This window comes from Streptomyces sp. NPDC007863 (assembly GCF_040633895.1).
GTDB lineage: Bacteria > Actinomycetota > Actinomycetes > Streptomycetales > Streptomycetaceae > Streptomyces.
In genome coordinates this window covers 57,672-113,561 of record NZ_JBEYEI010000004.1, presented here as the reverse complement: position 1 = coordinate 113,561, position 55,890 = coordinate 57,672, and the positions used below count along the sequence as shown (strand labels likewise).

General features: G+C 72.8%; 55 protein-coding genes and 1 riboswitch (2 of these 56 running past the window's edge). Of the genes, 46 read left to right on the top strand and 9 right to left on the bottom strand.

Annotated features, from left to right (window positions below; translation table 11 throughout):
* The 9 genes from ABZ621_RS07795 to mutM all read left to right on the top strand — a co-directional run.
* Positions 1-243: the end of a DAK2 domain-containing protein gene (locus ABZ621_RS07795; RefSeq protein ID WP_360601783.1), read on the top strand. Its footprint begins 1,452 nt before the window's first position; only the last 243 of its 1,695 coding nucleotides appear in the window; its start codon lies beyond the left edge, outside the window; the stop codon is at positions 241-243.
* A gap of 109 nt (positions 244-352) precedes the next feature.
* Complete coding sequence (gene recG, locus ABZ621_RS07790; RefSeq protein ID WP_360601781.1) at positions 353-2,551, top strand: ATP-dependent DNA helicase RecG; 2,199 nt, start codon at positions 353-355, stop codon at positions 2,549-2,551.
* Positions 2,552-2,619: 68 nt separating this feature from the next.
* Entirely contained in the window at positions 2,620-3,201 is a 582-nt protein-coding gene (rsmD, locus tag ABZ621_RS07785) for a 16S rRNA (guanine(966)-N(2))-methyltransferase RsmD (RefSeq protein ID WP_360601779.1), read from the top strand.
* Positions 3,202-3,227: 26 nt separating this feature from the next.
* On the top strand, positions 3,228-3,707 hold the full coding sequence (gene coaD / locus ABZ621_RS07780; protein WP_360602271.1) for a pantetheine-phosphate adenylyltransferase: 480 nt from the start codon (positions 3,228-3,230) through the stop codon (positions 3,705-3,707).
* Positions 3,708-3,817: 110 nt separating this feature from the next.
* On the top strand, positions 3,818-4,852 hold the full coding sequence (locus ABZ621_RS07775; RefSeq protein WP_360601777.1) for a cell division initiation protein: 1,035 nt from the start codon (positions 3,818-3,820) through the stop codon (positions 4,850-4,852).
* Positions 4,853-5,031: 179 nt separating this feature from the next.
* The gene (locus tag ABZ621_RS07770) at positions 5,032-5,637 is read left to right on the top strand and encodes a DUF177 domain-containing protein (protein ID WP_360601776.1); all 606 of its coding nucleotides are present in this window, start codon (positions 5,032-5,034) and stop codon (positions 5,635-5,637) included.
* Between the two features lie 2 nt (positions 5,638-5,639).
* Positions 5,640-5,813 carry a 50S ribosomal protein L32 gene (rpmF, locus tag ABZ621_RS07765; RefSeq protein WP_015036448.1) on the top strand — a complete coding sequence of 58 codons (174 nt, stop codon included), beginning with the start codon at positions 5,640-5,642 and terminating at the stop codon, positions 5,811-5,813.
* Between the two features lie 20 nt (positions 5,814-5,833).
* Positions 5,834-6,628, top strand: a complete 795-nt coding sequence (gene rnc, locus ABZ621_RS07760) for a ribonuclease III (RefSeq protein ID WP_360601774.1) — start codon at positions 5,834-5,836, stop codon at positions 6,626-6,628.
* 251 nt (positions 6,629-6,879) lie between these two features.
* Positions 6,880-7,773 (top strand): bifunctional DNA-formamidopyrimidine glycosylase/DNA-(apurinic or apyrimidinic site) lyase, encoded by an 894-nt coding sequence (gene mutM, locus ABZ621_RS07755; protein WP_360601772.1) that lies wholly within the window; start codon positions 6,880-6,882, stop codon positions 7,771-7,773.
* Here mutM and ABZ621_RS07750 read toward each other — a convergent pair.
* Both ABZ621_RS07750 and ABZ621_RS07745 read right to left on the bottom strand, forming a co-directional pair.
* Positions 7,763-8,146: a helix-turn-helix domain-containing protein gene (locus tag ABZ621_RS07750; protein WP_360601770.1), complete on the bottom strand. Its 384-nt coding sequence runs from the start codon at positions 8,144-8,146 to the stop codon at positions 7,763-7,765. The genes mutM and ABZ621_RS07750 overlap by 11 nt on opposite strands.
* Positions 8,147-8,177: 31 nt before the next feature.
* On the bottom strand, positions 8,178-9,152 hold the full coding sequence (locus tag ABZ621_RS07745) for a CAP domain-containing protein (RefSeq protein WP_360601768.1): 975 nt from the start codon (positions 9,150-9,152) through the stop codon (positions 8,178-8,180).
* Between the two features lie 222 nt (positions 9,153-9,374).
* On the opposite strand from ABZ621_RS07745, the gene ABZ621_RS07740 reads away from it, so the two are divergent.
* The 4 genes from ABZ621_RS07740 to ABZ621_RS07725 all read left to right on the top strand — a co-directional run bounded on the left by ABZ621_RS07740 (position 9,375) and on the right by ABZ621_RS07725 (position 15,592).
* Entirely contained in the window at positions 9,375-9,656 is a 282-nt protein-coding gene (locus tag ABZ621_RS07740; RefSeq protein WP_360601766.1) for an acylphosphatase, read from the top strand.
* 430 nt (positions 9,657-10,086) lie between these two features.
* Positions 10,087-10,302, top strand: coding sequence for a hypothetical protein (locus ABZ621_RS07735; RefSeq protein WP_169086434.1), 216 nt, complete (start codon positions 10,087-10,089; stop codon positions 10,300-10,302).
* A 204-nt stretch (positions 10,303-10,506) separates the two neighbouring features.
* Complete coding sequence (gene smc, locus ABZ621_RS07730; protein WP_360601764.1) at positions 10,507-14,052, top strand: chromosome segregation protein SMC; 3,546 nt, start codon at positions 10,507-10,509, stop codon at positions 14,050-14,052.
* A gap of 106 nt (positions 14,053-14,158) precedes the next feature.
* Positions 14,159-15,592, top strand: coding sequence for a sugar porter family MFS transporter (locus ABZ621_RS07725; protein ID WP_360601762.1), 1,434 nt, complete (start codon positions 14,159-14,161; stop codon positions 15,590-15,592).
* Positions 15,593-15,596: 4 nt separating this feature from the next.
* Here the strand turns inward: ABZ621_RS07725 and ABZ621_RS07720 are convergent, their stop codons facing one another.
* Complete coding sequence (locus tag ABZ621_RS07720; protein WP_360601760.1) at positions 15,597-16,568, bottom strand: LLM class flavin-dependent oxidoreductase; 972 nt, start codon at positions 16,566-16,568, stop codon at positions 15,597-15,599.
* A 153-nt stretch (positions 16,569-16,721) separates the two neighbouring features.
* Between ABZ621_RS07720 and ftsY the strand changes: the two genes are divergently transcribed.
* Complete coding sequence (gene ftsY / locus ABZ621_RS07715; protein ID WP_360601758.1) at positions 16,722-17,948, top strand: signal recognition particle-docking protein FtsY; 1,227 nt, start codon at positions 16,722-16,724, stop codon at positions 17,946-17,948.
* A gap of 72 nt (positions 17,949-18,020) precedes the next feature.
* On the opposite strand, the gene ABZ621_RS07710 is transcribed toward ftsY, so the two are convergent.
* Positions 18,021-18,674 (bottom strand): bifunctional DNA primase/polymerase, encoded by a 654-nt coding sequence (locus ABZ621_RS07710; RefSeq protein ID WP_360601756.1) that lies wholly within the window; start codon positions 18,672-18,674, stop codon positions 18,021-18,023.
* A 438-nt stretch (positions 18,675-19,112) separates the two neighbouring features.
* Here ABZ621_RS07710 and ABZ621_RS07705 point away from each other — a divergent pair, with 438 nt between their 5' ends.
* The 6 genes from ABZ621_RS07705 to ftsH all read left to right on the top strand — a co-directional run bounded on the left by ABZ621_RS07705 (position 19,113) and on the right by ftsH (position 28,921).
* On the top strand, positions 19,113-20,585 hold the full coding sequence (locus ABZ621_RS07705) for a hypothetical protein (protein WP_360601754.1): 1,473 nt from the start codon (positions 19,113-19,115) through the stop codon (positions 20,583-20,585).
* Between the two features lie 367 nt (positions 20,586-20,952).
* Positions 20,953-22,299: an ammonium transporter gene (locus tag ABZ621_RS07700; RefSeq protein WP_360601752.1), complete on the top strand. Its 1,347-nt coding sequence runs from the start codon at positions 20,953-20,955 to the stop codon at positions 22,297-22,299.
* The gene (locus ABZ621_RS07695) at positions 22,296-22,634 is read left to right on the top strand and encodes a P-II family nitrogen regulator (RefSeq protein ID WP_015036464.1); all 339 of its coding nucleotides are present in this window, start codon (positions 22,296-22,298) and stop codon (positions 22,632-22,634) included. Before ABZ621_RS07700 ends, ABZ621_RS07695 begins: the two co-directional genes overlap by 4 nt.
* Before the next feature lie 72 nt (positions 22,635-22,706).
* Positions 22,707-25,160, top strand: coding sequence for a [protein-PII] uridylyltransferase (locus ABZ621_RS07690; protein ID WP_360601750.1), 2,454 nt, complete (start codon positions 22,707-22,709; stop codon positions 25,158-25,160).
* Positions 25,161-25,263: 103 nt separating this feature from the next.
* Positions 25,264-26,817 carry a signal recognition particle protein gene (gene ffh, locus ABZ621_RS07685; protein ID WP_360601748.1) on the top strand — a complete coding sequence of 518 codons (1,554 nt, stop codon included), beginning with the start codon at positions 25,264-25,266 and terminating at the stop codon, positions 26,815-26,817.
* 142 nt (positions 26,818-26,959) lie between these two features.
* Positions 26,960-28,921, top strand: coding sequence for an ATP-dependent zinc metalloprotease FtsH (gene ftsH, locus ABZ621_RS07680; protein WP_360601746.1), 1,962 nt, complete (start codon positions 26,960-26,962; stop codon positions 28,919-28,921).
* A gap of 22 nt (positions 28,922-28,943) precedes the next feature.
* Here the strand turns inward: ftsH and ABZ621_RS07675 are convergent, their stop codons facing one another.
* The gene (locus tag ABZ621_RS07675) at positions 28,944-29,669 is read right to left on the bottom strand and encodes a methyltransferase type 11 (RefSeq protein WP_360601744.1); all 726 of its coding nucleotides are present in this window, start codon (positions 29,667-29,669) and stop codon (positions 28,944-28,946) included.
* A 340-nt stretch (positions 29,670-30,009) separates the two neighbouring features.
* On the opposite strand from ABZ621_RS07675, the gene ABZ621_RS07670 reads away from it, so the two are divergent.
* The 17 genes from ABZ621_RS07670 (at position 30,010) to ABZ621_RS07590 (ending at position 42,931) form a co-directional block, all read left to right on the top strand.
* A complete protein-coding gene (locus ABZ621_RS07670) occupies positions 30,010-30,603 on the top strand; it encodes a hypothetical protein (RefSeq protein ID WP_360601742.1) in 594 nt (197 codons plus the stop codon).
* Between the two features lie 169 nt (positions 30,604-30,772).
* Entirely contained in the window at positions 30,773-31,204 is a 432-nt protein-coding gene (gene rpsP / locus ABZ621_RS07665; protein ID WP_030496986.1) for a 30S ribosomal protein S16, read from the top strand.
* Positions 31,205-31,206: 2 nt separating this feature from the next.
* Positions 31,207-31,446, top strand: a complete 240-nt coding sequence (locus ABZ621_RS07660) for an RNA-binding protein (RefSeq protein WP_005311361.1) — start codon at positions 31,207-31,209, stop codon at positions 31,444-31,446.
* A gap of 78 nt (positions 31,447-31,524) precedes the next feature.
* The gene (rimM, locus tag ABZ621_RS07655) at positions 31,525-32,118 is read left to right on the top strand and encodes a ribosome maturation factor RimM (protein WP_360601740.1); all 594 of its coding nucleotides are present in this window, start codon (positions 31,525-31,527) and stop codon (positions 32,116-32,118) included.
* Positions 32,115-32,936: a tRNA (guanosine(37)-N1)-methyltransferase TrmD gene (gene trmD / locus ABZ621_RS07650; protein WP_360601738.1), complete on the top strand. Its 822-nt coding sequence runs from the start codon at positions 32,115-32,117 to the stop codon at positions 32,934-32,936. Before rimM ends, trmD begins: the two co-directional genes overlap by 4 nt.
* Positions 32,937-33,064: 128 nt before the next feature.
* The gene (gene rplS, locus ABZ621_RS07645; RefSeq protein WP_030496989.1) at positions 33,065-33,415 is read left to right on the top strand and encodes a 50S ribosomal protein L19; all 351 of its coding nucleotides are present in this window, start codon (positions 33,065-33,067) and stop codon (positions 33,413-33,415) included.
* 69 nt (positions 33,416-33,484) lie between these two features.
* Positions 33,485-34,327: a signal peptidase I gene (gene lepB, locus ABZ621_RS07640; RefSeq protein ID WP_360601736.1), complete on the top strand. Its 843-nt coding sequence runs from the start codon at positions 33,485-33,487 to the stop codon at positions 34,325-34,327.
* Positions 34,320-35,333 (top strand): signal peptidase I, encoded by a 1,014-nt coding sequence (gene lepB, locus ABZ621_RS07635; protein ID WP_360601734.1) that lies wholly within the window; start codon positions 34,320-34,322, stop codon positions 35,331-35,333. Before lepB (ABZ621_RS07640) ends, lepB (ABZ621_RS07635) begins: the two co-directional genes overlap by 8 nt.
* Positions 35,269-36,219 carry a signal peptidase I gene (gene lepB, locus ABZ621_RS07630; protein WP_360602269.1) on the top strand — a complete coding sequence of 317 codons (951 nt, stop codon included), beginning with the start codon at positions 35,269-35,271 and terminating at the stop codon, positions 36,217-36,219. The genes lepB (ABZ621_RS07635) and lepB (ABZ621_RS07630) overlap by 65 nt, the downstream gene beginning before the upstream one ends.
* A 53-nt stretch (positions 36,220-36,272) precedes the next feature.
* On the top strand, positions 36,273-37,028 hold the full coding sequence (lepB, locus tag ABZ621_RS07625; RefSeq protein WP_360601732.1) for a signal peptidase I: 756 nt from the start codon (positions 36,273-36,275) through the stop codon (positions 37,026-37,028).
* Positions 37,025-37,618: an NUDIX hydrolase gene (locus tag ABZ621_RS07620; protein ID WP_360601730.1), complete on the top strand. Its 594-nt coding sequence runs from the start codon at positions 37,025-37,027 to the stop codon at positions 37,616-37,618. Before lepB (ABZ621_RS07625) ends, ABZ621_RS07620 begins: the two co-directional genes overlap by 4 nt.
* 56 nt (positions 37,619-37,674) lie before the next feature.
* The gene (locus ABZ621_RS07615; RefSeq protein WP_005311352.1) at positions 37,675-37,983 is read left to right on the top strand and encodes a DUF2469 domain-containing protein; all 309 of its coding nucleotides are present in this window, start codon (positions 37,675-37,677) and stop codon (positions 37,981-37,983) included.
* Between the two features lie 114 nt (positions 37,984-38,097).
* Entirely contained in the window at positions 38,098-38,463 is a 366-nt protein-coding gene (locus ABZ621_RS07610) for a YraN family protein (protein ID WP_360601728.1), read from the top strand.
* Between the two features lies 1 nt (position 38,464).
* Positions 38,465-40,078, top strand: coding sequence for a YifB family Mg chelatase-like AAA ATPase (locus ABZ621_RS07605; RefSeq protein WP_360601726.1), 1,614 nt, complete (start codon positions 38,465-38,467; stop codon positions 40,076-40,078).
* Positions 40,075-41,235, top strand: coding sequence for a DNA-processing protein DprA (gene dprA, locus ABZ621_RS07600; protein WP_360601724.1), 1,161 nt, complete (start codon positions 40,075-40,077; stop codon positions 41,233-41,235). The genes ABZ621_RS07605 and dprA overlap by 4 nt, the downstream gene beginning before the upstream one ends.
* Before the next feature lie 239 nt (positions 41,236-41,474).
* On the top strand, positions 41,475-42,311 hold the full coding sequence (gene whiG, locus ABZ621_RS07595; RefSeq protein ID WP_360601722.1) for an RNA polymerase sigma factor WhiG: 837 nt from the start codon (positions 41,475-41,477) through the stop codon (positions 42,309-42,311).
* A 53-nt stretch (positions 42,312-42,364) separates the two neighbouring features.
* Positions 42,365-42,931 carry a helix-turn-helix domain-containing protein gene (locus ABZ621_RS07590; RefSeq protein WP_360602267.1) on the top strand — a complete coding sequence of 189 codons (567 nt, stop codon included), beginning with the start codon at positions 42,365-42,367 and terminating at the stop codon, positions 42,929-42,931.
* A 14-nt stretch (positions 42,932-42,945) separates the two neighbouring features.
* Here ABZ621_RS07590 and ABZ621_RS07585 read toward each other — a convergent pair whose 3' ends face one another.
* Positions 42,946-43,389 carry a M23 family metallopeptidase gene (locus tag ABZ621_RS07585; RefSeq protein WP_360601720.1) on the bottom strand — a complete coding sequence of 148 codons (444 nt, stop codon included), beginning with the start codon at positions 43,387-43,389 and terminating at the stop codon, positions 42,946-42,948.
* A 257-nt stretch (positions 43,390-43,646) separates the two neighbouring features.
* On the opposite strand from ABZ621_RS07585, the gene rpsB reads away from it, so the two are divergent.
* The 9 genes from rpsB (at position 43,647) to ABZ621_RS07540 (ending at position 53,456) form a co-directional block, all read left to right on the top strand.
* A complete protein-coding gene (gene rpsB / locus ABZ621_RS07580) occupies positions 43,647-44,549 on the top strand; it encodes a 30S ribosomal protein S2 (protein ID WP_360601718.1) in 903 nt (300 codons plus the stop codon).
* Positions 44,550-44,660: 111 nt separating this feature from the next.
* Positions 44,661-45,497: a translation elongation factor Ts gene (gene tsf / locus ABZ621_RS07575; RefSeq protein WP_169094465.1), complete on the top strand. Its 837-nt coding sequence runs from the start codon at positions 44,661-44,663 to the stop codon at positions 45,495-45,497.
* A gap of 170 nt (positions 45,498-45,667) precedes the next feature.
* Positions 45,668-46,435: a UMP kinase gene (gene pyrH, locus ABZ621_RS07570; RefSeq protein WP_189949804.1), complete on the top strand. Its 768-nt coding sequence runs from the start codon at positions 45,668-45,670 to the stop codon at positions 46,433-46,435.
* 50 nt (positions 46,436-46,485) lie between these two features.
* Complete coding sequence (gene frr, locus ABZ621_RS07565; RefSeq protein ID WP_043226950.1) at positions 46,486-47,043, top strand: ribosome recycling factor; 558 nt, start codon at positions 46,486-46,488, stop codon at positions 47,041-47,043.
* Positions 47,043-48,152, top strand: coding sequence for a phosphatidate cytidylyltransferase (locus tag ABZ621_RS07560; RefSeq protein WP_360601715.1), 1,110 nt, complete (start codon positions 47,043-47,045; stop codon positions 48,150-48,152). The genes frr and ABZ621_RS07560 overlap by 1 nt, the downstream gene beginning before the upstream one ends.
* A gap of 145 nt (positions 48,153-48,297) precedes the next feature.
* Positions 48,298-49,428 carry a 23S rRNA (adenine(2503)-C(2))-methyltransferase RlmN gene (gene rlmN / locus ABZ621_RS07555; RefSeq protein ID WP_360601713.1) on the top strand — a complete coding sequence of 377 codons (1,131 nt, stop codon included), beginning with the start codon at positions 48,298-48,300 and terminating at the stop codon, positions 49,426-49,428.
* A 29-nt stretch (positions 49,429-49,457) separates the two neighbouring features.
* Positions 49,458-49,567, top strand: a riboswitch (TPP riboswitch).
* Between the two features lie 81 nt (positions 49,568-49,648).
* Positions 49,649-50,743 carry a thiamine ABC transporter substrate-binding protein gene (locus ABZ621_RS07550; RefSeq protein WP_360601711.1) on the top strand — a complete coding sequence of 365 codons (1,095 nt, stop codon included), beginning with the start codon at positions 49,649-49,651 and terminating at the stop codon, positions 50,741-50,743.
* Positions 50,744-50,781: 38 nt separating this feature from the next.
* A complete protein-coding gene (locus ABZ621_RS07545) occupies positions 50,782-52,395 on the top strand; it encodes an iron ABC transporter permease (protein ID WP_360602265.1) in 1,614 nt (537 codons plus the stop codon).
* Positions 52,395-53,456: an ABC transporter ATP-binding protein gene (locus ABZ621_RS07540; RefSeq protein WP_360601709.1), complete on the top strand. Its 1,062-nt coding sequence runs from the start codon at positions 52,395-52,397 to the stop codon at positions 53,454-53,456. The genes ABZ621_RS07545 and ABZ621_RS07540 overlap by 1 nt, the downstream gene beginning before the upstream one ends.
* On the opposite strand, the gene ABZ621_RS07535 is transcribed toward ABZ621_RS07540, so the two are convergent.
* The 3 genes in view from ABZ621_RS07535 to ABZ621_RS07525 are tightly spaced (at most 54 nt apart) and all read right to left on the bottom strand, a layout consistent with a single transcriptional unit that may run on beyond the window.
* Positions 53,441-54,445 (bottom strand): hypothetical protein, encoded by a 1,005-nt coding sequence (locus tag ABZ621_RS07535; protein ID WP_360601707.1) that lies wholly within the window; start codon positions 54,443-54,445, stop codon positions 53,441-53,443. The two genes, ABZ621_RS07540 and ABZ621_RS07535, sit on opposite strands and share 16 nt — an antisense overlap.
* Positions 54,446-55,576: a Rossmann fold nucleotide-binding protein gene (locus ABZ621_RS07530; RefSeq protein ID WP_360601705.1), complete on the bottom strand. Its 1,131-nt coding sequence runs from the start codon at positions 55,574-55,576 to the stop codon at positions 54,446-54,448.
* 54 nt (positions 55,577-55,630) lie between these two features.
* A protein-coding gene (locus ABZ621_RS07525; RefSeq protein WP_360601703.1) for a hypothetical protein crosses the window boundary here: on the bottom strand, positions 55,631-55,890 show its 3' end. It continues 889 nt past the right edge of the window; 260 of the gene's 1,149 nt are visible here — the last part of the coding sequence; its start codon lies off the right edge, out of view; it ends in the stop codon at positions 55,631-55,633.

Genomic DNA, 55,890 nt, shown 5'->3' with positions numbered 1-55,890 from the left:
CTCGGCCTCATCGAGGGCGACGTCGCCGTCATCGGCCAGGACCTCACCGCCACCGCCCGCACGGTCCTCGACCGGATGCTCCAGGCCGGCGGCGAACTCGTCACCCTCGTCGTCGCCGACAGCGCCCCGCCCGGCCTCGCCGACACCCTCGAAGCCCACGTCCGCCGCGGCTACCTGGCCGTCGACACCGTCACGTACCACGCGGGCGAGGGCGCCCCGCCGCTCCTCGTCGGCGTCGAGTAGCGGGGCCCGTCCGGCGGGCCGGCCACGGGCCCGGGCCACGCCCTCCGGATCGTGCCGGCCGGACCCGAAGGGCACGGCCTCGCCCCGGCTGTCGGTCCGGTGGTGTGCAATGGAACACGTGCCCGCGCTCGACGAACCCCTCAAGAAGTCCCTCGGCCCCGCCACCGCCAAGGTCATGGCCGAGGCCCTCGACCTGCACACGGTCGGCGACCTCCTCCACCACTACCCCCGGCGGTACGCGGAGCGGGGCGAGCTGACCACGCTCTCCGACCTGCCGCTCGACGAACACGTCACGGTCGTCGCCCAGGTCGCCGACGCCCGCGTGCACACCTTCAACGGCGCCAAGGGCCGCGGCCAGCGCCTCGAAGTCACCATCACCGACGGGTCCGGCCGGCTCCAGCTCGTCTTCTTCGGCAAGGGCGTCCACAAGCCCCACCACGACCTGCTGCCCGGCACCCGCGCGATGTTCTCCGGCAAGGTCTCGCTCTTCAACCGCCGCCTCCAGCTCGCCCACCCCGCCTACGAACTCCTGCGCGGCGACGGCGACGTGGCCGTGGACGCCTGGGCGAGCGCGCTCATCCCGATCTACCCGGCCACCACCAAGCTGGAGTCCTGGAAGATCGCCAAGGCCGTCGACGCCGTCCTGCCGAGCGTCACCGACGCCGTCGACCCGCTCCCGCCCGCCCTGCGCGAGGGCCGCGGCCTCGCCGAACTTCCCGACGCCCTGCGCCTGATCCACCGTCCCAGCAGCAAGGCCGACGTCGCCGCCGCCCGCGAACGGCTCAAGTGGGACGAGGCCTTCGTCCTCCAGGTCGCCCTCGCCCGCCGCCGGCACGCCGACACCCAGCTCCCCGCCGTCCCCCGCCGCCCCGCCGCCGACGGCATCCTCACCGCCTTCGACGCCAAGCTCCCCTTCACCCTCACCGACGGCCAGACCAAGGTCTCCAAGGAGATCTTCGACGACCTCGCCACCGACCACCCCATGCACCGCCTGCTCCAGGGCGAGGTCGGATCGGGCAAGACGATGGTGGCCCTGCGGGCCATGCTCGCCGTCGTCGACGCCGGGGGGCAGGCCGCGATGCTCGCGCCCACCGAGGTCCTCGCCCAGCAGCACCACCGGTCGGTCAGCGAGATGATGGGCGAGCTCGCCGAGGGCGGGATGCTCGGCGGGGCCGACCGGGCCACCAAGGTGGTGCTGCTCACCGGCTCCATGGGCGCCGCCGCCCGCCGCCAGGCCCTGCTCGACCTGGTCACCGGCGAGGCGGGGATCGTCATCGGGACGCACGCCCTCATCGAGGACAAGGTCAAGTTCCACGACCTGGGCCTGGTCGTCGTCGACGAGCAGCACCGCTTCGGCGTCGAGCAGCGCGACGCGCTCCGCGGCAAGGGCAAGCAGCCGCCGCACCTCCTCGTCATGACGGCCACCCCGATCCCGCGGACCGTCGCCATGACCGTCTTCGGCGACCTGGAGACCTCCGTCCTCGACCAGCTCCCCGCCGGGCGCTCCCCGATCGCCAGCCACGTCGTCCCCGCCGCCGACAAGCCGCACTTCCTCGCCCGCGCCTGGGAGCGCGTCCGCGAGGAGGTGGAGAACGGCCACCAGGCCTATGTGGTCTGCCCCCGCATCGGCGACGAGGAGGACGAGAAGAAGGCCGCCAAGCGCAAGCCCTCCGCCGAGGACGAGGCCGAGAAGCGGCCCCCGCTCGCCGTCCTCGACGTCGCCGAGAAGCTCGCCGCCGGCCCCCTGGCCGGGCTGCGGATCGCCGTCCTGCACGGGCGCATGCACCCCGACGACAAGGACGACGCCATGCGCCGCTTCGCCGCCGGCGAGCTCGACGTCCTCGTCGCCACCACCGTCATCGAGGTCGGCGTGAACGTGCCCAACGCCACCGCCATGGTGATCATGGACGCCGACCGCTTCGGCGTCTCCCAGCTCCACCAGCTCCGCGGCCGCGTCGGCCGAGGCTCCGCCGCCGGCCTCTGCCTCCTCGTCACCGAGATGCCCGAGGCGAGCCCCGCCCGCCAGCGGCTCGGCGCCGTCGCCTCGACCCTCGACGGCTTCGAGCTCTCCCGCATCGACCTCGAACAGCGCCGCGAGGGCGACGTCCTCGGCCAGGCCCAGTCCGGCGTCCGCTCCTCCCTGCGGGTCCTCGCCGTCATCGACGACGAGGAGGTCATCGCCGCCGCCCGCGAGGAGGCCACCGCCCTCGTCCTCGCCGACCCCGACCTGGCGGCCCACCCGGGGCTGCGCACCGCCCTGGACGCCCTGCTGAGCGAGGAGCGGGAGGAGTACCTGGAGAAGGGCTGACCGTGCCCCCGGCCCGCACGGCCATATCCTGGGGCGTACGCACTGGACGACGCAGGACGAGGAAACCGATGACCCGCGTGATCGCCGGCACCGCCGGCGGGCGGCGCCTGGCCGTGCCCCCGGGCAACGGCACCCGCCCCACCTCCGACCGGGCGCGCGAGGGCCTCTTCTCCACCTGGGAGGCGCTCCACGGCATCGAGGGCAGCCGGGTCGCCGACCTGTACGCGGGCTCCGGCGCCGTCGGTCTGGAGGCGCTCTCCCGCGGCGCCGTCCACGCCCTGCTCGTCGAGGCCGACGCCCGCGCCGCCCGCACCGTCCGGGAGAACGTGGCCTCGCTCGGCCTGCCCGGCGCCGAGGCCCGCACCGGCAAGGCCGAGCAGATCGTCACGGGACCGGCCCCGGCCGAGCCGTACGACCTGGTCTTCCTCGACCCGCCCTACGCGGTCGCGGACGAGGAACTGCGAGAGATCCTCCTCACACTGCGCTCAGGGGGCTGGCTGAGCGAGGATGCCGTCGTCACCGTGGAACGCAGCACCCGAGGCGGCTCCTTCGGCTGGCCGGACGGCTTCGAACCACTGCGGTCCCGCCGCTACGGCGAGGGAACGTTTTGGTACGGTCGCGCCGCCTCTACGTGCGAAGACGCACGATGACCGGACCGGAGAGCGAGGGAACCAAGGTGCGCCGCGCCGTCTGCCCGGGGTCGTTCGACCCCATCACCAACGGACATCTCGACATCATCGCCCGCGCCTCCAAGCTGTACGACGTCGTGCACGTCGCGGTGATGATCAACCAGTCCAAGAAGGGCCTGTTCTCGGTCGAGGAGCGGATCGAGCTGATCCGCGAGGTCACCGCCGACTTCGGCAACGTCGAGGTGGAGTCCTTCCACGGCCTGCTCGTCGACTTCTGCAAGCAGCGGGACATCCCCGCCATCGTCAAGGGCCTGCGCGCGGTCAGCGACTTCGACTACGAGCTCCAGATGGCCCAGATGAACAACGGCCTGTCGGGCGTCGAGACGCTCTTCGTGCCCACCAACCCCACGTACAGCTTCCTGTCGTCCTCGCTGGTCAAGGAGGTCGCGGCCTGGGGCGGCGACGTCTCCCACCTGGTGCCCCCGCAGGTCCTCGGCCGGCTCACCGAACGGCTCGCGCAGAAGTGACGCGCGGCCACCGCCGCTGACGCTCCGTCACCTGGTGTCGGACGGGCCACGACTGCCCTTACAGTCGTCCCGTCCGTCTCCATCCAGCTGTAGAGAGTGGCGAGCACCCGGTGGACGTGCAGAAGAAGCTCGACGAGATCGTCGCGACCGTACAGAACGCCCGCTCGATGCCCATGTCGGCCTCCTGCGTGGTGAACCGCGCCGATCTCCTCGCCCTCCTCGAAGAGGTACGGGACGCCCTGCCGCACTCCCTCGCCCATGCCCAGGAGCTGATCGGCGGGCGCGAGCAGATGGTCGAGCAGGCCCGCCAGGAGGCCGAGCGGATCATCGAGGCCGCCCACGCCGAGCGCGGCACCATCGTCTCCGACACCCAGATCGCCCGGCAGTCGCAGGAAGAGGCCGACCGGATCCTCTCCGAGGCCCGCCGCGAGGCCGAGGAGGTCCGCGCCGAGGCCGACGAGTACGTCGACTCCAAGCTCGCCAACTTCGAGGTCGTCCTCAACAAGACCATCGGCTCCGTCGACCGCGGCCGCGAGAAGCTCCTCGGCCGCGGCCCGGGCCTGGACGAGCGGGGCTACGCCGACGAGGACGCCCCCGAGTACAGCGCGGACCCGGGGACCCTGATCGCCCGCGCCGACGAGTACGTGGACGCCAAACTGGGCGCCTTCGAGGCGGTCCTCTCCAAGACCCTGGAGGCCGTCGGCCGCGGCCGGCAGAAGCTGCACGGCCGGATCGCCAGCGACGCCCTCGGCGAGCACATGGCCGCCCAGGAGGGCCTCGGCCACTCCGTGCACACCAGCGACGCCGACTACCTCGCCGGCCTCGCGGAGCTCGCCGACCCGGAGCCCGTCGCCCCCGTGGCCGCGCCCGCCCCGGTCGCCGCGCAGATCCCCGCCCAGCAGGACCCCTACGGCTACCAGCAGCAGCCCCAGCAGGCGGACCCGTACGGCTACCAGCAGCAGGACCCGTACGCGTACCAGCAGCCCCAGCAGGCCGACCCCTACGGCTACCAGCAGCCTCAGCAGGCGGACCCGTACGGCTACCAGCAGCAGCCCCAGCCGGCCGCCGCGCTCGACGAGACCAGCTTCTTCGACACGAGCATGATCGATCTGGAGCAGCTGCGCCGCTACGAGCAGGGGCAGTAGCCCGGAGCGGGGGCCGATTGGGCCCAGGGCGAAGCGTCCAGTATCCTGGCTCTTCGGTCGCGTGTATTCCCGCGATCCCTGCTGCCCGCAAGCGGCAGCCACCGTGAAGACTTTGCGACGCGAACGATCCGAAAGCAGGAAGAGCCCTGAGCACGCGCCTCGACCACCGCAACCCCCTCGTGTTCGACACGCACGAGCTGGGGCGGCGTCCCGGTGCCCTCCAGCGGATCTCCCGCACGGTCGACGCGCCCGCCGATCTCGGCGTCGCCGGGGTCGTCGGAGTGCCCGAGGGTGCTCCGGTGGAGATCGAACTCCGACTCGAGTCCGTCATGGAAGGGGTGCTTGTCACAGGCACCGCCCGTGCATCGGCCGAGGGGGAGTGCGTAAGGTGTCTGGAGCCCGTCGAGCTGGAGCTCGACGCGGACTTCCAGGAGATGTTCTCGTACCCGGAATCCGACGACCGGGGCCGTGTCAAAACGGCCGCGGACGACGAGGACGATGAAGACGAGAGCATGACCCCCCTCGAGGACGGCATGTTCGACCTCGAACCCGTGCTGCGTGACGCCGTGGTGCTCGCTCTGCCGATGCAGCCGGTGTGCCGGGAGGACTGTGCGGGTCTGTGTTCCGACTGCGGAATCAACCTGAACGACCACCCCGACCACCACCACGACGCCACCGACATCCGTTGGGCGGCACTGCAGGAACTCGCCGGTTCGCTGGGAGCCGACGAGAAGGACAACATGAGCGACGCCGCTACCGGTGTCGACGAGAAGCAGGAGAAGTAGCCGTGGCTGTTCCGAAGCGGAAGATGTCGCGCAGCAACACGCGCCACCGCCGGTCGCAGTGGAAGGCTGCGGTCCCCACCCTGGTTTCGTGCGAGCGTTGCCAGGAGCCGAAGCTGCAGCACATCGCGTGCCCGAGCTGCGGCACCTACAACAAGCGCCAGGTCCTCTCGGTCTGAGCGGGCTGGTGAGAGGCACGATGTCTGACAACATCAGCAACGCCTCGTCCCACACGCTTCTGGAAGGGCGGCTCGGGTATCACCTCGAGTCCGCCCTTCTGGTGCGTGCGCTGACCCACCGCTCGTACGCGTACGAGAACGGCGGTCTGCCCACCAACGAGCGTCTGGAGTTCCTCGGGGACTCCGTGCTCGGCCTGGTGGTCACCGACACCCTCTACCGCACCCACCCGGATCTGCCGGAGGGCCAGCTGGCCAAGCTCCGGGCCGCGGTGGTCAACTCGCGTGCGCTGGCGGACGTCGGGCGCGGCCTCGACCTTGGCTCCTTCATCCGGCTCGGCCGGGGCGAAGAGGGCACGGGCGGCCGGGACAAGGCATCCATCCTCGCCGACACCCTCGAAGCGGTGATCGGCGCGGTCTATCTCGACCAGGGCCTCGACGCGGCGTCCGAGCTGGTGCACCGGCTCTTCGACCCGCTGATCGAGAAGTCCTCGAACCTCGGTGCCGGACTGGACTGGAAGACCAGTCTCCAGGAGCTCACCGCGGCCGAAGGGCTCGGTGTCCCGGAGTACCTCGTCTCCGAGGAGGGACCGGACCACGAGAAGACCTTCACTGCTGCCGCCCGCGTCGGTGGTGTCTCGTACGGCACCGGCACCGGCCGCAGCAAGAAGGAGGCGGAGCAGCAGGCCGCCGAGTCCGCGTGGCGCGCGATCCGCGCGGCCGCGGACGAGCGGGCGGCGGCGGCCAAGGCCGCGGCCGAGGCCGGCACGACGGGCGAGCAGGACCGGACGGACGGGGCCACCCCGGCCACCGCCTGAACGCCTGACGCCCAAGGGCCGGGGTCTGAGGCCTGTGCCTGAGGCCCGAGCCTGATCGGTCACGCGACCTCGCCGACCTCGCGTGAGCGAGCACCCGCATCCTTCAGCGGAGTTCTTACCGCCCGCCCCCACCAGGGGCGGGCGGAGCCGTTTCCGGGGGCGTTCCCCGGGGCTTCCGCGGGCCTCTTCCGGGGGAGCCCGAGCGGTAGGCTGCGAGGACCACCACCCCGTACCCCCTCCGGAGGAGTCCCGTGCCCGAGCTGCCCGAGGTCGAGGTCGTCCGGCGCGGACTGGAGCGCTGGGTCGCCGGGCGGACCGTGGCCGGCGTGGAGGTCCTGCACCCCCGGGCCGTCCGGCGCCACCCCGGGGGCGGCGAGGATTTCGCGGCCCGGCTCGTCGGGCAGCGCTTCGAGCCGGCCCGCCGCCGCGGCAAGTACCTGTGGCTGCCGCTCGCCGACACCGGCACCTCCGTCCTCGGGCACCTCGGGATGAGCGGGCAGCTCCTGGTGCAGCCGACGGACGCCCCGGACGAGAAGCACCTGCGGATCCGGATCCGCTTCACGCCGTCCGACGCCGGCTCCGTCGCGGGCGGGGCCGGTACGGAGCTCCGCTTCGTCGACCAGCGCACCTTCGGCGGGCTCTCGCTGCACGAGGCGGCCCCCGACAGCGCCGACGGGCTGCCGGACGTCATCGGGCACATCGCCCGCGACCCGCTCGACCCGGCCTTCGACGACGCCGCCTTCCAGGCCGCGCTCCGGCTGCGCCGCACCACGATCAAGCGGGCGCTCCTCGACCAGTCGCTGATCAGCGGCGTCGGCAACATCTACGCCGACGAGGCGCTGTGGCGGGCCAGGCTGCACTACGACCGGCCGACCGCCACCCTCACCCGCCCGCGCTCGGCCGAGCTCCTCGGCCACGTCCGCGACGTGATGAACGCGGCCCTCGCCGCCGGCGGCACCAGCTTCGACAGCCTCTACGTGAACGTGAACGGCGAGTCCGGCTACTTCGACCGCTCGCTCGACGCCTACGGACGCGAGGACGAGCCCTGCCGGCGCTGCGGCACCCCGATGCGCCGCCGCGCCTGGATGAACCGCTCCAGCTACTTCTGCCCGCGCTGCCAGCGCCCGCCGCGCGTCAGCCCGTGACGCCGGCGCGCTCGGAGTCGTACGCCTCCCGGGCCGCGACGACCTCCGGCATCCGCCCCTCGACCAGCGCGATCAGCCCGACGAGGCGCTCGGCGACGTCCCGCCCCAGCGGGGTCAGCCGGTAGTCGACCCGGGGCGGGTTGACCGGCTGTGCCTCCCGGTGGACCAGGCCGTCCCGCTCCAGCGCGTGCAGGGTCTGCGCCAGCATCTTCTCGCTGACGCCGTCGACCCGCCGCCGCAGCTCGTTGAAGCGGAAGGAGCCCTCGTGCAGGGCGGAGAGGGTGAGGCCGCCCCACCGTCCGGTGATGTGCTCCAGGGTCACCCGCGAGGCACAGCCGCGCGCGAACACGTCGAAGGCCGGATCGTCGCTCATACCCCCCACGGTAACCGTGGGGGCGGCCGGTTCAGTAGCCGAAGTCCTGGGTCCACCACGGGCCGCCGTCGGCGAAGTGGACGCCGACGCCGAGGGTGGTGAAGTCGCAGTTCAGGATGTTGGCGCGGTGGCCGTCGCTGTTCATCCAGGAGACCATCACGGCGGTCGCGTCGACCTGGCCGCGGGCTATGTTCTCGGCGCCGAGGCTGTCGATGCCGGCGGCCTGGGCGCGGGACCAGGGGGTGGCGCCGTCGGGGTCGGTGTGGTCGAAGAAGTTCCGGGCGGCCATGTCGGCGCTGAAGGCGCCGGCGAGCCGGGCCAGGCCGGCGGAGGGCTGGACCGGGGTGCAGCCGACCTTCGCGCGCTCGGCGTTCACCAGGCGCAGCACCTCGGCCTCGGCCGCGTCCGCGCGGTCGGCGGTGGAGCCGGCCGCCTCGGCCGTCTCCTCGGCCGGGGCCTGCGTGGTGGCGGTGGGCGCCGGGGCGGCCTGGGTGGTGGCCGGGGCCTGCGCGGTCTTCGACGGCTTCGGCTTCGGCTTCGCCGGGGCGGTGGTGGGCGCGGGGGCCGCGGCGTGCGTCTTCGACGGCGTGGGGGAGGGGGACGCGGTCTTCGTGGGGGTGGGCGTGGCCTTGGGGGAGGCCGGGGCCGCGGTCTTCTTCGCGCTCCGGGAGCCCTCGCCCGTGCCGCCGGTGCCCGTCGAGGCGTCGGCCGGGGTGCGGGTCGCCCCGCCCTGGGTGGTCAGCTCGGGGGTCTGCCGGGTCTCCGTGGTGGCGGGCCGGCTGGTGCCGGCGTTGCCCGCGGTGAAGGTGTCGCCGCCGGGGAGGATCCCGGGGGCGGCGACCGCGACGGCTGCGGCGCCGACGACGACGGCGGCCGAGGCGCCGATCAGTCCGGTGCGGACCGGGCGGCCGCGCCGCTTGCGGCGGGTACCCCCGTGACCGCGGTCGGTGCCGGTCGCGTAGTCTGCCTCGGCGGGCGCGGCGCCGGAGCGACGGTGGCGTCCCATCTGCCCTGCCTCCCTGAGCTGGCTCGGCCGGCGCATGCCGGCTCTTCGCTACTGGATCTTTGCGGCCTTTGCTTTCGGCATGGAGTTCCGCGAAGCGTGACGCTCCGTGCGGACGGCCGAGCGGCGTGCACCCGTGTGGGTGAGGCGCATTCCGGTGGACTGTACGCCATGGGAAGCCGCCGCGACGTGCAGTTCGGGCAATCCGCCCGCTAGCGTGCAGCCATGAGTGACGATGTACGGATGACCGCCTGGGTGCGCGGACGGGTACAGGGAGTGGGCTTCCGCTGGTTCACCAGGGCAAACGCTCTGGAGATCGGCGGCCTCACCGGCTTCGCCCTGAACCTCGACGACGGCCGGGTGCAGGTGGTGGCGGAGGGCCCGAGTGACAATTGCCACCGTCTCCTGGAGTGGCTGCGGACCGGGGACACGCCCGGCCGCGTGGACGGTGTCACCGAGATATGGGGCACCCCCCGCGGGGGCTACGACGGCTTCGCCATCCGCTGACCCCCCGTCCCGACCCCTCTCGCCCCCTCCGCCGGCCCTCCCTCCGGACGCCCCCGACGGGCGCCGGGCGGGGGGCCGGTGGCGTGCCGGTGAACGCGGGTGGACGGGCGTCCTGCCTGGTGGTTGCCAAGATTCGCCGCTCGTGCAAGGCTTCCCGGGTAAGGATCATCGCCACGCCCCGGAGCGCACGGGTCGAGAGGCGCCGCCGCCCGCGTCGCGGCCGCGAACTCCCCGTCCGCCGCACCCGTCGGGGCGTGATCGTGTTGACCGTCAAACTTTTTGGTGAGACTCTGGAAGCCCCGCGCACCTTAGCTGTGTGGCAGTAGAACACCGGCACGACTCAGGTACTGCCGAGCACCGCGGGTGCGAATCCATCCCTCACGACCCACACCGCAATCGGTCGGTCACTCAGTGTGGAGGACCACTCATCATGGCAAAGGCGCTTCTCGGTTACGTCGGCGGCTCCGACCCGCGACTCCTCGCCGAGATGCGACGGCTTCAGCAGCGCGTCCAGGACCTGGAATCCGAGCTCGTACGGATCCAGACCGAGAACGACGCGCTCAACGCTGCCGCCGCTCAGCAGGGCGAGTCGCTGCTCGACCGCATCGACCTCGACGTACCCCAGGCGGAGCCTGCGCTCACCTGACACCCATGCCAGACGGGCTCAGGTGGGAACAGCTGAATAGGCAAGGGGCGCTCCGGCGTCCCTTCTTTTCTGGACCCTCGTGTCCCCCGCGGCCCCCGTCCCCCGTGCGTCACCCCGGTCCACCCGCGTCACGGAGTTCCTCACCCGAGGGTCTGCCCTGCGCGATCACGGGCGAAACGCGACACCCCGGGTAGAGTCCCGTGGGTGCACCTCAAGGCCTTGACGCTCCGCGGATTCAAGTCGTTCGCCTCCGCCACGACGCTGAGGTTCGAACCGGGAATCACCTGCGTCGTCGGCCCCAACGGCTCCGGCAAGTCCAACGTCGTCGACGCCCTCTCCTGGGTCATGGGGGAGCAGGGCGCCAAGTCGCTGCGCGGCGGCAAGATGGAGGACGTCATCTTCGCCGGCACCACCGGGCGGCCCCCGCTCGGCCGTGCCGAGGTCTCGCTCACCATCGACAACTCCGACGGCGCCCTGCCGATCGACTACGCCGAGGTGACCATCACCCGGATCATGTTCCGGGGTGGCAGCAGCGAGTACCAGATCAACGGCGACACCTGCCGGCTCCTCGACATCCAGGACCTCCTCTCCGACTCGGGCATCGGCCGCGAGATGCACGTCATCGTCGGCCAGGGACAGCTCGACTCGGTGCTGCACGCCGACCCCATGGGCCGGCGTGCCTTCATCGAGGAGGCCGCCGGCGTCCTCAAGCACCGCAAGCGCAAGGAGAAGGCGCTGCGGAAGCTCGACGCGATGAAGGCCAACCTCGCGCGCGTGCAGGACCTCACCGACGAACTGCGCCGGCAGCTCAAGCCGCTGGGCCGGCAGGCCGCCGTCGCCCGCCGCGCCGTCGTCATCCAGGCCGACCTGCGCGACGCCCGGCTCCGCCTCCTCGCCGACGACCTCGTCCGCCACCGGAGCGCCCTGCACGCCGAACTCGCCGACGAGGCCGCCCTCCTGGCCCGCAAGGAGACCGCCGCGGAGGAGCTGCGCGCCGCCCTCGCCGACGAGGCCGCCCTGGAGGCCGAGGTCCGCGCCCTCGCCCCCCGCCTGGAGCGCGCCCAGCAGAGCTGGTACGCCCTCTCCCAGCTCGCCGAACGCGTCCGCGGCACGGTCTCCCTCGCCGACGCGCGCGTGAAGAGCGCCACCGACGCCCCCGCCGAGGAGCGGCGCGGCCGCGACCCCGAGGACCTGGAGCGCGAGGCCGCCCGCGTCCGCGAACAGGAGGCCGAGCTGGGGGCCGCCCTGGAGGCCGCCGAACGGGCCCTGGAGGACACCGTCGAGCACCGGGCCGGGCTGGAACGGGCCCTCGCCGCCGAGGAACGCCGCCTCAAGGACGCCGCCCGCGCCCTCGCCGACCGCCGCGAGGGCCTCGCCCGGCTGCACGGCCAGGTCAACGCCGCCCGCTCCCGCGCCGCCTCCGCCCAGGCCGAGATCGACCGGCTCGCCGCCGCCCGCGACGAGGCCGCCGACCGGGCCGTCACCGCCCAGGAGGAGTACGAGCGGCTCAAGGCCGAGGTCGACGGGCTCGACGCCGCCGACACCGCCCACGGCGAGCGGTACGAGGAGGCCCGCCGCGCCCTCGCCGGCGCGGAGAACGCGCTGAGCGCCGCCCGCGAGGCCGCCGCCGACGCCGAGCGCCGCCGGGCCGCCACCCGCGCCCGGCACGACACGCTCGCGCTCGGCCTGCGCCGCAAGGACGGCACGGGCGCCCTGCTCTCCGCCGGACTCGCCGGGATCCTCGGCCCGGCCGCCGAACTCCTCACCGTCGCCCCCGGATACGAGGTCCCCGTCGCCGCCGCGCTCGGCGCCGCCGCCGACGCCCTCGCCGCCGACGGCCCCGCCGCCGCGGTCGAGGCCCTCCGCCTCCTGCGCAAACAGGACGCCGGCCGCGCCACCCTGCTCCTGACCGCCGCCGCGCAGGGAGAGCCGACGCCGCTGCCGTCCGGCACCGTGCCCGCCGCCGGACTCGTCACCGGACCCGAGGGGCTCGTCGCCGCCGCACGCCGGCTGCTCGACGGCACCGTCGTCGTCGACGGCCTCGACGAGGCCCTGGAACTCGTCCGCGCCCACCCCGGCCTCACCGCCGTCACCGCCGACGGCGACCTGCTCGGCGCCCACCACGCCCAGGGCGGCTCGGCCGGCGCCCCCAGCCTCCTCGAAGTCCAGGCCCAGGTCGACGAGGCCGCCGCCGAACTCGCCGAACTCGCCGTCCGCTGCGAGGAGTCGGCCCGCGCCAAGGGGGAGACCGCCGAACACCGCCGGGCCGCCGCCGCCCGCGTCGAGGAGCTCGACGCCCTCCGGCGCACCGCCGAGAAGGAGAAGGCGACCGTCGCCCAGGCCCTCGGCCGGCTCGCCGGCCAGGCCAGGGGAGCGGCCGGCGAGGCCGAACGGACCGCCGCCGCCGTCGCCCGCGCCCAGGAGGCCCTGGAACGCGCCGGCGCCGAGGCCGAGGAGCTGGCCGAACGGCTCCTCGTCGCCGAGGAGACCCCCGCCGAGGAGGAACCCGACACCTCCGTCCGCGACCGGCTCGCCATCGACGGCTCCAACGCCCGCCAGACCGAGATGGAGGCCCGCCTCCAGGTCCGCACCCACGAGGAGCGGGTCAAGGGCCTGTCCGGCCGCGCCGACTCCCTCGACCGGGCGGCCCGCGCCGAACGGGAGGCACGCGCGCGTGCCGAGCAGCGCCGCGCCCGCCTCCGCCACGAGGCCCGCGTCGCCCGGGCCGTCGCCGCCGGGGCCCGTACCCTCCTCGCCCACGCCGAGGTCTCCCAGGAGCGCGCCGACCGCGAGCGCGCCGCGGCGGCCGCCGCCCGCGCCGACCGCGAGCAGGGCCTCGCCGCCGCCCGCACCCGCGGCCGCGAGCTCAAGACCGAGCTCGACAAGCTCACCGACTCCGTCCACCGCGGCGAGGTCCTGGGCGCCGAGAAGCGGCTGCGGATCGAACAGCTGGAGGCGAAGGCGCTGGAGGAGTTCGGCGTCGAGGCGGGCGCGCTCACCGCCGAGTACGGCCCCGACCAGCCCGTCCCGCCGTCGCCGCCCGCCGAGGGCGAGACCCTCCCCGAAGACCCGGACGACCCCCGCAACCAGCCGCGCCCCTTCATCCGTTCGGAGCAGGAGAAGCGGCTGAAGGCGGCCGAGCGCGCCTTCCAGCAGCTCGGCAAGGTCAACCCGCTGGCCCTGGAGGAGTTCGCCGCCCTGGAGGACCGCCACCGCTTCCTCTCCGAACAGCTGGAGGACCTGAAGAAGACCCGCGCCGACCTGCTCCAGGTCGTCAAGGAGGTCGACCAGCGGGTCGAGCAGGTCTTCACCGAGGCGTACCACGACACCGCCCGGGAGTTCGAGGGCGTCTTCTCCCGCCTCTTCCCCGGCGGCGAGGGCCGGCTCGTGCTCACCGACCCCGACAACATGCTCACCACCGGCGTCGACGTGGAGGCCCGGCCGCCCGGCAAGAAGGTCAAGCGGCTCTCGCTGCTCTCCGGCGGCGAACGCTCGCTGACCGCCGTCGCCCTGCTCGTCTCCATCTTCAAGGCCCGGCCCAGCCCCTTCTACGTCATGGACGAGGTCGAGGCCGCGCTCGACGACACCAACCTCCAGCGGCTGATCCGGATCATGCGGGAGCTCCAGGAGTCCTCGCAGCTCATCGTGATCACCCATCAGAAGCGGACGATGGAGGTCGCCGACGCGCTGTACGGCGTCTCCATGCAGGGTGACGGCGTCTCGAAGGTGATCAGCCAGCGGCTCCGCTGAAGTGGTGGACCGGCGGAAGGTGTGCGCCACTGGAAATCCTGGGTAACCGGAAGCCTCCCGGAACTCCGGGCAGAGGACCGAAGGACCGCCGTACCGAGGAGTCCATGTGACCGACACCGCACAGGCCCCCACACCGCCGCCGTCCGAAGGCCGGGCGGCGCACCCGGACCACCTCGGCCACGTCATCTTCATCACCGCCTCCGCCGCCATGGGCGGATTCCTCTTCGGCTACGACAGCTCCGTCATCAACGGCGCCGTCGAGGCCATCCGCGACCGCTACGACATCGGCTCCGCGACCCTCGCCCAGGTCATCGCCATCGCCCTGATCGGCTGCGCCATCGGCGCCGCGACCGCCGGCCGGATCGCCGACCGCATCGGCCGCATCCGCTGCATGCAGATCTCCGCCGTCCTCTTCGCGGTCAGCGCCGTCGGCTCCGCCCTGCCCTTCGCCCTCTGGGACCTCGCCCTCTGGCGGATCATCGGCGGCTTCGCCATCGGCATGGCCTCCGTCATCGGCCCCGCCTACATCGCCGAGGTCGCCCCCGCCGCCTACCGCGGCCGCCTCGGCTCCTTCCAGCAGGCCGCCATCGTCATCGGCATCGCCATCTCCCAGCTGGTCAACTACGGCATCCTGCAGCTCGCCGACGGAGACCAGCGCGGCGAGATCGGCGGCCTGGAGGCCTGGCAGTGGATGCTCGGCGTGATGGTCGTCCCCGCCCTGCTCTACGGGCTGCTCTCCTTCGCCATCCCCGAGTCCCCCCGCTTCCTCATCTCCGTCGGGCGGACCGAGCGGGCCAAGGAGGTGCTGGCCGAGGTCGAGGGCCACGGCGTCGACCTCGACCGCCGGGTCGCCGAGATCGACCTGGCCATGCGCAGCGAGCACAAGTCCACGTTCAAGGACCTGCTCGCCCCCGGCAGCCGCTACCGTCTGCTGCCGATCGTCTGGGTCGGCATCGGCCTCTCCGTCTTCCAGCAGCTCGTCGGCATCAACGTCGCCTTCTACTACTCCGCGACGCTCTGGCAGTCCGTCGGCATCGACCCGTCGAGCTCGTTCTTCTACTCCTTCACCACGTCGATCATCAACATCATCGGCACCGTGATCGCGATGGTCCTGGTCGACCGGGTCGGCCGCAAGCCGCTCGCCCTCGTCGGCTCCGTCGGCATGGCGATCGCGCTGGCCTTCGAGGCCTGGGCCTTCTCCGCCGACCTCGTCGACGGCAAACTCCCCGAGACCCAGGGCGTCGTGGCGCTCGTCGCCGCCCACGTCTTCGTGCTCTTCTTCGCCCTCTCCTGGGGCGTGGTCGTCTGGGTCTTCCTCGGCGAGATGTTCCCCAACCGGATCCGCGCCGCCGCCCTCGGCGTCGCCGCCTCCGCCCAGTGGATCGCCAACTGGGCCATCACCGCCAGCTTCCCGTCCCTCTCCGACTGGAACCTCTCCGGCACCTACGTCATCTACACGGTCTTCGCCGTCCTCTCGATCCCCTTCGTGCTCAGGTACGTCAAGGAGACCAAGGGCAAGACCCTGGAGGAGATGGGCTGACGGGTCACCCCCGCAGGCGGGGCAGCACCTCGTCGCAGAACAGGCGCAGGCTCCGCCACCCCTCCTCCACCGGCATCCCCCCGCACAGCGGATGCAGCACCAGGCTCTCCAGGCCGAGCCCCGCGCACTCCTCGGGCGTCACCACCCGGTACACGCCCTCCGCCCGCAGCTCGGCCACGCTCGCCGCCGTCGACCGCACCGCCGAGCGGATGTCCTTCGACTGCCAGGAGGCGTAGGTCCGCGCCTCGTGCAGGAAGTGCTCCCCGTACTCCGCCCAGACCCGGTCCGGGTCCTCCGCCACGTGCAGCAGCGGGGTCACCGGCCCCGGCATCATCGTCCAGCCCTCGGTGCCGTACTCCGCGCACCGCTGCCGGTAGTACGTCTCCAGCTCCGGCAGGTGCGCGGAGGGGAAGAACGGCAGCCCGAGCCGGGCCGCCCGCCGCGCCGCCGCCTTCGAGGAGCCCCCGACGAGCAGCAGCGGGTGCGGCCGCGTGAAGGGCCGCGGGGTGACCCGTACCGTACGGCCCCGGTACGTGAAGGGCTCGCCCGTCCAGGCGGCGACCAGGGTCTCCAGGAGCTCGTCCTGGAGCTTCCCGCGCCGCCCCCAGTCGACCCCGCGCTCCTCGTACTCCTCCGGGCGGTAGCCGATCCCCGCCACCGTCACCAGCCGGCCCCGGCCGATCAGGTCGAGCACCGCGATCTCCTCCGCGAGCCGCAGCGGGTCGTGGAGCGGGCCGATGATCGCGGAGACGGTGACCGCGATCCGGCGGGTGGCGCCGAAGACCGCGCCGGCGAAGACGAAGGGGGAGGGGAGCCAGTTGTTCTCCACCCCGTGGTGCTCCTCGGTCTGCACGGTGTCCACCCCGTGTCCGTCGGCGTAGGCCGCCATCTCCAGGGCGGCGCGGTACCGCTCCGCGAGGGACTCGGGGGTGGCGCCCGGGTCGACCAGGTTGAACCGTACGACGCTGAAGGCCATGGGGGTCCCCTCCGCGGGTGGGCTGCCGGCGAGGGGGCGACCTTAGCTGACGGCATGTCAGATGAGAACGGTCCCGGCACCCCCGGGCACCCGCGACCCACGCTGCGTACGTACGGCGTCACCGGGCGGGTCGTGTCCGATACTGGACGGGTTATGGAACTCATCCTTGCTGTAGTCATCGCTCTGGTCGTCGCGGTCGCCGTGACCAGCGGGCTCGTGATCAGCGGTCGCAAGAAGAAGCAGCTGCCGCCGGCCGAACCGCCGTCCACCACGCCGACCATCACCGCTCCGCCCGCCGAGCCGCACGTCGGCGACGAGGCGGAGACGCCGCGGGAAGAACCACGCCGCACCGTCGAGGAGGTCGGCCTCCCGACCGCCGAGGCCCCGGAGGCCCCCGAGGCCGAGGCCCCGGCCGTCGAGGAGCCCGAGGCCCCCGCCGCGCCCGAGATCGAGGTGCCCGAGCCCACCGCCGGTCGCCTCGTCCGTCTCCGGGCCCGGCTCGCCCGCTCCCAGAACTCGCTGGGCAAGGGCCTGCTGACCCTGCTCTCCCGCGAGCACCTCGACGAGGACACCTGGGAGGAGATCGAGGAGACCCTCCTCACCGCCGACGTCGGCGTCGCCCCCACCCAGGAACTGGTCGAGCGGCTCCGCGAGCGCGTCAAGGTGCTCGGCACCCGCACCCCCGACGAGCTGCGCGGCCTGCTCCGCGAGGAGCTGATCGCCCTCCTCGGCGACTACGACCGCACCGTCCACACCGAGAGCCCCGAGGACGTCCCCGGCGTCGTCATGGTCGTCGGCGTCAACGGCACCGGCAAGACCACCACCACCGGCAAGCTCGCCCGCGTCCTCGTCGCCGACGGCAAGTCGGTCGTCCTCGGCGCCGCCGACACCTTCCGCGCCGCCGCCGCCGACCAGCTCCAGACCTGGGGCGACCGGGTCGGCGCCCGCACCGTCCGCGGCCCCGAGGGCGGCGACCCGGCCTCGATCGCGTACGACGCGGTCAAGGAGGGCATCGCCGAGAAGGCCGACGTCGTCCTCGTCGACACCGCCGGCCGCCTGCACACCAAGACCGGCCTCATGGACGAGCTCGGCAAGGTCAAGCGCGTCGTCGAGAAGCACGGCCCGCTCGACGAGATCCTCCTCGTCCTCGACGCCACCACCGGCCAGAACGGCCTCATCCAGGCCCGCGTCTTCGCCGAGGTCGTCGACATCACCGGCATCGTCCTGACCAAGCTCGACGGCACCGCCAAGGGCGGCATCGTCGTCGCCGTCCAGCGCGAGCTGGGCGTCCCGGTCAAGCTCGTCGGCCTCGGCGAGGGCCCCGACGACCTGGCCCCCTTCGAGCCGGCCGCCTTCGTCGACGCCCTCATCGGCGACTGACCCGCACCGGCCGCACGGAAGGGCCCCCGCTCCGTCCCGGAGCGGGGGCCCTCGTCGTACCCCGCCGGACGGCTAGCCGTGCGTCCGGTGGCACATGTACGCCAGCGTGCCGAGCAGCAGCCGGGCCTGCGGCGGCGCCCCCGCCGTGTCCAGCGTCGGCGGCCGCAGCCAGCGCACCGGACCGAGCCCGCCCAGCTGCGACGGGGGAGCGGTGATGTGACTGCCGGGGCCCAGACAGTGCAGATCCAGATCCGCGTCGTCCCAGCCCATCCGGTACAGCAGCCGCGGCAGGTCCTCCGCCGCGCCCGGCGCGACGAAGAACTGCGCCCGGCCGGTCGGCGTCGCGCAGACCGGGCCCAGCGGCAGCCCCATCCGCTCCATCCGGACCAGCGCCCGCCGGCCCGCCGCCTCGGCCACGTCGATCACGTCGAAGGCGCGGCCCACCGGCAGCAGCAGCGCCGCCCCCGGGTACTCCGACCACGCCTTGGCCGCGTCGTCGAGGCCCGCGCCCGCCGGGACGGGCGGCGCGAAGGAGAGAGGATGCGCGCCCGGGGCCGTGCATGCCCGGTCGCCGCAGGAGCACTGGCCGCCCGCGGCCCGCGCGCCGGGCTGGACGTCCCAGCCCCAGAGTCCGGTGTACTCGGCCACCGCTGTGCACTCGGTGGTGCGTGCGCGGCGGCGTGAGCCGGTCCGCATCTCACGAATGCCGCCGATCGTGAAGCCCATGCCCCCTCCAACGGGTCGGACGCGCCGGTGGTTACGAGCCGGAAGACCCCCGTCACGTTCGGTGACGCCGCGCCCGGGATGCGTGGCCCAGGGTGGCGCACGGTCTCGTACGGGGTGGTGCGCACGGTGGCGCGCGCCTCTTCGCGCTTCCGTCCGCCGACTCCGGTCCGTCGCATGTCAAGTGAATCGCGTGCGGCCCCCGGCGAGTTCATTCGAAGGGGTGGCGAATGGTGGCGTTTCTTGTCACGCCCTCACGGGAGGGGTGATCGTAGGATTACTTTCGGTACCCGAAGCCCGGAGGGGCGTACGCGGGTGGGTATGCCGGAGGCAAGCCGGTTTCCCGTTCGAAGGAGTCGGAACACCGAGCGGGGAGCCGCGGGACGCGGCATTCTGATAGGGGTTCGCACGACAGGCAATCAGGTGGATGGGGGCGTTCCAGTGGGCGGCAACGGCACAGACGGTACGACTGCCGGCAAGCGCCCCAACGAGCGGCTCGGCTCGTGGTTCGTGCGCAGCGGCTGGTCCAAGGGCGAGCTGGCCCGTCAGGTCAACCGCAGGGCCCGCCAGATGGGCGCCCACCACATCTCCACCGACACCTCCCGCGTGCGCCGCTGGCTCGACGGCGAACAGCCCCGCGAGCCCATCCCGAGAATCCTCTCCGAGCTGTTCTCCGAGCGCTTCGGCTCCGTCGTCGCCATCGAGGACCTCGGCCTGCGCACCGCCCACCAGACGCCCTCCGTCTCCGGCGTCGACCTGCCCTGGGCCGGACCGCAGACCGTCTCCCTGCTCAGCGAGTTCTCCCGCAGCGACCTGATGCTCGCCCGGCGCGGCTTCCTCGGCTCCTCGCTCCAGCTCGCCGCGGGACCCGCCCTCATCGAGCCCATGCAGCGCTGGCTGGTCCCCACCCCCGTCGGCGAAGCGGCCCCGTCCGAGCAGACGCCCGGCGGCCGCCCCCGCCGGCTCTCCGACATCGAGCTCGACCTCCTCGAATCCACCACCGCCATGTTCCGCAAGTGGGACGCCCAGTGCGGCGGCGGACTGCGCCGCAAGGCCGTCGTCGGCCAGCTCCACGAGGTCACCGACCTCCTCCAGGAGGCCCAGCCGGCCGCCACGGCCAAGCGCCTCTTCACCGTCGCCGCCGAACTCGCCGAACTCGCCGGGTGGATGAGCTACGACGTGGGCCTCCAGCCCACCGCCCAGAAGTACTTCGTCCTCGCCCTGCACGCCGCCAAGGAGGCCGGTGACAAGCCGCTCGGCTCGTACATCCTCTCCTCCATGAGCCGGCAGATGATCCACCTCGGCCGCCCCGACGACGCCCTCGAACTCATCCACCTGGCCCAGTACGGCAGCCGGGACTGCGCCACCCCCCGCACCCAGGCCATGCTGTATGCGATGGAGGCCCGCGCCTACGCCAACATGGGTCAGCCCTCCAAGTGCAAGCGGGCCGTCCGGATGGCCGAGGACACCTTCGCCGACGCTACCTTCGAAGGCGGCCCCGAGCCCGACTGGATCCGCTTCTTCACCGAGGCCGAGCTCAACGGCGAGAACTCCCACTCCTACCGCGACCTCGCCTACGTCGCCGGACGCTCCCCGAGCTACGCCTCGCTGGCCGAGCCCGTCATGGAGCGGGCCGTCGAACTCTTCGAGAAGGACCCCGACCACCAGCGCTCGTACGCCCTCAACCTCATCGGCATGGCCACCGTCCACCTGCTCAAGCGCGAACCCGAGCAGTCCGTCGTCCTCGCCGAGAAGGCCCTCGGGGTCGCCCGCTCCATCCGCTCCGAGCGGGTCAACAACCGGCTCCGCAAGACCGTCGACACCGCCGCCCGCGACTTCGGCGACGTCGCCGAGGTCGTCGACCTCACCGACCGGCTCACCCTGCTGCTGCCCGAGTCCGCCGAGGCCGTCTGACCCGTACCGCCCGCTCCCGAGAGCCCCACGACCCCGGCCGCGCCGGACGTCCCGTACTGCCCGACTCGGCTCCCCCGCCGCACAGGACACACGGACTCCGACGCGGCCGGTCCGCGTCCCGGACGCCCCTGGGGGCTGTCCGACCCGCCCGGCACCGCCCGGAGAGTACGCCCGTTACTTCCCCGTGACCCGGGTGTTCACGGTCACGTAACACACCCCCGTCCTTCGTCACTGCGCCGAAACATCGAGCGGCATCGTCGGAAACCGCGCTGCGCGAATCTCTGGGCCATCACCGGCCACCCCTCAGGCCGCCGCTCACCGCCGGCCCCGCCCCGCACAGGCCGCATCCGACGACGAGGAGACGCCGATGGCACCAGCCATCACGACCCTGGCAGCAGACGCCCCCGAGCTGTCCGCCGCCAACACCGGGTTCATGCTCATCTGCTCCGCCCTGGTCATGCTGATGACCCCGGCCCTGGCCTTCTTCTACGGAGGCATGGTCCGCGTCAAGTCCACCCTCAACATGCTGATGATGAGCTTCATCAGCCTCGGGATCGTCACGGTCCTGTGGGTGCTCTACGGCTTCAGCGTCGCCTTCGGCACCGACTCCGGCGGTCTCGTCGGCTGGTCCTCCGACTACCTGGGCCTCAGCGGCATCGGCGTCACCGAGCTCTGGGACGGCTACACCATCCCGGTGTACGTCTTCGCCGTCTTCCAGCTCATGTTCGCCATCCTCACCCCCGCCCTGATCAGCGGCGCCCTCGCCGACCGGGTCAAGTTCACCGCCTGGGCCCTCTTCATCACCCTCTGGGTCACCGTCGTCTACTTCCCCGTCGCCCACTGGGTCTGGGGCGCGGGCGGCTGGCTCTTCGAGATGGGCGTCATCGACTTCGCCGGCGGTACGGCGGTCCACATCAACGCCGGCGCCGCGGCCCTCGGCGTCATCCTCGTCATCGGCAAGCGCGTCGGCTTCAAGAAGGACCCGATGCGCCCGCACAGCCTCCCGCTGGTCATGCTCGGCGCGGGCCTCCTCTGGTTCGGCTGGTTCGGCTTCAACGCCGGCTCGTGGCTGGGCAACGACGACGGCGTCGGCGCCGTGATGTTCGTCAACACCCAGGTCGCCACCGGCGCCGCCATGCTCGCCTGGCTCGCCTACGAGAAGCTCCGCCACGGCTCCTTCACCACTCTCGGCGCGGCCTCCGGCGCCGTCGCCGGCCTCGTCGCCATCACCCCCGCCGGCGGCTCCTGCTCCCCGCTCGGCGCCATCGCCATCGGCGCCATCGCCGGTCTCGTCTGCGCCATGGCCGTCGGCCTCAAGTACAAGTTCGGCTACGACGACTCCCTCGACGTCGTCGGCGTCCACCTCGTCGGCGGTGTCCTCGGCTCCCTCCTCGTCGGCTTCTTCGCCACCGGCGGCGTCCAGTCCGACGCCAAGGGCCTCTTCTACGGCGGCGGCCTGGAGCAGCTCGGCAAGCAGGCCGTCGGCGTCTTCGCCGTCCTCGCCTACTCTCTGGTCGTCTCCGCGATCCTCGCCCTGATCATCGACAAGACCATGGGCATGCGGGTCAGCGAGGACGACGAGGTCTCCGGCGTCGACCAGGTCGAGCACGCCGAGACCGCCTACGACTTCAGCGGAGCCGGCGGCGGCGCCTCCGGGCGCACCACCGCCGTCGCCGCGCCGGTTGTCACGGAGAACAAGAAGGTGGACGCATGAAGCTCATCACCGCGGTCGTGAAGCCGCACCGGCTCGACGAGATCAAGGAGGCCCTCCAGGCCTTCGGGGTCCACGGCCTCACCGTCACCGAGGCCAGCGGGTACGGACGCCAGCGCGGTCACACCGAGGTCTACCGCGGTGCCGAGTACACCGTCGACCTCGTCCCCAAGATCCGCATCGAGGTCCTGGTCGAGGACGAGGACGCCGAACAGCTCATCGACGTCGTCGTGAAGGCGGCCCGCACCGGCAAGATCGGTGACGGAAAGGTCTGGAGCGTCCCCGTCGAGACCGCCGTCCGTGTCCGCACGGGCGAACGCGGACCCGACGCGCTCTAGCAGCACGGCCCGGCGGACCCACCGGTCCGCCGGGCCGTTCCCGCAGCCCCATCCGCGAAGAAGGAGCCGCCGGTGACCACCCTCGAACCGCAGGACGCCGCCGAAGAGCAGGGACCGGGAGGGTACGCGGCGGCCCGGCTGCGGCTCCTCCAGGAGAAGGCGCCGTCCGGGCCGGAGCGCCGCACCGCCCTCGCCCGCCTCACCGACGGCTGGCTCGCCGGACTCTTCGCCGCCGCCGCACCGCCCCAGGGGGTCGCCCTCGTCGCGGTCGGCGGCTACGGCCGTTCCGAACTCTCCCCGCGCAGCGACCTCGACCTCCTCCTGCTCCACGACGGCACCGCCCCCAAGGAGGCGATCGCCGCCCTCGCCGACCGCCTCTGGTACCCGGTCTGGGACCTCGGACTCGCCCTCGACCACTCCGTCCGCACCCCCGCCCAGGCCCGTGCCACGGCCGCCGAGGACCTCAAGGTCCAGCTCGGCCTCCTCGACGCCCGCCCCCTCGCCGGGGACACCGCGCTCGCCGCCTCCCTGCGCTCCACCGTCCTCGCCGACTGGCGCAACCAGGCCGTCCGCCGCCTCCCCGAACTCGCCGAACTCTGCCGCGACCGCGCCGAACGCTCCGGCGAACTCCGCTTCCTCCTCGAACCCGACCTCAAGGAGGCCCGCGGCGGCCTCCGCGACGCCCAGGCCCTGCGCGCCGTCGCCGCCTCCTGGCTCGCCGACGCCCCCCGCGGCGGCCTCGACACCGCCCGCCGCCGCCTCCTCGACGCCCGCGACGCCCTCCACCTCGCCACCGGCCGCGCCACCGACCGGCTCGCCCTCCAGGAACAGGACGCCGTCGCCGAGGAACTCGGCCTCCTCGACGCCGACACCCTGCTCCGCGGCGTGTACGAGGCCGCCGGCGTCGTCACGTACGCCTCCGACGTCACCTGGCGCGAGGTCGGCCGCGTCCTCAAGGCCCGCTCCGCCCGGCCCCGGTTCCGCTCGCTCCTCGGCGGCCGGACCGGCCCCAAGGCGCCCGTCGAACGGACCCCGCTCGCCGAGGGCGTCGTCGAGATGGACGGGGAGGCCGTCCTCGCCCTCTCCGCGCGCCCCGAACGCGACCCGGCCCTCCCGCTGCGCGCCGCCGCCGCGGCCGCCCAGCACGGCCTGCCGCTCTCCCCGCACGCCGTCCGCAGGCTCGCCGCCACCGCCAAGGCCCTGCCCGTGCCGTGGCCCGCCGAGGCCCGCGAGGCCCTCGTCACCCTCCTCGGAGCCGGCGCCCCCGCCGTACCCGTCTGGGAGGCCCTGGAGGCCGAAGGGCTCGTCACCCGCCTGCTGCCCGACTGGGAGCGCGTCCGCCACCGCCCCCAGCGCAACCCCGTCCACACCTGGACCGTCGACCGCCACCTCGTCGAGACCGCCGTCCGCGCCGCCTCCCTCACCCGCCACGTCGGCCGCCCCGACCTCCTCCTCGTCGCCGCCCTCCTCCACGACATCGGCAAGGGCTGGCCCGGCGACCACTCGGTCGCCGGCGAGACCATCGCCCGCGACCTCGCCGCCCGCGTCGGCTTCGACCGCACCGACACGGCCACCGTCGCCACCCTCGTCCGTCACCACCTCCTCCTCGTCGAGACCGCCACCCGCCGCGACCTCGACGACCCCGCCACCGTGCAGTCGGTCGCCACCGCCGTCGGCACCGTCGGCACCCTCGAACTCCTCCACGCCCTCACCGAGGCCGACGCCCTCGCCACCGGACCCGCCGCCTGGTCCGCCTGGCGCGCCTCCCTCGTCGCCGACCTCGTCAAACGGGTCTCCGGCGTCCTCGCCGGCCAGCCCCTGCCCGACCCGGAGGCCGCCGCCCCCAGCGCCGAGCAGGAACGGCTCGCCGTCGAGGCGCTGCGCACCGGCGAACCCGCCCTCACCCTCCACACCCGCGACGAGCAGCCCCTCGACCCCGACGAACCCGAGCCCGTCGGCGTCGAACTCGTCATCGCCCTCCCCGACCAGCCCGGCGTCCTGCCCGCCGTCGCCGGCGTCCTCGCCCTCCACCGGCTCACCGTCCGCGCCGCCGACCTGCGCGCCGTGGACCTCCCCGCCGAACTCGGCACGGGTCCCGGCTCCGTCCTCGTCCTCGACTGGCGGGTCGCCGCCGAGTACGGCTCCCTGCCCCAGGGCCACCGGCTCCGCGCCGACCTGCTGCGCGCCCTCGACGGCTCCCTCGACATCCCCGCCCGGCTCGCCGAGCGCGAGGCCGCCTACCCGCGCCGCCGCGGCGTCCAGGCCCCGCCGCCCCGCGTCACCGTCGCCCCGGCCGACTCCCGCCTCGCCACCGTCCTGGAGGTCCGCGCCCAGGACGCCCCCGGCCTGCTCCACCGGATCGGCCGCGCCCTGGAGGGAGCGGCGGTACGGGTCCGCAGCGCCCACGTCTCCACGCTCGGCGCCAACGCCGTCGACACCCTGTACGTGACCCGCCCCGACGGCTCCCTCCTGCCGGACGAGGAGGCGATCGACCTGGCGCGGGCGCTGGAGGCGGCGCTGGCGTGACGAGGGCCTCGCCCGCCCAATCCGACGGGCAAGGCCAGGGGTGCCCCGGGGCCGGATACCCTGGGTGGCGACCATCCGCCCCGACCCGAGGATCGCGACCACCGTGTTCGATACGCTTTCCGACCGCCTCAGCGCGACTTTCAAGTCCCTCCGGGGCAAAGGCCGCCTCTCCGAGCAGGACATCGACAGCGCGGCCCGGGAAATCCGTATCGCCCTCCTCGAGGCCGACGTCGCCCTGCCGGTCGTCCGCGCGTTCATCAAGAACGTCAAGGAGCGGGCCCTCGGCGCCGAGGTCTCCAAGGCGCTGAACCCCTCGCAGCAGGTCATCAAGATCGTCAACGACGAGCTGATCTCGATCCTGGGCGGCGAGACCCGCCGGCTGCGGTTCGCCAAGACCGCGCCCACCGTGATCATGCTCGCCGGTCTCCAGGGTGCCGGTAAGACCACCCTCGCCGGAAAGCTCGGCCTCTGGCTGAAGGGGCAGGGCCACTCGCCGCTGCTCGTCGCCTGCGACCTCCAGCGCCCCAACGCCGTCAACCAGCTCTCGGTCGTCGCCGACCGCGCGGGCGTCGCCTTCTACGGCCCGCAGCCCGGCAACGGCGTCGGTGACCCGGTCCAGGTCGCCAAGGACTCGATCGAGTACGCCCGGTCGAAGATGTACGACATCGTCGTGGTCGACACCGCCGGCCGCCTCGGCATCGACCAGGAGCTGATGCAGCAGGCCGCGGACATCCGCGACGCCGTCAGCCCCGACGAGATCCTCTTCGTCGTCGACGCGATGATCGGTCAGGACGCGGTCAACACCGCCGAGGCCTTCCGCGACGGCGTCGGCTTCGACGGCGTCGTGCTCTCCAAGCTCGACGGCGACGCCCGCGGTGGTGCCGCGCTCTCCATCGCGCACGTCACCGGCAAGCAGATCATGTTCGCCTCCAACGGCGAGAAGCTGGACGAGTTCGACGCGTTCCACCCGGACCGCATGGCGTCCCGCATCCTCGGCATGGGCGACATGCTGTCGCTCATCGAGAAGGCCCAGCAGACCTTCGACGAGGAAGAGGCCGCCAAGATGGCCTCGAAGCTCGCGTCGAAGAAGGGCCAGGACTTCACCCTGGACGACTTCCTCGCCCAGATGGAGCAGGTCCGCAAGATGGGCTCCATCAGCAAGCTCCTCGGCATGCTGCCCGGCATGGGGCAGATGAAGGAGCAGATCGCCAACATCGACGAGCGGGACGTGGACCGTACCGCCGCCATCATCAAGTCGATGACCCCGGCCGAGCGCCAGGACCCGACCATCATCAACGGCTCCCGCCGCGCCCGTATCGCCAAGGGTTCCGGCGTCGAGGTCAGCGCCGTGAAGGGCCTGGTCGAGCGGTTCTTCGAGGCCCGCAAGATGATGTCCCGCATGGCCCAGGGCGGCGGCCTGCCCGGCATGCCCGGCATCCCGGGCATGGGCGGCGGCCCCGGCCGGCAGAAGAAGCAGGTCAAGCAGGCCAAGGGCAAGCGCAAGAGCGGCAACCCGATGAAGCGGAAGGCCGAGGAGCAGGCCGCCCAGGAGAAGCGGGAGCAGGCCCAGCAGGGCGGCGCCTTCGGGCTGCCGGGCGCCGGCCAGGGCCCGCAGGACTTCGAGCTGCCGGACGAGTTCAAGAAGTTCATGGGCTGACCCCCGTCGGCCGGAGGGGCCCGGGGCGGTTTCGTGTCACCGAAACCGCCCCGGGCCCCTTTTCGTCCGTCCGGACCACCCGGAATGCCCCCTTGATCCCGTTCTCCGATACTGGGGCCACAGCCGCCCCGAGGAGAGCGACGTGGCCAACCCCGTACCCCCGCGCGACCGGACCGACCAGCCCTGGCGCTCGGAAGGGGCGCCGCCGCCCCCGCCTCAGAAGAAGAAGATGCCCGGAGGCTGGGGCAGCCTCATCCTCACCGCGCTCGCCGTCTATCTGATCGCCAACCTCGTGCTGTCGTTCTTCAACGAGGGCGACGGGCCGACGATCTCGTACACCGAGTTCAGCAAGCAGGTCGCCGCCGGGAACGTCACCAAGATCTACTCCAAGGGCGACGCCATCCAGGGGCAGCTGAAGGACAAGCAGCCCGTGCCCGACGGCAAGGGCGACTACACCAAGTTCCAGACCCAGCGCCCGGCCTTCGCCGACGACGACCTGTGGGCGCAGCTGACCCAGCAGAAGGTCACCGTCACCGCCGAGCCCGTGGTGCAGGAACGTTCCTTCCTCGCCAATCTGCTGCTCTCCCTCGCCCCGATGCTCCTCCTCGTCCTCCTCTGGGTCTTCATCGCCCGCAGGATGAGCGCCGGCATGGGCGGAGCCGGCGGGATGCTCGGCCGCAAGCAGCCGCCGAAACCGGTCGAGGTGGAGGGCGGCAAGCGCACCACCTTCGCCGACGTCGCCGGCATCGACGAGGTCGAGGGCGAGCTCAACGACGTCGTCGACTTCCTGAAGAACCCGCAGGCCTACCGCGAGATGGGCGCCAAGATGCCCCGCGGCGTCCTCCTCGCGGGCCCGCCCGGCACCGGCAAGACCCTCCTCGCGCGGGCCGTCGCCGGCGAGGCCGGGGTGCCCTTCTTCTCGGCCTCCGCCTCCGAGTTCATCGAGATGATCGTCGGCGTCGGCGCCTCCCGCGTCCGCGAGCTCTTCGCCGAGGCCCGCAAGGTCGCCCCCGCGATCATCTTCATCGACGAGATCGACACCATCGGCCGGGCTCGCGGCGGCGGCTCCGGCATGGGCGGCCACGACGAGCGCGAACAGACCCTCAACCAGATCCTCACCGAGATGGACGGTTTCACCGGCTCCGAGGGCGTCATCGTCCTCGCCGCCACCAACCGCGCCGACGTCCTCGACCCCGCCCTCACCCGCCCCGGCCGCTTCGACCGGATCGTCCACGTCAACCCGCCCGACCGCGGCGGCCGCGAGGCCATCCTCAAGATCCACACCCGGCAGATCCCGCTCGCCAAGGACGTCGACCTGGAGCAGGTCGCCCGCACCACCCCCGGCATGACCGGCGCCGAACTCGCCAACCTCGCCAACGAGGCCGCCCTCCTCGCCGTCAAACGCGACCAGAGGGCCGTCACCCAGTCCGACCTCTCCGACGCCCTCGAGAAGGTCCAGCTCGGCGCCGAACGCCCCCTCGTCATGCCCGAGGAGGAACGCCGCCGCACCGCCTACCACGAGAGCGGCCACGCCCTCCTCGGCATGCTCCAGCCCGGCGCCGACCCCGTCCGCAAGATCACCATCGTGCCGCGCGGCCGCGCCCTCGGCGTCACGTTGTCCACACCCGACGCCGACAAGTACGCCTATACGGAGGAGTACCTGCGCGGCCGGATCATCGGCGCCCTCGGCGGCATGGCGGCCGAGCAGGTCGTCTTCGGCGTCATCACCACCGGCGCCGAGAGCGACCTGGAGCAGGTCACCAACATCGCCCGGGGCATGGTCGGCCGCTGGGGCATGAGCGAGACCGTCGGCCGGCTCACCGCCATCCCGAGCGACGCCCAGCAGGCGTACGGCCTCTCCGCCGCCCCCTCGACCCTCGACACCGTCGACGCCGAGATGCGCCGCATCGTCGACGAGTGCTACGAGGACGCCGTCCGCCTCCTGAACGAGAACCGCGACAAGCTCGACGCCCTCTCCGCCGCCCTCCTCGCCAACGAGACCCTGGAGGAGGACGCCGCCTACCGCGCGGCCGGCATCGCGCGCCCCGACCCGAACGCCCCCGAGCCCGGTGTGAGCCCCAACCCCGAGCGGCCGCCCGCCTGAGCCGGACCGCCTCCCGGGGCGGCTACGGCACGCGCGCGATGACGTACCGGAAGACGTTCGGCATCCACACCGTGCCGTCGGCCCGCCGGTAGGGCGCCAGGGCCTCCTCGATCTCCTTCTCCACCCGGGAGGTGTCGGAGGCCCGCACCGCCGCGTCGAAGGCCCCGGTGGAGAGCAGTCCGCGCACGGCGCTGGCCTCGTCCGCGTACCCGAAGGGACAGGCGACCCGGCCGTCGCCCACCGGCCGCAGCCCGCCCCGGACGGCGAGCGCCCCCAGGTCGGTACGGGGGGAGGGGCGCCGGTCCGCCAGCCGGTCCGCGAGCCGCAGCAGCGGCTCCGTCGCGCACCGCTCCGGCGGCCCCCAGCCGGCCAGCACCACCGCCGTGCCGCGTTGCGCCGCCCGGGTGAGCCCGTCCGGCACGAAGGCGGTCCGGTCGGCCGCGTGGAAGGCGGTGATCACGTCGTACGGGCCGTCCTCCGGTACGCCGGAGGTGACCGCCACGGAGTCGGGCAGACGGGTTCTGGCCAGTTCCACGCGCGCGGGGTCCGCTTCCGCCCCGGCGGCCAGGGCGCCCCTGGCCGCCGCCATCAGCAGCGCCAGACCGGTCCCGCAGTCCAGGCCGAGCAGGCGGGTGCCCGGGCCCACGCCGAGGCGTTCGTGGACCGCCTCGTAGAGCGGGACGAGCATCCGTTCCTGGATCTCGGCCCAATCGCGCGCGGGGTGGTGCGGGACGAGCGTAGGTGTCATGGATCAGGCCCCAATCCGTGCCGGACGACAGCCCCCCGTAGTCAGGGAACTGCGCTTCGCGCCCGGCGTCCAGTGCTCGGGCCGGACGACCGGGGGCGAGTTCGGGCCACACACCCCGCGAAGGCGACGGCGAAGCCGGGGGCCGGTGCCCGAAGTCGGGCACCGGCGCGGTAAGGTCCCCTCCCGCAAGGGCCGGGCGTGCGTGAGGTGACCGCGCGCCGGGGCGTATGCGCCCTGTGTACCAGCTGTGGACGCCTGGATACCGACTGACGGGTACGTGCAAAATATTTGAGTTGCCCCGGAATGGAACCCGGAGGGGATCCAGCTCGTTGTACCCGACGTGAGCACGACACCACCTGTCCTCGCCGCAGAGCTGGCGCAGGCGTGGGCCGACATTCAGCGGCACCACCCCGAGCTGCCGGACCTCGCCGCGCCCGAGTCCCTGATCGGAGAGTCCTCGTCCGCCTGTGGCGCCGAGCTCTCCTTCGAGCGACTGCTCCACGAGGCAGTCCACGGCATCGCCGCCGCCCGGGGTGTCCGCGACACCTCCCGCGCCGGCCGCTACCACAACCGCAGATTCCTCGCGATCGCCGAGGAGATGGGCCTCGACCATCCCGAGGAGCCGCACGCCAGCAGCGGCTTCTCCCTGGTCACGCTCAACCCCGAGGCGAAGCGCCGGTACCGGCCCACCATCGAGCGGCTCCAGCGCGCCCTCAAGGCCCACACCGTCGCCACCGCCGCCGACACCAAGCGCTCCTTCCGCGGACCGGCCGCCCGGCACGGCTCCTCGGGCGGCGGCGTCCGCGTCAAGGCCGTCTGCGACTGCGGGCGCAACGTGCGCGTGGTGCCCTCGGTGCTGGCCCAGGCCCCGATCGTCTGCGGAGGCTGCGGCAAGCCGTTCCGGATCCCCGAGACGGTGGGCGCCGTCGGCTGACCTGGCGGCGAGCGGCACGGCGGCGTGTGGCACAATGGACAGCTGTACTCGACAGTCGCACAGGACCCCTCTCTCCTCCGGCTGACGCGTCCATCGGGCACCCGAGTACCGCAACCCCACGTGGCATCTCAAGTGCCCAACCACGTCAAGACCAGGAGACACCACTCCAGTGGCAGTCAAGATCAAGCTCAAGCGCCTCGGCAAGATTCGCCAGCCGCACTACCGCATCGTCGTCGCCGACTCGCGCACCCGCCGTGACGGCCGCGCGATCGAGGAGATCGGCCTCTACCACCCGACGTACAACCCGTCGCGTATCGAGGTCGACTCCGAGCGTGCGCAGTACTGGCTCTCCGTCGGCGCCCAGCCGACCGAGCCCGTCCTCGCCATCCTGAAGCTCACCGGCGACTGGCAGAAGCACAAGGGCCTGCCGGCCCCGGAGAAGCCGCTGCTCGCCCCGGCGACCAAGGAAGAGAAGCGCGCTTCCTTCGACGAGTTCGCCAAGGCTCTCGAGGGTGCCGAGGACAAGGGTGAGGCCATCACCCCGAAGGCCAAGAAGGCGAAGGCGGACGAGGCCGAGGCCGAGTCCACCACCGAGGCCTGATCATGCTCGAGGAGGCTCTCGAGCACCTCGTGAAGGGCATCGTCGACAACCCCGACGACGTGCAGGTCGCCTCGCGCAACCTGCGTCGCGGCCGCGTGCTGGAGGTCCGGGTCCACCCCGACGACCTCGGCAAGGTGATCGGCCGCAACGGCCGCACCGCGCGTGCGCTGCGCACCGTCGTGGGCGCCATCGGCGGTCGTGGCATCCGCGTCGACCTCGTCGACGTGGACCAGGTCCGCTGAAAGTTTGACACCGGCACGGGCCGGGGAGGGCAGACCGCCCACCCCGGCCCGTTGCCGTACGACAGGAAGAGTTCACCAGTGCAGTTGGTAGTCGCGCGGATCGGCCGCGCCCACGGGATCAGGGGCGACGTCACCGTGGAGGTGCGCACCGACGAGCCCGAACTGCGGCTCGCCCCCGGCGCCGTCCTGCTCACCGACCCGGCCTCCGCCGGTCCGCTGACCATCGAGTCCGGCAAGGTGCACAGCGGCCGGCTGCTGCTCCGCTTCGAGGGCGTCCGCGACCGCAACGGCGCCGAGGCGCTCCGCAACACCCTCCTCATCGCCGAGGTCGACCCGGAGGAACTCCCCGAGGAGGAGGACGAGTACTACGACCACCAGCTCGTCGACCTCGACGTGGTCCTCGCCGACGGCACGCTCATCGGCGCCATCACCGAGATCTCCCACCTGCCCTCGCAGGACCTGTTCATCGTCGAGCGGCCCGACGGCACCGAGCTGATGATCCCCTTCGTCGAGCAGATCGTCACCGAGATCGACCTGGAGAACCAGCGGGCCGTCATCGACCCGCCGCCCGGCCTCATCGACGACCGCGCCGAGATCGCCTCCGCCCGCGACGCCGAGCCCGCCGACGACGCCGAAGAGGGCGAAGAGGGCGAAGAGGGCGATCAGGCATGAGGCTCGACGTCGTCACGATCTTCCCCGAGTACCTCGAACCGCTGAACGTCTCCCTCGTCGGCAAGGCACGCGCGCGCGGACAGCTCGACGTCCACGTCCACGACCTGCGGCAGTGGACCCACGACCGGCACAACACCGTCGACGACACCCCGTACGGCGGCGGCCCCGGCATGGTCATGAAGACCGAGCCCTGGGGCGAGGCCCTCGACCAGACGCTCGCCGACGGCTACGACGCCGGCGCCCACGGCCCCGTCATCGTCGTCCCCACGCCCAGCGGCCGCCCCTTCACCCAGGAACTCGCCGTCGAGCTCTCCGAGCGGCCCTGGCTGATCTTCACCCCGGCCCGCTACGAGGGCATCGACCGCCGCGTCATGGACGAGTACGCCACCCGCATGCCCGTCTACGAGGTCTCCATCGGCGACTACGTGCTCGCCGGCGGCGAGGCCGCCGTCCTGGTGATCACCGAGGCCGTCGCCCGGCTGCTCCCCGGGGTCCTCGGCAACGCCGAGTCGCACCGCGACGACTCCTTCGCCCCCGGCGCCATGGCCAACCTCCTCGAAGGGCCCGTCTACACCAAGCCCCCGGAGTGGCGCGGTCACGCCATCCCCGAGGTGCTGGTCAGCGGTCACCACGGCAAGATCGCCCGCTGGCGCCGCGACGAGGCCTTCCGGCGCACCGCCGCCAACCGGCCCGACCTCATCGAGCGCTGCGACCCCTCCGCCTTCGACAAGAAGGACCGCGAGACCCTCTCGATCCTCGGCTGGGCCCCCGAGCCCGGCGGCCGATTTTGGCGCAGGGTCGAGGGCGTGGAAGAATAGGCGACTGCCGTCCGTCCGGCGCGCGCCCCTGCCACAGGGGGAGCCGCCCGCCATACGACCGGACGGCATCCCCATGATTCGTACGTCACCGCTGATGGCCTGTGGCATCGGCGAGGAAAGAGACCTCCATGGCCTCCCTGCTCGACCAGGTGAACGCGGCTTCGCTCCGCTCCGACCTGCCCGCCTTCCGTCCCGGCGACACCGTGAACGTCCACGTGCGCGTCATCGAGGGCAACCGCTCGCGTATCCAGCAGTTCAAGGGCGTCGTCATCCGCCGCCAGGGCTCCGGCGTCTCCGAGACCTTCACCGTCCGCAAGGTCTCCTTCTCCGTCGGCGTCGAGCGCACCTTCCCGGTGAACAGCCCGATCTTCGAGAAGATCGAGCTCGTGACCCGCGGTGACGTCCGTCGCGCCAAGCTCTACTACCTCCGCGAGCTGCGCGGCAAGGCCGCCAAGATCAAGGAGAAGCGCGACAACTGAGCTTCGGCTCACCGCTCGCGCGAGGCTTCACGCTCCACGTACAGGCGGGCCGGATAGGCTCACCCCCCGATGGACACCGAAGCACAGCACACGGAGCGCGACCCCTCTTCCCCGGCGGAATCCCCAGCGGATCCCGCCACGGAGGACGGGTCGCGCTCCGTGCGCGTTTCCGGCCGCGCCGGACCCTCCTGGCGCAGGACGGGGCTGGTCGGCGCCGCCTGTGTGGTCTTCCTGCTGCTGCTCAGCCACTTCGTCGCCCAGCCGTTCCTGATCCCCAGCGGCTCCATGGAACCCACCCTCCAGGTCGGGGACCGGATCCTGGTCAACAAACTGGCGTACCGTTTCGGCAATGAGCCGCGCCGCGGTGACGTCGTGGTCTTCGACGGCACCGGATCCTTCGTCCGGGAGGAGCCGGCGGGCAACCCCGTCACCGGTCTGCTGCACGACGCGGCGGCCGCCCTCGGGCTCGCGGCGCCCGACGAGACCGACTTCGTGAAGCGGGTCGTCGGCGTCGGCGGCGACCGGGTCGTCTGCTGCGACGAGGACGGCCGGATCACCGTCAACGGCGGCCGCGTCCGGGAGCCGTACCTCACCCCGGGCGACCGGCCCTCCGATGTCCCCTTCGACATCGTCGTCCCCCCGGGCACCCTCTGGGTGATGGGCGACCACCGCAGCCAGTCCAGCGACTCCCGCGACCACCTCGGCAGCCCCGGCGGCGGAGTGGTCCCCGTCGGCAAGGTCGTCGGCCGCGCCGACTGGATCGTCTGGCCCTTCGGCCGCTGGACCACCGTGCCCGAGACCGACGCGTACGGCTCCGTACCGGCGCCGCCCGCCGGCGGGCACCCCTTCGGGCCGCGGGAGAGCGGGTGGGGGAGCGGGCAGAAGGGCGTACCGGGGAGCGGTCATGGGTAGCCGCGGCCGGCCCCGGACGGGCACCGCGCCGGAGGGGGCGCCGGCAGCGCCGCCCGGCCGCGCCGAACGCCGCCGGCTGGCCCGCCGGGTCCAGCGCCGCCGCCGGCGCTCCGCGATCCGCGAGATCCCCATCCTCGTCGGCGTCGCCGTGCTGATCGCGCTCGTCCTCAAGACCTTCCTCGTCCAGGCCTTCGTCATCCCGTCCGGCTCCATGGAGCAGACGATCCGGATCCACGACCGGGTCCTGGTCGACAAGCTCACCCCGTGGTTCGGCTCGAAGCCGCAGCGCGGGGACGTCGTCGTCTTCAAGGACCCCGGCAGCTGGCTCCACCAGGAGACCGCCCCCGCCGCCGAGGACCCCGTCGGGATCAAGCAGCTCAAGCAGGCGCTGACCTTCATCGGCCTGATGCCCTCGGCCGACGACCGGGACCTCATCAAGCGGGTGATCGCGGTCGGCGGCGACACCGTCCGCTGCTGCGACAAGGACGGCCGGATCACCGTCAACGGCGTGCCGCTGGACGAGCCGTACCTCAACCCCGGGGACAAGCCGTCGACGATCCCCTTCGACGTGAAGGTCCCCGAGGGCCGCGTCTTCGTCCTCGGCGACCACCGCTCCGACTCCGCCGACTCGCGCTACCACCTCGACGAGCCCGGCCAGGGCACCATCGCGGAGGAGCAGGTCGTGGGCCGCGCCGTGGTGATCGCCTGGCCGCTCGGACACTGGCGCGGCCTGGAGGAGCGGGAGACCTTCGCCGCCGTGCCGGACGGACGTGCGACCTCCGGGACCGCGCTCGGCATGTCGCATAGTGTGTCCACGCGGAACGTGAACGGAATGCCCTGGCCGCCGACCCCTGCGGAACTCCTGCTCGTTATGGGAGTGGCGGGCCTGTCCCTGTTCCGGGACGGGCAGTTGCACGGAGTGAGGAGTGGATGTGGGGGAAGTGGCCGTCGGCGCACGTTCCGGACACGACGGGCCCGAGGACAGGGCCGACGGGGCCAGAGGTGAGAACGTGACGGAAGAGAACAACAGCGGCGGGACGTCGCCGTCCGGCGACGACCGGCCGGAGCACGGCGACGGGGCCGAAGGCACCGACGGTGCCGAGGGGACGGGCGCGCAGCCCAGGAGGCAGCGTTCCTTCTGGAAGGAGCTGCCGCTCCTCATCGGCATCGCGCTGATCCTCGCCCTGGTGATCAAGACCTTCCTGGTGCAGGCGTTCTCGATTCCCTCGGAATCGATGATGAACACCCTGAAGAAGGGCGACCGGGTCCTCGTCGACAAGCTGACGCCGTGGTTCGGCTCCGAGCCCGAGCGCGGCGAGGTCGTCGTCTTCCACGACCCGGGCGGCTGGCTGGAGACCGCGGAGACCCCCAAGCCGAACGCGATCCAGAAGTTCCTCAGCTTCATCGGCCTCATGCCGTCCGCCGAGGAGAAGGACCTCATCAAGCGGGTCATCGCGGTCGGCGGCGACACCATCTCCTGCAAGGAGGGCGGCAAGGTCGTCCTCAACGGCAAGGAACTCGACGAGACCGCCTACCTCTACCCCGGCTCCGTGCCCTGCCAGGACTCCTTCGGCCCGATCAAGGTCCCCCAGGACCGCATCTGGGTCATGGGCGACAACCGGCAGAACTCGCTCGACTCCCGCTTCCACCAGGAGCTCCCGGGCGGCGGCACCATCGCCAACGACCAGGTCGTCGGGCGGGCCGTGGTCGTCGCCTGGCCCCTCACCCGCTGGGCGACCCTGCCGGTCCCGGACGTCTTCGACCAGCCCGGACTCGACCAGGCCGCGGCCGCCGCGCCGGCCGTGGCACCGGCGGCGGCCGGCCTCGCCGGAGCGCTCCCGCTGGTGCTCTGGCGCCGCAAGAAGCGTTCCACGCGCCATACCGCCGAGTAGCTTCGCGCGGGTAGGGTGCCGTCCCAGATCGTCGACGGACCTCTGGGGTGCACATGAGCGCAGCGACCAAGAAGACCGACGGCCGCGGCCGTCTCGGCAGCGTGCTGTCGGGACTCGCCGTGGCCGTCGGCTGTCTGCTCTTCCTCGGCGGCTTCGCCGCGGGAGCCGTGCTCTACCGGCCGTACTCCGTGCCCACCGGATCCATGGCCCCCACCCTGGAGACCGGCGCCAAGGTCCTCGCCGAGCGCGTCGACGGCGCCGAGGTGCGACGCGGTGACGTCGTCGTCTTCGAGGACCCGCTGTGGGGCGGCGCGACCATGGTCAAGCGGGTCGTCGGCGTCGGCGGCGACACCGTCGCCTGCTGCGGCACCGACGGCCGCCTCACCGTCAACGGCACCCCGATCGACGAGCCGTACCTGGGCGCCCAGTCGGGCGGACCCGGCGGGGTCGTCCCCGAGGAGTTCAGCGCCACCGTCCCCGAGGGCAGCCTCTTCCTCCTCGGCGACGACCGCACCATCTCGCTCGACTCCCGCAGCCACCTGGACGACGCGGCCCAGGGCTCGGTGCCCCGCTCCGCCGTCGTCGCCCGCGTCGACGCCGTCGTCTGGCCGCTTTCCGGCGGCCTCGTCGAACGCCCGGCCGCCTTCGCCGCCCTGCCCGGCGGCGTCTCGACCCCCGGCCCCGTCGCCCTCCTCCTCACCGCCATCGGCGCCGGCGCCGCCCTGATCCTGGGCGGCGCCGCCTACGGCCCGGTGGCCGACCGGCTGCGCGGGCGGGGCAAGGAAGCGCGAGAGAAGGTGAAGGCATGACGGAGGGTACGGGCCTCGCCGACGGCGGTACGGGCTCCGGCGACGGCGGTACGGGTTCCGCGGGCCCGGCGGAGGGCCTGGGCGGTACGGGCGAGGCCGGGCGCGAGGTGCGGCAGGTCGCGCGGGTGATCCTGCTCGACCCCGACGACCGCGTGCTGCTCATGCACGGACACGAACCCGACGACCCGGGCGACACCTGGTGGTTCACGCCCGGCGGCGGCCTCGAAGGCGACGAGACCCGCGCGCAGGCCGCCCTGCGCGAGCTCGCCGAGGAGACCGGCCTCACCGACGTCGAACTCGGCCCCGTCCTCTGGCGGCGCCGCTGCTCCTTCCCCTTCGCCGGCCGCCGGTGGGACCAGGACGAGTGGTACTACCTCGCCCGCACCCGTCACACCGGCCCCGTACCCGGCCCCCAGGCCCTCACCGAGCTGGAGACGCGCAGTCTCTCCGGCCTGAGATGGTGGACCTCCGCCGAACTGTCGGCGGCACATGAGACCGTGTACCCCATCAGGCTCGCCGAGCTGCTGCGCACGCTGCTCGACGAGGGACCCCCGAGCACGCCCGTCGTCCTCGCCCCGGAAATCGTGTAGGGGCACGGCCCGGCTGGCGCACAATAGGGGGACGCACGGCTGAAGGGGAACATGCCATGAGCGCCGAGGACCTCGAGAAGTACGAGACCGAGATGGAGCTGAAGCTCTACCGGGAGTACCGCGACGTCGTCGGGCTGTTCAAATACGTGATCGAGACCGAGCGGCGCTTCTACCTCACCAACGACTACGAGATGCAGGTGCACTCGGTCCAGGGCGAGGTCTTCTTCGAGGTCAGCATGGCCGACGCCTGGGTCTGGGACATGTACCGGCCGGCCAGGTTCGTCAAGCAGGTCCGCGTCCTCACCTTCAAGGACGTCAACATCGAGGAGCTCAACAAGAGCGACCTCGAACTGCCCGGCAGCTGAACTCCGCTCGTCTCACCCGTGTGAGTGACGCGGTTCCCCGGGACCGCCCGCTCGTCCACAGCCCCGCACACGCCCAGGACCACCTCCGTCACAGTCGGTGACGGAGGTGGTCCCATGAACGCGACCCAAGCACTCGGACGGTACGGAGAAGAGCTGGCGGCCCGCCGGCTCACCGAGACCGGCCTGCGCATCCTCGCCCGCAACTGGCGCTACGGCCGTGCCGGAGAGATCGACATCGTCGCCCGCGACGGCGACACCCTCGTCATCTGCGAGGTCAAGACCCGCCGCATCGGCGACTTCGAACACCCCATGGCCGCCGTCACCCCCGACAAGGCCGCCCGGCTCCGGCACCTCGCCGCCTGCTGGCTCGACCACACCGGCACCCCGCCGCCCGCCGGCGGCGTCCGCGTCGACCTCGTCGGCATCGTCCTGCCCCGCCGCGGCGCCCCCGTCCTCACCCACGCCCAGGGGGTGGCCTGAGATGGGCTTCGCCCGCACCTGTTCCGTCGCCCTCGTCGGCGTCGAAGGCGTCGTCGTCGAGGTCCAGGCCGACCTCGAACCCGGCGTCGCCGCCTTCACCCTCGTCGGCCTGCCCGACAAGAGCCTCACCGAGAGCCGCGACCGCGTCCGCGCCTCCGTCGTCAACTCCGGCGCCGAATGGCCCCAGAAGAAACTCACCGTCGGCCTCAGCCCCGCCTCCGTACCGAAATCCGGCAGCGGCTTCGATCTCGCCGTCGCCGCCGCCGTCCTCGGAGCCGCCGAGCGCATCGACCCGCGCTCCATCGCCGACCTCGTCCTCATCGGCGAACTCGGCCTCGACGGACGCGTCCGACCCGTCCGCGGCATCCTCCCCGCCGTCCTCGCCGCCGCCGACGCCGGCTACCACCAGGTCGTCGTCCCCGAGCAGACCGCAGGCGAGGCCGCCCTCGTCCCCGGCGTCTCCGTCCTCGGCGTCCGCACGCTCCGCCAGCTCATCGCCGTCCTCGCCGACGAACCCGTCCCCGACGAGGACCCCGCCGAGGCCGGCCGGCCCGACGCCATGCTCGCCGGACTCCTCGTCCCCGGCGCCGGCATCGGCACCGGCCTCGCCCCCGACCCCGGCGAAGGACCCGACCTCGCCGACGTCGCCGGCCAGCGCACCGCCCGCCGCGCCCTGGAGATCGCCGCCGCCGGCGGCCACCACCTGCTCCTCACCGGACCCCCCGGCGCCGGCAAGACCATGCTCGCCGAACGGCTCCCCGGCATCCTCCCGCCCCTCACCCGCCAGGAATCCCTCGAAGTCACCGCCGTCCACTCCGTCGCCGGCATCCTCCCGCCCGGCGAACCCCTCGTCCGCCGCGCCCCCTACTGCGCACCGCACCACTCCGCCACCATGCAGTCCCTCGTCGGCGGCGGGAACGGCATCCCCAGGCCCGGCGCGGTCTCCCTCGCCCACCGGGGCGTCCTCTTCATGGACGAGGCACCCGAGTTCTCGACGAAGGCCCTCGACGCGCTCCGCCAGCCCCTCGAATCCGGACACGTCGTCATCGCCCGCGCCGCCGGCGTCGTCCGCCTCCCCGCCCGCTTCCTCCTCGCCCTCGCCGCCAACCCCTGCCCCTGCGGCCGCCACACCCTCCAGGGCGCCGGCTGCGAGTGCCCGCCCTCCGTGATCCGCCGCTACCAGGCCCGCCTCTCCGGTCCCCTCCTCGACCGCGTCGACCTCCGTGTCGAGGCCGAACCCGTCACCCGCTCCGACCTCCTCGGCCAGGGCGGCAGGGGCGAACCCACCGCCGCCGTCGCCGCCCGCGTCCACGAGGCCCGCGCCCGCGCCACCGCCCGGCTCACCGGCACCCCGTGGACCCTCAACAGCGAGATCCCCGGCCACGAACTCCGCACCCGCTACCTCGCCGCCCCCGGCGCCCTCGCCCACGCCGAACGCGACATCGAGCGCGGCCTCCTCACCGCCCGCGGCCTCGACCGCGTCCTCCGCGTCGCCTGGACCGTCGCCGACCTCGCCGGACACGACCGCCCCGACCCCGACGACCTCGCCCTCGCCCTCGACCTGCGCACCGGCATCACCCGAGGCGTCCCCCTCACCACCGGAGCCCGCCCATGACGCCGCCCGCCCCGGACGCCGAACGCCTCGCCCGCGCCGCCCTCACCCGCATCGTCGAACCCGGCGACGAACAGGCCGGCCGCGCCCTGCGCGCCCACGGCCCCGACGGCCTCCTCACCCTCCTCCGCGACCCCCGGGAACCCCCGATCCCCGGTGCCGGCGCGCGCCGAGCGGCCGGCTGGCGCCACCGCGCCCGCACCACCTCGCCCGAAGCCGACCTCGACCACATCACCCGGCTCGGCGGCACCTTCCTCGTCCCCGGCGACCCCGAGTGGCCCACCCAGCTCGACGACCTCGGCGACGCCCGCCCCCTCGGCCTGTGGACCCGTGGCCCCGCCTCCCTGCGCACCTGGGCCCTGCGCTCCGTCGCCCTCGTCGGCGCCCGCGCCTGCACCCCGTACGGCGCCCACACCGCCGCCGACCTCGCCGCCGGACTCAGCCGCCACGGCTGGGTCGTCGTCTCCGGCGCCGCCTACGGCATCGACGGCGCCGCCCACCGCGGCGCACTCGCCGCCGGCGGAGCCACCGCCGCCGTCCTCGCCAGCGGCGTCGACACCCCCTACCCACGCGGCCACAGCGGACTCCTCGACCGGATCGCCGGCCAGGGCCTCCTCATCGGCGAACTGCCGCCCGGCAGCCACCCCACACCGAGCCGCTTCATCCTGCGCAACCGCGTCATCGCCGCCCTCACCCGCGGCACCGTCGTCGTCGAGGCCCAGCACCGCAGCGGCTCCCTCGTCACGGCCCGCGCCGCCACCCGCCTCGGCCGCCACACCATGGGCGTCCCCGGCCCGGTCACCAGCGCCCTCTCCGCCGGAGTCCACGAGCTGCTGCGCGACGGCGCCACCCTCGTCACCGACGCCGACGAGATCGTCGAACTCGTCGGCGCCATCGGCGAACTCGCCCCCGCCCGACGCGGCCCCGTCCTGCCCCGCGACCTCCTCGCCCCCGCGACCGCCCAGGTCCTCGAAGCCCTCCCCGTCCACCCGCCCGCCCCCGCCACCGAGATCGCCCGCCGCGCCGGCACCACCCCCGACGAGGCCCTCGCCCGGCTGTACGAACTGCACGCCCTCGGTCACGCCGAGCGGGACGGCGACGGATGGAGGTTGACGAACACCGGCAAGCCGGTGTCGAACGCGCGGCGAGGCGATCCTTGACCTGGAGCATTCGGGTGAAAAGGTGAAGCCGATGAACAACCGAGCCCTCTCGGCCGCCCCACCGGGGCCGACGCGCGCCACGGCACCGGTTCGAAGATGTGGCCGACCACGGCACCCCGGACCGGCGCCATCCGCTCCTGTTCGCTCACCGCGACACCGCACTCACGCTACGCTCACCAGGATTCCCCACAGGACACCCAGACCGACGCACCCGACAGCAGAACGGCTCAAGGCAACGCATGCCCCAGCACACCTCCGGGTCTGACCGCGCTGCGGTGCCCCCAGCAGCCCGGGGCACCGTGCGGCCGGCCGCGCCGACCTCGCTCGACGAGCTGTGGCGCTCGTACAAGTCCACCGGCGACGAGCGGCTGCGGGAGCAGCTGATCCTGCACTACTCGCCGCTCGTCAAATACGTCGCCGGACGCGTCAGCGTCGGCCTGCCGTCCAACGTGGAACAGGCGGACTTCGTCTCCTCCGGGGTGTTCGGCCTCATCGACGCCATCGAGAAGTTCGACGTCGAGCGCGCCATCAAGTTCGAGACCTACGCCATCACCCGCATCCGCGGCGCGATGATCGACGAACTGCGCGCCCTCGACTGGATCCCCCGCTCCGTGCGCCAGAAGGCCCGCAACGTCGAGCGTGCCTACGCCACCCTGGAGGCCCAGCTCCGCCGCACCCCCAGCGAGAGCGAGGTCGCCGCCGAACTCGGCATCCAGCTGGAGGAACTCCACGCCGTCTTCAGTCAGTTGTCCCTCGCCAACGTCGTCGCCCTCGAAGAGCTGCTGCACGTCGGCGGCGAAGGCGGCGAACGGCTCTCCCTCATGGACACCCTGGAGGACACGGCCGCCGACAACCCCGTCGAGGTCGCCGAGGACCGCGAGCTGCGCCGGCTGCTCGCCCGCGCCATCAACACGCTCCCCGAGCGCGAGAAGACCGTCGTCACGCTGTACTACTACGAGGGCCTGACCCTGGCCGAGATCGGCAACGTCCTCGGCGTCACCGAGAGCCGCGTCAGCCAGATCCACACCAAGTCCGTCCTGCAGCTCCGTGCCAAGCTGGCCGACGTAGGACGCTGACCGCGCCGCACCGGTCGTACAGTGGAGCCGTGCCCAGGATTCGAGCGGCCTCGGTGGCCGAGCACCGGACCATGCAGCGCGGCGCCCTCCTGGACGCCGCGCGTTCCCTGCTGTCCGAGGGCGGGACGGAGGCGCTGACCTTCCCCGCGCTCGCCGAGCGCACCGGCCTCGCCCGCTCGTCGGTCTACGAGTACTTCCGCTCCCGCGCCGCCGTCGTCGAGGAACTGTGCGCGGTCGACTTCCCCGTCTGGGCCGCCGAGGTCGAACTCGCCATGGCGGGCGTCGACGCCCCCGAGGACAAGGTCGCCGCCTACGTCCGCAAGCAGCTGGAGCTCGTCGGCGACCGCCGCCACCGCGCCGTCGTCGCCATCTCCGCGGGCGAGCTCGACGACGGTGCCCGCGAGAAGATCCGCGCCGCCCACGGCGGTCTCGTCACCATGGTCGTCGACGCCCTGGCCGCCCTGGGCGTCCGTGAACCCCGCCTCGGCGCCATGCTCCTCCAGGGTGTCGTCGACGCCGCCGTCCGCCGCATCGAACTCGGCGCCGCCGAGGACCCCACCGTGATCGCCGACGCGGCCGTCACCATGGCCCTCCACGGCGTCACCGGCCCCACCGCCTGAACCGACGGGCCTCCCTATCCGGCGACCGGCAGCAGGCGTGACCTGGGCCGGGGTGCCAGGAGGAGGGGGTCCAGGTAGGTCTCGCCGCGGAGCAGGCCCCAGTGGAGGCACGGGGAGGCGCAGTGCGCGTCGGGGGCCGCTTCGGCGATCCGGGTGCCCGGGGTGACCCGGGTGCCGGCCGTGACCAGCGGGGTGACCGGGGAGAACGTGGTGCGGAGCGGGGGAGTACCGGTGCCCGTGAGGGTGAGGGTGACGACGCCGCGGCCGCCGACCCCGCCGGCGAAGGTGACGGTGCCGGCGGCGGGGGCCAGGACCGGGGTGCCCGGGGGCGCGGCGAGGTCGATGCCGCGGTGGCCGGCGGCGTAGGGGCCCGGTGGCGGGTGCCAGCCGCGCAGGATCTGCGGCGGGGCCACCGGCCAGAGGAGGGCCAGGGCGAGGAAGACCGTGGTGAGCTGCATGGGGAGAGCGTCCCCGGGGCGGGCGGTTCATGCCGGTCCCGGGCGATTTCTGTGGACAGAGGGCGGCCTGTGGACAGCGCCGTCACCCGGCGCTCCCGGGTTCCCGTACACTTCCTATGGCGACCCGGGTCACCGGGTCGACTTCGCACGCCCCGCCACTCGTCTCCAAGAGCGCGGTGGCAGCGCCTTTCGGTCCTTCGTGGCACGGCGCGCCGGGGCGTCAGGAACACAACCGAGAAACCCAAGGAGATACGGCCATGGCCGTCGTCACGATGCGGGAGCTGCTGGAGAGCGGCGTCCACTTCGGTCACCAGACCCGTCGCTGGAACCCGAAGATGAAGCGTTTCATCTTCACCGAGCGCAACGGCATCTACATCATCGACCTGCTCCAGTCGCTGTCGTACATCGACCGCGCCTTCGAGTTCGTCAAGGAGACCGTCGCGCACGGTGGCTCCGTGATGTTCGTCGGTACGAAGAAGCAGGCCCAGGAGGCCATCGCCGAGCAGGCGACGCGCGTCGGCATGCCCTACGTCAACCAGCGCTGGCTGGGCGGCATGCTCACCAACTTCTCGACCGTCTACAAGCGTCTGCAGCGCCTCAAGGAGCTCGAGCAGATCGACTTCGAGGACGTCGCGGCCTCGGGTCTCACCAAGAAGGAGCTCCTGGTCCTCTCGCGCGAGAAGGCCAAGCTGGAGAAGACCCTCGGTGGTATCCGCGAGATGCAGAAGGTGCCCAGCGCCGTCTGGATCGTCGACACCAAGAAGGAGCACATCGCCGTCGGCGAGGCTCGCAAGCTCAACATCCCGGTCGTCGCGATCCTCGACACCAACTGTGACCCCGACGAGGTCGACTACAAGATCCCGGGCAACGACGACGCGATCCGCTCCGTCACCCTGCTCACCCGCGTGATCGCCGACGCCGTCGCCGAGGGCCTCATCGCCCGCTCCGGTGCCGCCACCGGTGACTCGAAGCCGGGCGAGAAGGCCGCCGGCGAGCCGCTCGCCGAGTGGGAGCGCGACCTGCTCGAGGGCGAGAAGAAGGACGAGGCCGCCGAGGTCCAGTCCTCCGCCGAGACCGAGAAGGCCGTCGAGGCCGAGGCTCAGGTCGAGACCCCGGCCGCCGAGGCCGAGGCCGAGGCTCCCGCCGCCGAGCAGGGCTGACCTTCCGCACCCCGGAAACACCGCGGAGGTGACGGCGGGGGCTCAGAAAGCCCCCGCCGTCCCGCCGTAGATCTTCGTAGATCTTTCTGACTTCGAGAGAGAAACAGACTCATGGCGAACTACACCGCCGCTGACGTCAAGAAGCTCCGTGAGCTCACCGGCGCCGGCATGATGGACTGCAAGAAGGCCCTCGAAGAGGCCGACGGCGATGTCGACAAGGCCGTAGAGGCCCTGCGCATCAAGGGCCAGAAGGGTGTCGCCAAGCGTGAGGGCCGCTCCGCCGAGAACGGCGCCGTGGTCTCCCTCATCGCCGACGACAACACCTCCGGCGTCATCGTCGAGCTGAAGTGCGAGACGGACTTCGTCGCCAAGGGTGACAAGTTCCTCGCCGTCGCCGACGCCCTCGCCGCCCACGTCGCCGCCACCAAGCCGGCCGACATCGAGGCCCTGCTCGCCTCCGAGATCGAGGCCGGCAAGACCGTGCAGGCCTTCGTGGACGAGGCCAACGCCAACCTCGGCGAGAAGATCGTCCTCGACCGCTTCGCGGCCTACGCCGACGGTTACGTCTCCGCGTACATGCACCGCACCATGCCCGACCTCCCGCCGCAGATCGGTGTCCTCGTCGAGTTCGACAAGGAGAACGCCGAGGTCGCCAAGGGTGTCGCGCAGCACATCGCCGCCTTCGCGCCGAAGTACCTCACCCGTGAGGACGTCCCGGCCGAGGTCGTCGAGTCCGAGCGTCGCATCGCCGAGGAGACCACCCGCGCCGAGGGCAAGCCCGAGGCCGCGATCGCCAAGATCGTCGAGGGTCGCGTCAACGGCTTCTTCAAGGACGCCACGCTGCTCGGCCAGCCGTACGCCCTGGACAACAAGAAGTCCGTCCAGCAGATCCTGGACGAGGCCGGTGTCACCCTGAAGCGCTTCAGCCGCATCAAGGTCGGCATCTGAGTCCGTCCGTCCACGCGAAAGCGACGGACACCGGACCCGGGTAGGGTCTGAGACAGTCGTCCCGCCCCGCGCGGGACGACCGCAGATGTGACGAGGAGGCCATTGCCGTACGGGAAACCCACGAGGACCCAGGGCAATGGCCTTCTTCGTATGTGTACGAGGAGATCTCCATGAATCAGGGCGCCGAACAGGGCCACGACGACAACAGCGGCAAGAAGCTCGGCCGCTACATGCTGAAGCTGTCCGGAGAAGCCTTCTCCGGCGGTACCGGTCTCGGTGTCGACCCGGACGTCGTGCACGCCATCGCGCGTGAGATCGCGGCCGTGGTCCGCGACGGCGCCCAGATCGCCATCGTCATCGGCGGCGGCAACTTCTTCCGCGGCGCCGAGCTCCAGCAGCGCGGCATGGACCGGGCCCGCTCCGACTACATGGGCATGCTCGGCACCGTGATGAACTGCCTCGCCCTCCAGGACTTCCTAGAGAAGGAGGGCATCGACTCCCGCGTCCAGACCGCCATCACCATGGGCCAGGTCGCCGAGCCGTACATCCCGCTGCGCGCCGTGCGCCACCTGGAGAAGGGCCGCGTGGTCATCTTTGGCGCCGGCATGGGCATGCCGTACTTCTCCACCGACACGACCGCCGCCCAGCGGGCCCTGGAGATCGACGCCGAAGCGCTCCTCATGGGGAAGAACGGCGTGGACGGCGTCTACGACTCCGACCCGAGGACCAACCCCGCCGCGGTCAAGTTCGACGCCCTGGAGTACAGCGAGGTCATCACCCGCGACCTCAAGGTCGCCGATGCCACCGCCATCACCCTGTGCCGCGACAACAAGCTCCCGATCCTCGTCTTCGAACTGCTCGCCGAGGGCAATATCGCGCGCGCCGTGACGGGTGAGAAGATCGGCACACTCGTGAGCGACCAGGGCACCCGGGCCTGACCCAGGCCCGCCCTCAACCGACACAACGCGACGACACGCAGGAGCATGTGGTGATCGAAGAGACCCTCCTCGAGGCCGAGGAGAAGATGGAGAAGGCGGTCGTGGTCGCCAAGGAGGACTTCGCCGCGATCCGCACCGGCCGTGCGCACCCGGCGATGTTCAACAAGATCGTGGCCGACTACTACGGCGCCCTCACCCCCATCAACCAGCTGGCGTCGTTCTCGGTGCCGGAGCCGCGCATGGCCGTGGTGACCCCGTTCGACAAGAGCGCGCTGCGCAACATCGAGCAGGCCATCCGCGACTCGGACCTCGGCGTCAACCCGAGCAACGACGGCAACATCATCCGGGTGACCTTCCCGGAGCTCACCGAAGAGCGCCGCCGCGACTACATCAAGGTCGCCAAGGGCAAGGCCGAGGACTCCAAGATCTCGATCCGCTCCGTGCGCCGCAAGGCCAAGGAGACCATCGACAAGTTCGTCAAGGACGGCGAGGTCGGCGAGGACGAGGGCCGCCGCGCGGAGAAGGAGCTCGACGACACCACCGCGAAGTACGTGGCGCAGGTGGACGAGCTCCTGAAGCACAAGGAAGCCGAGCTCCTCGAGGTCTGATGAACGACTCATCCTGGGGGGCGCCGGCGGCCGGTTCAGGTCTCGGCGGACCCGACCAGGGGCCTGCCCCGGCGGGTCCCGCCCTCGATCGGCACCGGGCGGCGCAGACTCGCCCCATGCCCATCGTGCCCGACGTACCCGCCGGCGGATTCCAGGACGGACACGGACGGGGGGCCGCTCACCCGAGCGGTCCCCTCTTCCGTGACGAGACCCCGCACGAGCACCCGCAGGAGCCCATGCCCAGCCCCGTCCCGCCTCCTCCGCCGTCCTCGGGCCCCACGCCCCGGCAGAAGAAGAGCGCGGGCCGGGACCTGGGCGCGGCGATAGGGGTCGGCGTCGGTCTCGGGGCCGTGATCATCGCGTCCCTGTTCATCTGGAAGCCGGCCTTCGTCGGTGTGGTCGCGGTGGCCGTGGTCGTCGGACTCTGGGAGCTGACCTCCCGGCTCCAGGAGCGCAAGGCGATCAAGGCGCCGCTGGTGCCGCTCGCGGTCGGCGGCGCGGCGATGGTCGTCGCCGGGTACGTGCGGGGCCCCGAGGGCGCCTGGGTCGCGATGGCCCTGACGGCGCTCGCGGTGCTCGTCTGGCGGATGACGGAACCCCCCGAGGGGTATCTGAAGGACGTCACGGCGGGCGTCTTCGCCGCGTTCTACGTGCCGTTCCTGGCGACCTTCGTGGCGATGCTGCTCACCGCCGACGACGGGCCGTGGCGGGTGCTGACCTTCCTGCTGCTCACGGTGGTCAGCGACACCGGGGCGTACGCGGTGGGCTGGCGCTTCGGCAAGCACAAGCTGGCGCCGCGGATCAGTCCGGGCAAGACCCGCGAGGGACTGTTCGGCGCGGTGGCCTTCGCGATGGCGGCCGGCGCGCTGTGCATGCAGTTCCTGATCGACGACGGCATCTGGTGGCAGGGTCTGCTCCTCGGCCTCGCGGTGGCGGCGAGCGCGACGCTCGGCGACCTCGGCGAGTCGATGATCAAGCGCGACCTCGGCATCAAGGACATGGGCACGCTGCTCCCGGGGCACGGGGGCATCATGGACCGCCTGGACTCGCTCCTGCCGACGGCGCCGGTGGTGTGGTTGCTGCTCGCGCTCTTCGTCGGAACGGGTTGACGGACAGCGGGTACTCTGGAAGGGCTCGGGCCTGTGGCCCGGGCCCTTCGTCGTCCTCGCCACCGCGGGGACGGTCCAGTGAGGTCGCCCCGGCATCGCCCTGCCGCACTCCCCGCCGTCGCGGGACGTCCGACCTCGTGCCTGTATGAGGAGAGACGCCGTCGTGGCCCGTCCGCTGCCCGGAGAACTCACTTTCGTCGCCCCGCGCGGGGCCAAGAAGCCGCCGCGGCACCTCGCCGACCTCTCGCCCGCCGAGCGCAAGGAGGCCGTCGCCGCGATCGGCGAGAAGCCCTTCCGCGCCAAGCAGCTGTCGACGCACTACTTCGCGCGGTACGCGCACGACCCCGCCGAGTGGACCGACATCCCGGCCGCCTCGCGGGAGAAGCTGGCCGGCGAGCTGCTGCCCGACCTGATGTCGGTGGTGCGGCACATCTCGTGCGACGACGACACCACCCGCAAGACCCTGTGGCGGCTGCACGACGGCACGCTCGTGGAGTCGGTGCTGATGCGCTACCCGGACCGGGTGACGATGTGCATCTCCTCGCAGGCCGGCTGCGGCATGAACTGCCCGTTCTGCGCGACCGGCCAGGCCGGTCTCGACCGGAACCTCTCGACCGCCGAGATCGTGCACCAGATCGTCGACGGCATGCGCGCGCTGCGCGACGGCGAGGTGCCCGGCGGGCCCGCGCGGCTTTCGAACATCGTCTTCATGGGGATGGGCGAGCCGCTCGCCAACTACAAGCGGGTCGTCGGCGCCATCCGCCGGCTGACCGACCCCGAGCCCGACGGCCTCGGCCTGTCGCAGCGCGGCATCACCGTGTCGACCGTGGGCCTGGTGCCGGCGATGCTGCGCTTCGCCGACGAGGGCTTCAAGTGCCGGCTCGCGGTCTCCCTGCACGCCCCGGACGACGAGCTCCGCGACACGCTGGTGCCGGTGAACACCCGCTGGAAGGTGCGGGAGGTGCTGGACGCGGCGTGGGAGTACGCCGAGAAGTCCGGCCGCCGGGTCTCCATCGAGTACGCCCTCATCCGGGACATCAACGACCAGGCCTGGCGGGGCGACCTGCTGGGCAAGCTGCTCAAGGGCAAGCGGGTGCACGTCAACCTGATCCCGCTGAACCCGACGCCCGGCTCGAAGTGGACCGCCTCCCGGCCGGAGGACGAGAAGGCCTTCGTCGAGGCCATCGCCCGCCACGGCGTGCCGGTCACCGTCCGGGACACCCGGGGCCAGGAGATCGACGGCGCCTGTGGACAGCTCGCCGCCTCCGAACGCTGACCTTGTACCCTGTGCTCGAACACACCTGCATATTCCGACAGGGGAGCGCCACAGCGCTGAGAGTGCGGTAACCGTAGACCGCAGACCCTCTGAACCTCGCCCGGGTCATTCCGGGTAGGAAGTTCGGTCGTAACTCGAGCTGTTGCGCCCTGCCCGCGTCCGGTCCCCGGCCGCGGGCAGGGCCGCGTCTCCTTCTGGTCCCACCCAGGAGGACATACACATGCACACCAAGAAGGCCGCCGCCGTCGCGCTGGCCGCGGCGCTCGGCGTCACGGGCCTGGCCGCCTGCTCCACCGAGTCCGCCCGCGACGCCGCGGGGAAGACCGGGGAGCCCGCGCCGAAGACCGTGACGCTCGTCAGCCACGACTCCTTCAACGCCTCCAAGGAGGTGCTGGCCGAGTTCACGAAGCAGACCGGATTCACGGTCAAGGTCCTCAAGGCCGGTGACGCGGGCGAGGCCGTCAACAAGGAGATCCTGACCAAGGGCTCCCCGCAGGGCGACGTCTTCTTCGGCGTCGACAACACGCTGCTCTCCCGCGCCCTCGACAACGGCATCTTCGTGCCGTACGAGGCGAAGGGCCTGGACCGGGTCCCGGACACCTTCAAGCTCGACAAGGAGCAGCGGGTCACGCCGATCGACACCGGCGACATCTGCGTCAACTACGACAAGAAGTACTTCGCGAACAAGAAGCTGGCGCCGCCGCAGTCCTTCGACGACCTGCTGAAGCCGGAGTACAAGGACCTCCTCGTGGTGGAGAACCCGGAGCGGTCCTCCCCGGGCCTCGGGTTCCTCCTCGGCACGGTCGCGAAGTACGGCGACGCCGGCTGGCAGGACTACTGGAAGAAGCTGAAGGCGAACGGCGTGAAGACCGTCGACAGCTGGGAGCTCGCCTACAACCAGGAGTTCTCCGGTTCGGCCGGCGGCAAGGAGGCCAAGGGCGACCGCCCGCTGGTCGTCTCCTACGCCTCCAGCCCGCCGGTCGAGGTGCTGTACGCGGAGCCGCAGCCGAAGGAGGCCCCCACCGGGGTGTCCACCGGCACCTGCTTCCGCCAGATCGAGTTCGCGGGCCTGCTGAACGGGGCGAAGAACCCCGAGGGCGGCAAGGCGCTGATCGACTTCCTGGTCTCGAAGAAGTTCCAGGACGACATGCCGCTGCAGATGTTCGTGAACCCGGTGGCGAAGGACGCGGCCCTGCCGGAGCTGTTCACGAAGCACGGCGTGGTGATCGAGAAGCCGGAGACGGTGGCGCCGGAGAAGATCGCCGCGCAGCGTGAGGCCTGGATCCAGCAGTGGTCGTCGCTCGTCCTCAAGTGAGGCGCGACCCGAAGGGGAGCGCGGCGCGGCTGGGCCTGATGGCCCTGCCCGTCGCGTTCTTCGCGGTCTTCTTCGCCTGGCCCGTCGCGTCGATCGTCGAGCGCGGGCTGCGGCCCGACGGCGCCTGGGACCTCGGGGCGATCGGAGCGACCCTGGGCCGCTCCGACATCCTCGACGTGCTCGGCTTCACCGTCTGGCAGGCGGCCGCCTCCACCGGGCTCACGCTGCTCGTGGCGCTGCCGGGGGCGTACGTCTTCGCCCGCTTCGACTTCCCCGGGAAGGGCGTGCTGCGCGCGGTCGTCACCGTGCCGTTCGTGCTGCCGACGGTGCTCGTCGGCACGGCGTTCCTGGCGCTCGTGGGGCGGGGCGGCTTCACCGACGAGCTGTGGGGGCTGCGGCTCGACACCACGGTGTGGGCGATCCTCCTCGCGCACGTCTTCTTCAACTACGCGGTCGTCGTCCGGACCGTCGGCGGGCTGTGGGCGCAGCTCGACCCGCGCCAGGAGGAGGCGGCCCGGGTGCTCGGCGCGTCCCGCTGGACGGCCTGGCGGTCGGTGACGCTGCCGGCCCTGGTGCCCGCGGTGTCGGCGGCGGCGCTGATGGTCTTCCTCTTCACCTTCACCTCCTTCGGCGTCGTGCAGATCCTCGGCGGGGACGCGTACACGACGCTGGAGGCGGAGATCTACCGGCAGACGGCCCGGCTGCTCGACCTGCGGACCGCGGCCGTGCTCACGCTCGTGCAGTTCGTCGCGGTGGGCGTGATCCTCGCCGTGCACGCGCGGACGGTGCGGCGGCGGGAGACCGCGCTGCGCCTCGTCCCTCCGGAGCGGACCGCGCGCCGGCCGCGCGGCTTCGGGCAGTGGGCGCTGCTCGGCGGGGTGCTCGCCTCGGTGGCGGTGCTGATCCTGCTGCCGCTCGGGGTGCTGGTGGAGCGTTCCTTCGCGACGCCGGAGGGGTACGGGCTCCGCTACTACCGGGCGCTCGGCTCGCTCGACGAGGCCGGGACGTTCCTGGTGCCGCCGCTGGAGGCGGTCGGGAACTCGCTGCGGTACGCGGTCGCCGCCACGGCCGTCGCGGTGGTGATCGGCGGGCTCGCGGCGGCGGCGCTCACCAGGCGGGCGGGACGGCTGGTGCGGGGCTTCGACGCGCTGCTCATGCTGCCGCTCGGGGTGTCGGCGGTGACCGTCGGCTTCGGGTTCCTCATCACGCTGGACGAGCCGCCGTTCGACCTGCGGGCCAGCTGGATCCTCGTACCGCTCGCGCAGGCGCTGGTCGGCGTGCCGTTCGTCGTCCGGACGATGCTCCCGGTGCTGCGGGCGGTGGACCAGCGGCTGCGGGAGGCGGCGGCGGTGCTGGGGGCCTCGCCGTGGCGGGCCTGGCGGGAGGTGGACCTGCCGCTGGTGCGGCGGGCGCTGCTGATCGCGGCCGGGTTCGCCTTCGCGGTCTCGCTCGGCGAGTTCGGGGCGACCGTCTTCATCGCGCGGCCCGACAACCCGACGCTGCCGGTCGCGGTGGCGCGGCTGCTCGGCCGGCCGGGCGAGCTCAACTACGGGCAGGCGATGGCCCTGTCGACGATTCTGATGGTGGTGTGCGCGGTCTCCCTGCTGCTGCTCGAACGGCTGCGGACCGACCGGACCACCGGGGAGTTCTGATGCTGACCCTTGACGGAGCGACGGTACGGTTCGGGGCGCGGGCGGTCCTCGACGCGGTGGACCTGGAGGTCGCCGAGCACGAGATCGTGTGCGTCCTCGGGCCGAGCGGGTCCGGCAAGTCGACGCTGCTGCGGGCGGTCGCCGGGCTCCAGGCGCTCGACGCGGGCCGGGTGCTGCTCGCGGGCACCGACCAGGAGGGGGTGCCGACGCACCGGCGCGGGGTGGGCCTCATGTTCCAGGACCACCAGCTCTTCCCGCAGAGGGACGTCGCCGGGAACGTCGCCTTCGGGCCCCGGATGCACGGCGTGCCGAAGGAGGAGCGGGCCGCGCGGGTCGAGGAGCTGCTCGACCTGGTGGGCCTGCCGGGCGCCGGGCGGAGGTCGGTCGCCGCGCTGTCCGGCGGCGAGCAGCAGCGGGTGGCGCTGGCGAGGGCGCTGGCGCCGAGGCCCCGGCTGCTGATGCTCGACGAACCGCTGGGGCAGCTGGACCGGGGGCTGCGGGAGCGGCTCGTCGTGGAGCTGCGGGCGCTCTTCGGGCGGCTCGGCACGACGGTCCTCGCCGTCACCCACGACCAGGGCGAGGCGTTCGCGCTCGCGGACCGGGTGGTGGTCATGCGGGACGGGCGGATCGTGCGCTCGGGCACGCCGGTGGACGTGTGGCAGCGGCCGGGCACGGAGTTCGTCGCCCGCTTCCTCGGTTTCGAGAACGTCGTCCCGGCGACGGTGTCCGGGGCGGTGGCGCAGACCGCGTGGGGCCGGATCCCGGTCCCCGACGGCTCCCCGCAGGGTGCGCGGACGCTGCTGGTCCGCCCGGCGGGGGTCCTCGTGACGGACGGGGGCGGCCTCGCCTGCCGGGTCGAGTCCCGTACCTTCCGGGGCCATCACGTCACGGTCGTCCTCCGCCCGGCGGACGGCCCGCCGCTGGAGGCGGAACTCCCGCTGCGGGAGGTGCCGGAGGAGGGCGCGGAGGTGTCGGTGGCCTTCCGGACGGAGGAGGTCGTGGTGCTGGACGGGGACGAAGCGAAGGACGGGGACGAGCCGGACGGTCAGAGCCGGTCGTAGAGCGCGCGCAGCCAGGGCTGCCGGACCTCGGGCATCCGGGCGAGGGTCCCGCGGAGCGTGCGGCGGTCGGGGCGGAAGAGGTACCCGGGGCGGTCCGGGTGCGGGTAGTCGTCGCGGACGACCTGGGTCGGCAGCGTCCCGGACACCGGCGTCGGCGAGGTCTCCCCGGACCGCGCCAGACGGGCCCAGACGGGGGCGGGGAGCGGGACGGGCACCGCGTCCCCGGCCGGCCGCCAGGGCTCTCCCGTCCGCCGGTCGGAGGGTACGAGGACGATGTCGGCGCCGGTCCCGGGCAGGCCGGGACCGGCCACGCCCACGGTCAGGAAGGGCGGCCCGGCCGGGAGCAGCCGTTCGACGGTCCGGCCGAACATCACGGCCGGCAGCCCGTCGGGCAGGCACAGGGCCCGGCCGCCGGAGGCGGCCAGCAGCCGGGCGAGCGCCGCTCCCGCCGCAGCCGACCAGCGCAGGTCCCAGTCGCCTTCCAGGTCGACCGGGGGCAGCGGCAGGACCGGGGCGGCCGGCGGCGGGACGCCGAGGGAGCGCCGGACGACGGCCCCGGGGGCGTACCGGACCGTCTGCCAGACCCCGCAGTCGTCCTCGCGGAAGCCGACGCCGAGGCCGCAGCCGGCGCACAGCAGGCTGGGTTCGTCGCCCGCGACCATGCCGAGGCAGGAGTTGCCGGACCGCTCGGGCAGCAGCCGGGTGCCGCGGGTGTCGCCCGGGGCGAGCACGATCACGTTCCGGGGGCCGGTGGGGATCCCGTACGCCGGGGCGTACACCCCGTGGGCCGCGGCCCCGGACGCGCCGATCTCCTCCCAGGTCCGCCACGGCCGTCCCCACGGGTCGGGGTCCACGGCGTAGGTCCCCGGCTCCATGAGCGGCGGCATCCAGCGGTGGCCCGCGTCGCAGTGGGCCTCCGCGGGCAGCGCCACCCGCTCCACCGGCACCGACAGCTCCGCCCCGCAGCCCGCGCACACGAAGAGGTCCACCTACGCGGATCCCAGCCGGGCCAGCGCGGCCGGGGCCTCGTCGACGGAGTCGACCAGGGCGATGCGGGCGGCCATCGGGCGGCCGGTCGCGAGGGTCTCCAGGAGGGGCCAGGCGGGGAGGCGGTCGGTCCAGTGGGCGCGGTCGACGAGGACCATGGGGGTGGGGGCGCCGAGGGAGCCGTAGTAGTTGGGGGTGGTGTTGTCGAAGATCTCCTGGACGGTGCCGGCGGCGCCGGGGAGGAAGACGACACCGGCGGTGGAGCGGGCCAGGAGGCCGTCCTCGCGCAGCGCGTTGGTGAAGTACTTGGCTATGTGCCGGGCGAAGGCGTTGGGCGGTTCGTGGCCGTAGAACCAGGTGGGGATGCCGATCGAGTCGCCGCCGTCGGGCAGCAGCGTCCGGACGCCGAAGGCCGCGCGGGCCCACTCCGTCACCGAGGGCGCGAAGGAGGGGGCCTTCGCGAGGAGGGCGAGGGCGTCGGCGAGCGCCGGGTCGTCGAAGGGGGCGGTGTACGCGCCGAGGTTCGCCGCCTCCATCGCGCCGGGGCCGCCGCCGGTCGCGACCGTGTACCCGGCGCGGGCGAGGGAGCGGCCGAGGCGGGCCGCGCCGGCGTACGCCTCGGTGCCCCGGCCCATCGCGTGGCCGCCCATGACGCCGACGACCCGCCGGCCGGCGAGGCGCTCGTCGAGGGCGTCGCCCACGGCGTCGTCGTGGATCGAGCGGAGCATGGAGGAGAAGACGTCGCCGTCGGCGCGGGTGGCGCCGAACCAGGCGTAGGAGAGGGCGTCGGGGGTGGCCGGGTAACCGCCGGCGGCGGTGACGCCCTCGTACAGCTCGTCCGGGGTGTAGAGCCGGTTGCGGTACGGGTCGAAGGGGAGGTCGGGGACGGGCGGGAAGACCAGCGCGCCGTCGGCCCGGACCTTGGCGACGGCCTCCGGCTCCATCGGGCAGCCGAGGAAGACGGTGGCGGCGGTGGAGGAGGCGAGGAGCGCGAAGGTGCGGTCGGTGAGGTCGACGGACTGGACGCGGAGTCCGGCGAGGCCGCCGGGCCGGGCGAGCGACGCGTCGAACTCGTCGAGCGTGTGGATCTCGCGGCCGCTCCTGCGCGGGCGCGGCGGTGGGGGCGTCGCCATGGGCCCACGATAGGCGGCCCATGGCGACGGGGCCCGCTGGTTTTCTCCGGGCCGTCAGGCCGTCAGGGGCAGGGCGGCGAGTTCGCCGACGAGCCAGGTCAGCGGGAGGAAGAGGGCGAGCAGGGCGCCGGCGCGCAGCAGGGCGGCGGTGCGCAGCACGGTCGGCGGGGCGCCGAGCCGGGCGAGCGCCTCGGCGGTGTGGGCGCGGCACTGGCGGGACTCCAGGGCGGCGGAGAGCAGGGTCGCCGTGGTGCAGGCCAGGACGACGCCGGCGCCGAGTCCGGTGAGCGGTCCGAAGGCGGTGCCGCCGTCCC

What these genes read in the sequence shown, in the direction of transcription:
- recG (WP_360601781.1), top strand. Translation starts at nt 353, where the DNA reads ATGGAACACGTGCCCGCGCTCGACGAACCCCTCAAGAAGTCCCTCGGC.
- rsmD (WP_360601779.1), top strand. Translation starts at nt 2,620, where the DNA reads ATGACCCGCGTGATCGCCGGCACCGCCGGCGGGCGGCGCCTGGCCGTG.
- rnc (WP_360601774.1), top strand. Translation starts at nt 5,834, where the DNA reads ATGTCTGACAACATCAGCAACGCCTCGTCCCACACGCTTCTGGAAGGG.
- ABZ621_RS07750 (WP_360601770.1), bottom strand. Translation starts at nt 8,146, where the DNA reads ATGAGCGACGATCCGGCCTTCGACGTGTTCGCGCGCGGCTGTGCCTCG.
- ABZ621_RS07745 (WP_360601768.1), bottom strand. Translation starts at nt 9,152, where the DNA reads ATGGGACGCCACCGTCGCTCCGGCGCCGCGCCCGCCGAGGCAGACTAC.
- ABZ621_RS07740 (WP_360601766.1), top strand. Translation starts at nt 9,375, where the DNA reads ATGAGTGACGATGTACGGATGACCGCCTGGGTGCGCGGACGGGTACAG.
- ABZ621_RS07735 (WP_169086434.1), top strand. Translation starts at nt 10,087, where the DNA reads ATGGCAAAGGCGCTTCTCGGTTACGTCGGCGGCTCCGACCCGCGACTC.
- ABZ621_RS07720 (WP_360601760.1), bottom strand. Translation starts at nt 16,568, where the DNA reads ATGGCCTTCAGCGTCGTACGGTTCAACCTGGTCGACCCGGGCGCCACC.
- ftsY (WP_360601758.1), top strand. Translation starts at nt 16,722, where the DNA reads ATGGAACTCATCCTTGCTGTAGTCATCGCTCTGGTCGTCGCGGTCGCC.
- ABZ621_RS07710 (WP_360601756.1), bottom strand. Translation starts at nt 18,674, where the DNA reads ATGGGCTTCACGATCGGCGGCATTCGTGAGATGCGGACCGGCTCACGC.
- ABZ621_RS07700 (WP_360601752.1), top strand. Translation starts at nt 20,953, where the DNA reads ATGGCACCAGCCATCACGACCCTGGCAGCAGACGCCCCCGAGCTGTCC.
- ABZ621_RS07695 (WP_015036464.1), top strand. Translation starts at nt 22,296, where the DNA reads ATGAAGCTCATCACCGCGGTCGTGAAGCCGCACCGGCTCGACGAGATC.
- ABZ621_RS07675 (WP_360601744.1), bottom strand. Translation starts at nt 29,669, where the DNA reads ATGACACCTACGCTCGTCCCGCACCACCCCGCGCGCGATTGGGCCGAG.
- ABZ621_RS07660 (WP_005311361.1), top strand. Translation starts at nt 31,207, where the DNA reads ATGCTCGAGGAGGCTCTCGAGCACCTCGTGAAGGGCATCGTCGACAAC.
- trmD (WP_360601738.1), top strand. Translation starts at nt 32,115, where the DNA reads ATGAGGCTCGACGTCGTCACGATCTTCCCCGAGTACCTCGAACCGCTG.
- rplS (WP_030496989.1), top strand. Translation starts at nt 33,065, where the DNA reads ATGGCCTCCCTGCTCGACCAGGTGAACGCGGCTTCGCTCCGCTCCGAC.
- lepB (WP_360601736.1), top strand. Translation starts at nt 33,485, where the DNA reads ATGGACACCGAAGCACAGCACACGGAGCGCGACCCCTCTTCCCCGGCG.
- lepB (WP_360601734.1), top strand. Translation starts at nt 34,320, where the DNA reads ATGGGTAGCCGCGGCCGGCCCCGGACGGGCACCGCGCCGGAGGGGGCG.
- lepB (WP_360601732.1), top strand. Translation starts at nt 36,273, where the DNA reads ATGAGCGCAGCGACCAAGAAGACCGACGGCCGCGGCCGTCTCGGCAGC.
- ABZ621_RS07620 (WP_360601730.1), top strand. Translation starts at nt 37,025, where the DNA reads ATGACGGAGGGTACGGGCCTCGCCGACGGCGGTACGGGCTCCGGCGAC.
- ABZ621_RS07615 (WP_005311352.1), top strand. Translation starts at nt 37,675, where the DNA reads ATGAGCGCCGAGGACCTCGAGAAGTACGAGACCGAGATGGAGCTGAAG.
- ABZ621_RS07610 (WP_360601728.1), top strand. Translation starts at nt 38,098, where the DNA reads ATGAACGCGACCCAAGCACTCGGACGGTACGGAGAAGAGCTGGCGGCC.
- ABZ621_RS07605 (WP_360601726.1), top strand. Translation starts at nt 38,465, where the DNA reads ATGGGCTTCGCCCGCACCTGTTCCGTCGCCCTCGTCGGCGTCGAAGGC.
- dprA (WP_360601724.1), top strand. Translation starts at nt 40,075, where the DNA reads ATGACGCCGCCCGCCCCGGACGCCGAACGCCTCGCCCGCGCCGCCCTC.
- whiG (WP_360601722.1), top strand. Translation starts at nt 41,475, where the DNA reads ATGCCCCAGCACACCTCCGGGTCTGACCGCGCTGCGGTGCCCCCAGCA.
- ABZ621_RS07585 (WP_360601720.1), bottom strand. Translation starts at nt 43,389, where the DNA reads ATGCAGCTCACCACGGTCTTCCTCGCCCTGGCCCTCCTCTGGCCGGTG.
- rpsB (WP_360601718.1), top strand. Translation starts at nt 43,647, where the DNA reads ATGGCCGTCGTCACGATGCGGGAGCTGCTGGAGAGCGGCGTCCACTTC.
- tsf (WP_169094465.1), top strand. Translation starts at nt 44,661, where the DNA reads ATGGCGAACTACACCGCCGCTGACGTCAAGAAGCTCCGTGAGCTCACC.
- pyrH (WP_189949804.1), top strand. Translation starts at nt 45,668, where the DNA reads ATGAATCAGGGCGCCGAACAGGGCCACGACGACAACAGCGGCAAGAAG.
- ABZ621_RS07560 (WP_360601715.1), top strand. Translation starts at nt 47,043, where the DNA reads ATGAACGACTCATCCTGGGGGGCGCCGGCGGCCGGTTCAGGTCTCGGC.
- rlmN (WP_360601713.1), top strand. Translation starts at nt 48,298, where the DNA reads ATGAGGAGAGACGCCGTCGTGGCCCGTCCGCTGCCCGGAGAACTCACT.
- ABZ621_RS07550 (WP_360601711.1), top strand. Translation starts at nt 49,649, where the DNA reads ATGCACACCAAGAAGGCCGCCGCCGTCGCGCTGGCCGCGGCGCTCGGC.
- ABZ621_RS07545 (WP_360602265.1), top strand. Translation starts at nt 50,782, where the DNA reads ATGGCCCTGCCCGTCGCGTTCTTCGCGGTCTTCTTCGCCTGGCCCGTC.
- ABZ621_RS07540 (WP_360601709.1), top strand. Translation starts at nt 52,395, where the DNA reads ATGCTGACCCTTGACGGAGCGACGGTACGGTTCGGGGCGCGGGCGGTC.
- ABZ621_RS07530 (WP_360601705.1), bottom strand. Translation starts at nt 55,576, where the DNA reads ATGGCGACGCCCCCACCGCCGCGCCCGCGCAGGAGCGGCCGCGAGATC.